Origin of the sequence: Polaromonas sp. UC242_47 (assembly GCF_044452385.1) — a bacterium.
In the GTDB taxonomy this organism is placed as follows: Bacteria; Pseudomonadota; Gammaproteobacteria; order Burkholderiales; family Burkholderiaceae_C; genus Polaromonas.
In genome coordinates this window covers 729731-786535 of record NZ_JBIOAO010000001.1, presented here as the reverse complement: position 1 = coordinate 786535, position 56805 = coordinate 729731, and the positions used below count along the sequence as shown (strand labels likewise).

General features: G+C 61.5%; 53 protein-coding genes, 1 tRNA gene and 3 pseudogenes (2 of these 57 only partly in view). 21 read left to right on the top strand and 36 right to left on the bottom strand.

Annotated elements, in window-relative coordinates:
* Together ACHMXK_RS03860 and ACHMXK_RS03855 are read right to left on the bottom strand one after the other, a co-directional pair.
* Positions 1-10: the 5' portion of a DnaJ domain-containing protein gene (locus ACHMXK_RS03860; RefSeq protein WP_397437844.1), read on the bottom strand. It extends 716 nt beyond the left edge of the window; only the first 10 of its 726 coding nucleotides appear in the window; it begins with the start codon at positions 8-10; the stop codon falls past the left edge of the window.
* An 85-nt stretch (positions 11-95) separates the two neighbouring features.
* Positions 96-1007, bottom strand: a complete 912-nt coding sequence (locus ACHMXK_RS03855; protein WP_397437842.1) for a LysR family transcriptional regulator — start codon at positions 1005-1007, stop codon at positions 96-98.
* A gap of 91 nt (positions 1008-1098) precedes the next feature.
* Between ACHMXK_RS03855 and ACHMXK_RS03850 the strand changes: the two genes are divergently transcribed.
* From ACHMXK_RS03850 to ACHMXK_RS03835, 4 genes and pseudogenes are all read left to right on the top strand, one after another.
* Positions 1099-1512, top strand: coding sequence for a RidA family protein (locus tag ACHMXK_RS03850; protein ID WP_397437840.1), 414 nt, complete (start codon positions 1099-1101; stop codon positions 1510-1512).
* Positions 1513-1535: 23 nt separating this feature from the next.
* Positions 1536-2414: pseudogene (locus ACHMXK_RS03845) on the top strand (amidase); the annotation flags it as partial.
* Positions 2350-2961 (top strand): amidase family protein, encoded by a 612-nt coding sequence (locus ACHMXK_RS03840; protein ID WP_397442435.1) that lies wholly within the window; start codon positions 2350-2352, stop codon positions 2959-2961. The pseudogene ACHMXK_RS03845 and the gene ACHMXK_RS03840, both read left to right, overlap by 65 nt.
* Positions 2962-3053: 92 nt before the next feature.
* Positions 3054-3989, top strand: coding sequence for a tripartite tricarboxylate transporter substrate-binding protein (locus tag ACHMXK_RS03835; RefSeq protein WP_397437838.1), 936 nt, complete (start codon positions 3054-3056; stop codon positions 3987-3989).
* 3 nt (positions 3990-3992) lie between these two features.
* Here the strand turns inward: ACHMXK_RS03835 and ACHMXK_RS03830 are convergent, their stop codons facing one another.
* The gene (locus ACHMXK_RS03830; RefSeq protein WP_397437837.1) at positions 3993-4835 is read right to left on the bottom strand and encodes a PA4780 family RIO1-like protein kinase; all 843 of its coding nucleotides are present in this window, start codon (positions 4833-4835) and stop codon (positions 3993-3995) included.
* Between the two features lie 98 nt (positions 4836-4933).
* Between ACHMXK_RS03830 and ACHMXK_RS03825 the strand changes: the two genes are divergently transcribed.
* A complete protein-coding gene (locus ACHMXK_RS03825; protein WP_397437835.1) occupies positions 4934-5299 on the top strand; it encodes a glyoxalase superfamily protein in 366 nt (121 codons plus the stop codon).
* Positions 5300-5334: 35 nt separating this feature from the next.
* On the opposite strand, the gene ACHMXK_RS03820 is transcribed toward ACHMXK_RS03825, so the two are convergent.
* The gene (locus tag ACHMXK_RS03820; protein WP_397437833.1) at positions 5335-6129 is read right to left on the bottom strand and encodes an SDR family oxidoreductase; all 795 of its coding nucleotides are present in this window, start codon (positions 6127-6129) and stop codon (positions 5335-5337) included.
* A 227-nt stretch (positions 6130-6356) separates the two neighbouring features.
* On the opposite strand from ACHMXK_RS03820, the gene ACHMXK_RS03815 reads away from it, so the two are divergent.
* Positions 6357-8762 carry a penicillin acylase family protein gene (locus ACHMXK_RS03815; protein ID WP_397437831.1) on the top strand — a complete coding sequence of 802 codons (2406 nt, stop codon included), beginning with the start codon at positions 6357-6359 and terminating at the stop codon, positions 8760-8762.
* Between the two features lie 120 nt (positions 8763-8882).
* Here the strand turns inward: ACHMXK_RS03815 and ACHMXK_RS03810 are convergent, their stop codons facing one another.
* From ACHMXK_RS03810 to ACHMXK_RS03770, 9 genes are all read right to left on the bottom strand, one after another.
* Positions 8883-9818, bottom strand: a complete 936-nt coding sequence (locus ACHMXK_RS03810; RefSeq protein WP_397442434.1) for a DMT family transporter — start codon at positions 9816-9818, stop codon at positions 8883-8885.
* Positions 9819-9830: 12 nt separating this feature from the next.
* On the bottom strand, positions 9831-11441 hold the full coding sequence (locus ACHMXK_RS03805) for a gamma-glutamyltransferase family protein (RefSeq protein WP_397437829.1): 1611 nt from the start codon (positions 11439-11441) through the stop codon (positions 9831-9833).
* A 73-nt stretch (positions 11442-11514) separates the two neighbouring features.
* A complete protein-coding gene (locus ACHMXK_RS03800) occupies positions 11515-12504 on the bottom strand; it encodes a Bug family tripartite tricarboxylate transporter substrate binding protein (RefSeq protein ID WP_397437828.1) in 990 nt (329 codons plus the stop codon).
* A gap of 120 nt (positions 12505-12624) precedes the next feature.
* A complete protein-coding gene (locus ACHMXK_RS03795) occupies positions 12625-14136 on the bottom strand; it encodes a tripartite tricarboxylate transporter permease (protein WP_397437826.1) in 1512 nt (503 codons plus the stop codon).
* Between the two features lie 9 nt (positions 14137-14145).
* On the bottom strand, positions 14146-14634 hold the full coding sequence (locus ACHMXK_RS03790) for a tripartite tricarboxylate transporter TctB family protein (protein ID WP_397437824.1): 489 nt from the start codon (positions 14632-14634) through the stop codon (positions 14146-14148).
* 152 nt (positions 14635-14786) lie between these two features.
* Positions 14787-16589 (bottom strand): GspE/PulE family protein, encoded by a 1803-nt coding sequence (locus tag ACHMXK_RS03785; protein WP_397437822.1) that lies wholly within the window; start codon positions 16587-16589, stop codon positions 14787-14789.
* A 48-nt stretch (positions 16590-16637) separates the two neighbouring features.
* The gene (locus ACHMXK_RS03780) at positions 16638-17414 is read right to left on the bottom strand and encodes a spermidine synthase (RefSeq protein WP_397437820.1); all 777 of its coding nucleotides are present in this window, start codon (positions 17412-17414) and stop codon (positions 16638-16640) included.
* Between the two features lie 16 nt (positions 17415-17430).
* The gene (locus ACHMXK_RS03775; RefSeq protein ID WP_397437818.1) at positions 17431-17931 is read right to left on the bottom strand and encodes a DNA-deoxyinosine glycosylase; all 501 of its coding nucleotides are present in this window, start codon (positions 17929-17931) and stop codon (positions 17431-17433) included.
* On the bottom strand, positions 17925-18776 hold the full coding sequence (locus ACHMXK_RS03770; protein ID WP_397437816.1) for a TatD family hydrolase: 852 nt from the start codon (positions 18774-18776) through the stop codon (positions 17925-17927). Before ACHMXK_RS03770 ends, ACHMXK_RS03775 begins: the two co-directional genes overlap by 7 nt.
* A 127-nt stretch (positions 18777-18903) precedes the next feature.
* On the opposite strand from ACHMXK_RS03770, the gene ACHMXK_RS03765 reads away from it, so the two are divergent.
* The 4 genes from ACHMXK_RS03765 to ACHMXK_RS03750 all read left to right on the top strand — a co-directional run bounded on the left by ACHMXK_RS03765 (position 18904) and on the right by ACHMXK_RS03750 (position 23038).
* On the top strand, positions 18904-19803 hold the full coding sequence (locus ACHMXK_RS03765) for a S1C family serine protease (RefSeq protein ID WP_397437814.1): 900 nt from the start codon (positions 18904-18906) through the stop codon (positions 19801-19803).
* 9 nt (positions 19804-19812) lie between these two features.
* Positions 19813-20823 (top strand): AAA family ATPase, encoded by a 1011-nt coding sequence (locus ACHMXK_RS03760; RefSeq protein WP_397437812.1) that lies wholly within the window; start codon positions 19813-19815, stop codon positions 20821-20823.
* A 106-nt stretch (positions 20824-20929) separates the two neighbouring features.
* A complete protein-coding gene (locus ACHMXK_RS03755) occupies positions 20930-21958 on the top strand; it encodes a DUF58 domain-containing protein (RefSeq protein ID WP_397437810.1) in 1029 nt (342 codons plus the stop codon).
* Positions 21959-21994: 36 nt separating this feature from the next.
* Positions 21995-23038, top strand: a complete 1044-nt coding sequence (locus ACHMXK_RS03750) for a VWA domain-containing protein (protein WP_397442433.1) — start codon at positions 21995-21997, stop codon at positions 23036-23038.
* 597 nt (positions 23039-23635) lie between these two features.
* Here the strand turns inward: ACHMXK_RS03750 and ACHMXK_RS03745 are convergent.
* The 6 genes from ACHMXK_RS03745 to ACHMXK_RS03720 all read right to left on the bottom strand — a co-directional run bounded on the left by ACHMXK_RS03745 (position 23636) and on the right by ACHMXK_RS03720 (position 28837).
* Entirely contained in the window at positions 23636-24898 is a 1263-nt protein-coding gene (locus tag ACHMXK_RS03745; RefSeq protein WP_397437808.1) for a hypothetical protein, read from the bottom strand.
* 30 nt (positions 24899-24928) lie between these two features.
* Complete coding sequence (locus ACHMXK_RS03740) at positions 24929-25675, bottom strand: hypothetical protein (RefSeq protein ID WP_397437806.1); 747 nt, start codon at positions 25673-25675, stop codon at positions 24929-24931.
* A gap of 30 nt (positions 25676-25705) precedes the next feature.
* Positions 25706-26293, bottom strand: a complete 588-nt coding sequence (locus ACHMXK_RS03735; RefSeq protein WP_397437804.1) for a hypothetical protein — start codon at positions 26291-26293, stop codon at positions 25706-25708.
* A gap of 26 nt (positions 26294-26319) precedes the next feature.
* Positions 26320-26595, bottom strand: a complete 276-nt coding sequence (locus ACHMXK_RS03730) for a DnaJ domain-containing protein (RefSeq protein ID WP_397437802.1) — start codon at positions 26593-26595, stop codon at positions 26320-26322.
* Between the two features lie 219 nt (positions 26596-26814).
* Positions 26815-27588, bottom strand: a complete 774-nt coding sequence (gene lolD, locus ACHMXK_RS03725; RefSeq protein WP_397437800.1) for a lipoprotein-releasing ABC transporter ATP-binding protein LolD — start codon at positions 27586-27588, stop codon at positions 26815-26817.
* Entirely contained in the window at positions 27581-28837 is a 1257-nt protein-coding gene (locus ACHMXK_RS03720; RefSeq protein WP_397437798.1) for a lipoprotein-releasing ABC transporter permease subunit, read from the bottom strand. The genes lolD and ACHMXK_RS03720 overlap by 8 nt, the downstream gene beginning before the upstream one ends.
* A gap of 56 nt (positions 28838-28893) precedes the next feature.
* Between ACHMXK_RS03720 and ACHMXK_RS03715 the strand changes: the two genes are divergently transcribed.
* Both ACHMXK_RS03715 and recJ read left to right on the top strand, forming a co-directional pair.
* Positions 28894-29841, top strand: coding sequence for a phosphoglycerate mutase (locus ACHMXK_RS03715; protein ID WP_397437796.1), 948 nt, complete (start codon positions 28894-28896; stop codon positions 29839-29841).
* Positions 29838-31562 carry a single-stranded-DNA-specific exonuclease RecJ gene (gene recJ, locus ACHMXK_RS03710; protein WP_397437794.1) on the top strand — a complete coding sequence of 575 codons (1725 nt, stop codon included), beginning with the start codon at positions 29838-29840 and terminating at the stop codon, positions 31560-31562. The genes ACHMXK_RS03715 and recJ overlap by 4 nt, the downstream gene beginning before the upstream one ends.
* 369 nt (positions 31563-31931) lie before the next feature.
* Here recJ and ACHMXK_RS03705 read toward each other — a convergent pair whose 3' ends face one another.
* A complete protein-coding gene (locus ACHMXK_RS03705) occupies positions 31932-32603 on the bottom strand; it encodes a glutathione S-transferase (RefSeq protein ID WP_397437792.1) in 672 nt (223 codons plus the stop codon).
* A gap of 93 nt (positions 32604-32696) precedes the next feature.
* Here ACHMXK_RS03705 and ACHMXK_RS03700 point away from each other — a divergent pair, with 93 nt between their 5' ends.
* The 6 genes and pseudogenes from ACHMXK_RS03700 to ACHMXK_RS03675 all read left to right on the top strand — a co-directional run bounded on the left by ACHMXK_RS03700 (position 32697) and on the right by ACHMXK_RS03675 (position 38041).
* A complete protein-coding gene (locus tag ACHMXK_RS03700) occupies positions 32697-33557 on the top strand; it encodes a 3',5'-nucleoside bisphosphate phosphatase (RefSeq protein WP_397437790.1) in 861 nt (286 codons plus the stop codon).
* Positions 33554-34460: pseudogene (locus ACHMXK_RS03695) on the top strand (DMT family transporter). The gene ACHMXK_RS03700 and the pseudogene ACHMXK_RS03695 overlap by 4 nt, the downstream one beginning before the upstream one ends.
* 11 nt (positions 34461-34471) lie before the next feature.
* Positions 34472-35107 (top strand): L-threonylcarbamoyladenylate synthase, encoded by a 636-nt coding sequence (locus ACHMXK_RS03690; RefSeq protein ID WP_397437788.1) that lies wholly within the window; start codon positions 34472-34474, stop codon positions 35105-35107.
* A gap of 158 nt (positions 35108-35265) precedes the next feature.
* On the top strand, positions 35266-35934 hold the full coding sequence (locus ACHMXK_RS03685) for a site-2 protease family protein (RefSeq protein ID WP_397437786.1): 669 nt from the start codon (positions 35266-35268) through the stop codon (positions 35932-35934).
* Positions 35934-37254, top strand: a pseudogene (locus ACHMXK_RS03680) (tryptophan--tRNA ligase). The gene ACHMXK_RS03685 and the pseudogene ACHMXK_RS03680 overlap by 1 nt, the downstream one beginning before the upstream one ends.
* Positions 37255-37456: 202 nt before the next feature.
* Positions 37457-38041 (top strand): LuxR C-terminal-related transcriptional regulator, encoded by a 585-nt coding sequence (locus tag ACHMXK_RS03675; RefSeq protein WP_397437784.1) that lies wholly within the window; start codon positions 37457-37459, stop codon positions 38039-38041.
* Here ACHMXK_RS03675 and ACHMXK_RS03670 read toward each other — a convergent pair.
* The 4 genes from ACHMXK_RS03670 to ACHMXK_RS03655 form a co-directional block, all read right to left on the bottom strand.
* Complete coding sequence (locus ACHMXK_RS03670; RefSeq protein WP_397437782.1) at positions 38038-39441, bottom strand: sensor histidine kinase; 1404 nt, start codon at positions 39439-39441, stop codon at positions 38038-38040. The two genes, ACHMXK_RS03675 and ACHMXK_RS03670, sit on opposite strands and share 4 nt — an antisense overlap.
* A 337-nt stretch (positions 39442-39778) precedes the next feature.
* Positions 39779-40768, bottom strand: coding sequence for a Bug family tripartite tricarboxylate transporter substrate binding protein (locus ACHMXK_RS03665; protein ID WP_397437781.1), 990 nt, complete (start codon positions 40766-40768; stop codon positions 39779-39781).
* A gap of 267 nt (positions 40769-41035) precedes the next feature.
* Positions 41036-42238, bottom strand: a complete 1203-nt coding sequence (locus ACHMXK_RS03660; RefSeq protein ID WP_397437779.1) for a CaiB/BaiF CoA transferase family protein — start codon at positions 42236-42238, stop codon at positions 41036-41038.
* Positions 42239-42255: 17 nt separating this feature from the next.
* On the bottom strand, positions 42256-43407 hold the full coding sequence (locus ACHMXK_RS03655; protein ID WP_397437776.1) for an acyl-CoA dehydrogenase family protein: 1152 nt from the start codon (positions 43405-43407) through the stop codon (positions 42256-42258).
* Positions 43408-43503: 96 nt separating this feature from the next.
* Between ACHMXK_RS03655 and ACHMXK_RS03650 the strand changes: the two genes are divergently transcribed.
* Positions 43504-44406, top strand: coding sequence for a LysR family transcriptional regulator (locus tag ACHMXK_RS03650; protein WP_397437774.1), 903 nt, complete (start codon positions 43504-43506; stop codon positions 44404-44406).
* A gap of 550 nt (positions 44407-44956) precedes the next feature.
* Here the strand turns inward: ACHMXK_RS03650 and ACHMXK_RS03645 are convergent.
* From ACHMXK_RS03645 to ACHMXK_RS03590, 12 genes are all read right to left on the bottom strand, one after another.
* Positions 44957-45640 (bottom strand): GntR family transcriptional regulator, encoded by a 684-nt coding sequence (locus ACHMXK_RS03645; protein ID WP_397437772.1) that lies wholly within the window; start codon positions 45638-45640, stop codon positions 44957-44959.
* Positions 45641-45898: 258 nt separating this feature from the next.
* On the bottom strand, positions 45899-46681 hold the full coding sequence (locus tag ACHMXK_RS03640; RefSeq protein WP_397437770.1) for a class II aldolase/adducin family protein: 783 nt from the start codon (positions 46679-46681) through the stop codon (positions 45899-45901).
* A gap of 339 nt (positions 46682-47020) precedes the next feature.
* The gene (ltaE, locus tag ACHMXK_RS03635) at positions 47021-48028 is read right to left on the bottom strand and encodes a low-specificity L-threonine aldolase (RefSeq protein ID WP_397437768.1); all 1008 of its coding nucleotides are present in this window, start codon (positions 48026-48028) and stop codon (positions 47021-47023) included.
* A gap of 10 nt (positions 48029-48038) precedes the next feature.
* Complete coding sequence (locus tag ACHMXK_RS03630; RefSeq protein WP_397437766.1) at positions 48039-48221, bottom strand: hypothetical protein; 183 nt, start codon at positions 48219-48221, stop codon at positions 48039-48041.
* Positions 48218-49027, bottom strand: a complete 810-nt coding sequence (locus tag ACHMXK_RS03625; RefSeq protein WP_397437764.1) for a Bug family tripartite tricarboxylate transporter substrate binding protein — start codon at positions 49025-49027, stop codon at positions 48218-48220. Before ACHMXK_RS03625 ends, ACHMXK_RS03630 begins: the two co-directional genes overlap by 4 nt.
* Positions 49028-49132: 105 nt before the next feature.
* Positions 49133-50113 carry a D-2-hydroxyacid dehydrogenase gene (locus tag ACHMXK_RS03620; RefSeq protein WP_397437762.1) on the bottom strand — a complete coding sequence of 327 codons (981 nt, stop codon included), beginning with the start codon at positions 50111-50113 and terminating at the stop codon, positions 49133-49135.
* Positions 50114-50315: 202 nt separating this feature from the next.
* Positions 50316-50666 (bottom strand): RidA family protein, encoded by a 351-nt coding sequence (locus tag ACHMXK_RS03615; RefSeq protein ID WP_397437760.1) that lies wholly within the window; start codon positions 50664-50666, stop codon positions 50316-50318.
* An 806-nt stretch (positions 50667-51472) separates the two neighbouring features.
* Positions 51473-51560: transfer RNA gene (locus ACHMXK_RS03610), tRNA-Ser, on the bottom strand.
* A gap of 38 nt (positions 51561-51598) precedes the next feature.
* Positions 51599-52933, bottom strand: a complete 1335-nt coding sequence (gene serS / locus ACHMXK_RS03605) for a serine--tRNA ligase (protein ID WP_397437758.1) — start codon at positions 52931-52933, stop codon at positions 51599-51601.
* A 42-nt stretch (positions 52934-52975) separates the two neighbouring features.
* A complete protein-coding gene (locus ACHMXK_RS03600) occupies positions 52976-53920 on the bottom strand; it encodes a threonine/serine dehydratase (protein WP_397437756.1) in 945 nt (314 codons plus the stop codon).
* Positions 53921-54904, bottom strand: coding sequence for a 4-hydroxy-3-methylbut-2-enyl diphosphate reductase (gene ispH, locus ACHMXK_RS03595; RefSeq protein ID WP_397437754.1), 984 nt, complete (start codon positions 54902-54904; stop codon positions 53921-53923).
* Entirely contained in the window at positions 54901-55374 is a 474-nt protein-coding gene (locus ACHMXK_RS03590) for a peptidylprolyl isomerase (RefSeq protein WP_397437752.1), read from the bottom strand. Before ACHMXK_RS03590 ends, ispH begins: the two co-directional genes overlap by 4 nt.
* A gap of 180 nt (positions 55375-55554) precedes the next feature.
* Between ACHMXK_RS03590 and radC the strand changes: the two genes are divergently transcribed.
* The gene (gene radC, locus ACHMXK_RS03585; RefSeq protein ID WP_397437750.1) at positions 55555-56229 is read left to right on the top strand and encodes a DNA repair protein RadC; all 675 of its coding nucleotides are present in this window, start codon (positions 55555-55557) and stop codon (positions 56227-56229) included.
* A 7-nt stretch (positions 56230-56236) separates the two neighbouring features.
* A protein-coding gene (locus tag ACHMXK_RS03580) for a Smr/MutS family protein (RefSeq protein WP_397437748.1) crosses the window boundary here: on the top strand, positions 56237-56805 show its 5' portion. The gene runs 94 nt beyond the window's last position; 569 of the gene's 663 nt are visible here — the first part of the coding sequence; its start codon is at positions 56237-56239; its stop codon lies off the right edge, out of view.

Genomic DNA, 56805 nt, shown 5'->3' with positions numbered 1-56805 from the left:
CTGACTTCACCCAAGCCTCCTCCACTATTTTTTGACGATGTCCGCGCCCTTGTCCCGGGCTTTGTCAGCGGATGTTACCGCAAGCCTGCAGGCCCCTAGGACAGGACAGGCCGGTCCGGTTTGCCGCGCAACAAGTCGACAAAACGCTGGATCACCGGGGTGTGGTTGTCACGGCGCCAGACCAGGTCTATGGGCATACGCACGTTGAGGTCGGGCACACGCAGCAGCCGCACGCCTGGCGGCAGGCGCTGCCGGGCGCTGGCCGGCATCACGCTGCAACCCAGTCCCGCCGCCACCATGCCCAGCACGGTGTAATGCGTCGTGCCTTCCTGCACGATACGCGGCGAAAAACCTTGCTGATGGAAGTGATGAATCATCACGTCGTGCAAGCGTGGCGACTGGTCGCGCCGGAACAAGATAAAGTCCTCGTCGTTGAGCTCGGCCAGTCGCCGGGGCGGATGTTTCGCCAGGCGGGAAGCCTCGTGGACCGCCAGCAAATAATCGTCCGCCAGCCACGGCACACTCTGCAAGGGGCTGTCCGCGTCCAGCAGCCCGGTGTAGGCCAGCCCCAGGTCCAGGTGGCCATCAAGCACCCGCTCGGTGACGGCTCCGGACAACATGGCCTCGATCATGAAGGTCACACGCGGGCTGGCATGGCGGTAGGTCTGCAAGGCACGCAAGACGTCCGGGTGCCAGGCATAAATTTCGGAAAACCCCAGGCTCAGGTGGCCCACATCGCCGCGCGCCGCCAGTTGTGCCCGCACCGAAGCGGCGCTGGCTTCATCCAGCAACCGGCGGGCACTGGGGTAATAAGCACGCCCGGCCGCGGTGAGTGTCATGCCGCGTGTATTACGCGCCATCAGCGGCACCCCCACATCTTCTTCCAGCAAGCGAATCTGGCGTGACAAGGCCGGTTGTGCCACATGCAGGACCTCGGCCGCGCGGCCCAGGCTGCCCAGGTCGGCCACGGTGAGAAAGTAGTGCAGTCGGCGTCCGTCCAGATACATACAAAAATTATATGACTTCGCACTCAAAATTGTATTTGTGCGAATGCTGCGGGCTGACTACATTGGCAGCCAGCCTTTATTTATTTGCCGCATGAACACCCCTGAATCACCCGCCGCGCCCCATGTGGAACGCCTCAATTCGCCGGCCTTTGGCCAGCTCGGCCTGCCCTTTTCCGAAATCGTGCGTATGGGCGACACGCTGTACCTGTCGGGACAAATGGGCACCCTGCCCGGCACCTTGACTCTGGCGCCGGGCGGCCTGCAGGCCGAAGCACAGCAGACGCTGGAGAACATCCAGGCCACGCTGGAAGCCCATGGTTATTCGCTGGACCACATCGTCAAATGCACGGTGATGCTGGCCGACATGAAAGACTGGCCGGCGTTCAACGAGATTTACAAACGTTTCTTCAGCGCGCCCTACCCGGCACGCAGCGCCTTCGGCGCCAGCGGACTGGCCATGGGCGGTCAGTTGGAGATCGAGGTCATCGCCAGCGTCAGGCGCTGAAAACCCTTTTTACAAAAATCATCATGTCGATTACTTTTGACGATTACCGCGCCTTCGACGCCATGGGCCTGGCCCATGCCGTGCGGCGCGGCGAACTCTCGCGCCGCGAAGTGCAGGAGGCGACGCTGGACCGTGTGGCGGCCGTGAACCCGCAGGTCAATGCCGTGACCTATCTGCACGAAGCGGCGGCAGACGAGGCCCATAACGATACACAAGCGCCTTTTGCCGGTGTGCCCTACTTCATCAAGGACCTGCACGCGCCGGTGGCGGGCATGCCGCTAAGCCATGGCAGCCGCCTGTTCGCGGGCGATGTGCACAACTTCGACAGCGAAACCGTGGCGCGCCTGCGACGTGCCGGTTTTGTCATCCTGGGCCGCACCGCGTCTTCCGAGTTCGGCATGAATGCATCGATAGAACCTTCGCAAGGCCAGCCCACGCGCAACCCCTGGAACCTGGCCCACACCGCCGGCGGCTCCAGCGGTGGTGCCGGCGCGGCCGTGGCCAGCGGCATGTTGCCGGCCAGCCATGCCACCGACAGCGGCGGCTCCATCCGCATCCCGGCCGCCTGCAACGGCCTGGTCGGCCTGAAACCCACACGTGGCCTGATTCCGACCGGACCACACCGCGGCGAAGCCTCGCACGGTCTGAGCCACGAACACGCGGTGACCCGTTCGGTGCGCGACTGCGCGGCCATCCTCGACGTCACGGCCGGCCCCGACATTGGCGCGCCCTACTTCACCGCCAAACCGGCCGAGTCCTACCTGCATGCGATTGCGCGCGCGCCGGGACGGCTGCGTATCGCCTTCACCACCACGACGTTCGACGGTCGTGCGGTGGATGCCGAATGCCGCGCCGCCGTGGAAAACACCGTGCGCCTGCTGCAGGACCTGGGGCATGAGGTCGAGGAAGGCCGACCCCGAGTTCGATGGCGCCGCTTTGGGCGCCGCCTGCGGCACCTTGCTGCTCACCGGCCTGGCCGCGCAAGTGCAAGCCCGCGAAACCCAGTTGGGCCGCAGTGCCCGGCCCGACGAGATGGACGCCGTGGTCCACGCCGCGATTGCGCTGGGCCGTCAGGTCACAGGTATCCAATACGCCTCGCGTTTTGCCGTGATCAATCGCGAGGTCAGGCGCATCGCCCACTTCTTCGAAAGCGCCGACATCTTCATCACGCCAACACTGGCCCAACCACCGGTGGCCCTGGGCCTGTTGTCGATGCAGACGCTGAGCCTGAACCAGTTCCAGGAAGCCATGGCCGCGTTCTGCCCCTTCACCGGGGCTTTTAATGCCACGGGCCAACCGGCCATGAGTTTGCCCTTGCACTGGAGCGCCGCCGGCCTGCCGGTCGGCGTGCAGCTGGTCGGTCGTTTTGGCGAGGATGCGCGGCTGCTGCAACTGGCGGCCCAGCTCGAACAGGCGACGCCGTGGTTCCAGCGCACGGCAGCGCTGTAAAGCGTTTGCCTCTTTTTCCTTTCACGTTTTTCATTCTTCACCAAAGGCCCGTCATGCAACACCGCCGCTTTCTGTCCCTCGCCCTGCTCCCCATGGCACTCGCCCTTGCCGGCCTGGCGCAAGCCCAGGTCCCCAAAGACCGCGGCGCGGTCAAGCTGGTGGTGGGTTTTCCGGCTGGCGGCTCGGCCGACGTGCTGGCGCGTATCCTGGCCGACAAGCTCAAGGATGAACTGGGTGTGCCGGTGGTGGTGGACAACCGCGCCGGTGCCGGCGGCCAGATTGCCGCCGACTATGTGCGCGGCCTGCCCGGCGATGGCCTGACGATATTGCTGGGCACCACCCACATGATGGTCATGGCGCCGCTCACCACCAAGACCGTGCGTTACCAGGCCACGCGCGACTTCAAGGCCGTCGCGCGTATCGCCAGTTTCTACGAATCCATCGCCGTGCCCTTCAACTCGCCGGCCAACAGCGTGGCGCAATGGCTGGAGCTGGCCCGCAAGGACCCGAAACACGCGAGCTACGGCGTGCCCGCGCCCGGCAGCCTGCCGCAGTTCATCGGTTACCAGCTGGGCACGGTGTCCAAGACCCCGCTGCTGTCCGTGCCTTATCGCGGCTCGGCTCCGGTGACCCAAGACCTGGTGGGCGGGCAACTGGCCGCCGGCGTGTTGCCGATTGCCGACATGGTGCAGTACCACGGCACACGCGTGAAAATCCTGGCCGTCAACGGCACCCGCCGCGCCGACCAGTTGCCCAATGTGCCGACCTTCAAGGAACTGGGTTTCCCGCAATTCGACCAACTCGAATGGACCGGCCTGTTTGTGCCCGCTTCGACTTCTGCGGCCACCGTGCAGCAGTTGCAGGCCGCCACCGCCAAGGCGATTGGGTTCAAGGACGTGCGCGAAGCCTTGCAGAAGATGGGCACCGAGCCCGACTTTGGCCCCGGTGAAGCGCTGGAAAAACGCATCGTCGACGACATCGCGGTGTGGGGCCCGGTGGTCAAGGCTTCGGGCTTCTCGGCCGAATAAAGCTCAGGCCTGCATACGCACCCGCCGCGCCGACTCCTCGGCGCGTGCATCGTCGATCTCGCGCATCACGCTGTGCATGTCCACCGCCGCGGTTTTGCGTTCAAAGTGGCCGGTGAGCACGCTCCCGGTGTGCAACTCGCCGCGCTGGTACAGGTCCCAGATCTCCAAGCCGTAATGGGTGGGCAGCAACTCGGGCGCAAAGCCGCCGAAGAAGTTGCGCAGGTTGTCGACGTCACGCAGCAACATGCGGCTGGCGTGGTTGTTGCCGGCAGCGTCCACCGCCTGGGGCAAGTCGATGATCACCGGGCCGTCGGCCGCCAGCAGGATGTTGAACTCCGACAAATCCCCATGCACCACACCGGCGCACAACATACGCACCACCTGTGTCAAGAGCATGGCGTGGTGGCCCAGCGCTTCTTCGCGCGTCAGCATCACATCGTTGAGCCGCGGCGCGGCGTCCCCGTGTTCATCGGTCACCAGTTCCATCAGCAACACACCTTCATGGAAGTTGTGCGGCGTCGGCACCCGCACGCCGGCGGCGGCCAGGCGGTACAAGGCATCCACCTCGGCGCTTTGCCAGGCCGCTTCCTGCGCCTGCCGGCCGAACTTCGTGCCCTTGGCCATGGCACGCGCCTGACGCGTGTTTTTGACCTTGCGGTTTTCGGTGTAGTCCACCGCCTGGCGGAAGCTGCGTTGCGTGGCCTCCTTGTAAATCTTGGCGCAACGGGTGTCGTCACCGCAACGCACCACGTAAACCATGGCCTCTTTGCCACTCATCAGTTGGCGAACCACGGTATCGATCAGGCCTTCTTCGATCAGGGCTTGTAGTCTGGGGGGTGCTTTCATGGGTCCATTGTGCGCTGTGACCTGGCTGGACCGGATGAGTAAACACCAGTCCCCCGCTCAGGTATGCTGCCAGCCCCACCCGCCCAAGAGAAACCGCCATGCAACTCGCCCCCGCCATTCCCATCCTGCGTATCTTCTCCGAGGACAAAGCCAAAGAGTTCTACCTGGATTTTCTGGGTTTCACGCTGGAATGGGAACACCGCTTTGGGGAGAACTTTCCCCTGTATGCCCAAATCAAGCGCTCCGGCCTGACCCTGCACCTGAGTGAGCACCATGGCGACGCCACGCCGGGGTCCACGGTGTTTGTGCCGGTGCAAGACATCACGGCCTTACACAGCGAACTCACGGCGAAAAACTACAAATTTTCCAAACCCGGCGTGCAAACCGTGGACTGGGGCCGCCTGATGGAAATCGCCGACCCCTTCGGCAACCGTCTGCGCTTTTGCGAGTTGTCCAAGGATTGAGCTGTTAACGGCATGCGCCGTTAACCGGCCAGGGATCAATAAGTCCCCGGATACGCCCCACCGTCGGCCAGCACGTTCTGGCCCGTGATGTAGGCCGCATGGGTGCTGCACAAAAACGCGCAGATGGCGCCAAACTCTTCGGGCGTGCCAAAACGCTGGGCCGGAATGTTTTTACGGCGCGCATCCGCCAGCGACTGCACCGATTGCCCGGTTTTTTCCGAGGCGCCCTGCAACATGTTCTTGATGCGGTCGGTGTCGAACACGCCGGGCAGCAGGTTGTTGAGGGTGACGCCCTGAGCCGCCAGCTTGGTGCGTGCCACGCCGGCGACAAAACCCGTCAGGCCGCTGCGTGCGCCATTGGACAGGCCGAGGGTGTCTATCGGGGCCTTGACCGAGCTGGAGGTGATGTTGACGATGCGGCCAAAACCACGCGCGGCCATGCCGTCCACGGTCGCCTTGATCAGCTCGATGGGGGTCAACATGTTGGCGTCGACGGCCTTGATCCAGGCGTCGCGGTCCCAGTCGCGGAAGTCGCCCGGTGGCGGGCCGCCGGCATTGGTCACCACGATGTCGAAATCCTTGCGCACCGCGAAGACCGCCGCGCGGCCTTCGACGGTGGTGATGTCTGCAGCAACAAACAGCACGCTAGCCCCCGCAGGACGGGCGCTATCAGCTATCAATTTGGCAGCAGCTGCCTGCAGCACCTCGGCGCCTCGCGCAACAATCAGCACATTCACGCCTTCGCGCATCAGGGCCTGGGCACAACCCAGACCCAGTCCTTTGCTCGCGCCGCAGACCAGAGCCCATTTGCCGGTGATACCTAAATCCATAATAATTCCCGCTTCATTGGTGAAAGTTGATGGGCCATGATACTGAGTAAATTCAAGCCTCTTCATGGGCTGGTTTCCTGCGCCTTGCTACTGGGCCCCGGCCAACCGCATACCTCCAGCGCGAGAACGATGGCCTAGCGCCTAGGTGACAGCGCCCGGGTATTCATGCGTGACGCCATGGCGTGCGCCTGCTGTAATGAAATTCTCATTGCTACGGACGCTCTCCCATGAAACCCTCCCAGCCCACGACGTCTCGCTTCGCCGCACCTGCGGCGCTTGCTGCCCTCACCCTCCTGGCGCTGACAGCTTGCAGCACCGTGCCGCCGCCCGGTTCGCGCAGTGTGCAGATCGAACGCACGCCTTACGGCATTGCCCACATCACGGCCCAGGACTATGAGGGTATCGCTTACGGCGTGGCTTATGCGCATGCCCAGGACAACGTCTGCCAGACGGCCGAACACCTGCTGACGGTACGGGGTGAACGCGCGCAGTTTCTCGGCCCACAAAACACCGGCGAACTCGGCTTGGGCCGCTTGCCGAACACACAGATTGATCTCTTCATCCGCAACCACATGGACGACGCCGCGCTGGCCCGTGCAGGCGCCACCACCAGCGCCGATGTCCAGGCATCGCTGCGTGGTTATGTGGCCGGCTACAACCGCTACCTGCAGGACGTAGGCCCCAGCGGTCTCCCGGAAGCCTGTCGAGGCAAGCCGTGGGTGCGGCCCATGTCACTGTCCGACCTGGCCCGCGCCACCGAGCAGTCCATGATTCTGGGCGGCGTGGGTGCCCTGGCCGGTGCCGTGCTGGCGGCAGCGCCACCTGCAGCGGGCACAAAGACAAGCGCTGCCCCTGTTCCTCTGCAGCAGGCAGTCGCGGAAGTCGCCCGCCACAGCTTCAACGCCAACCCCGAGGGCGGTGAGTTCGGCTCCAACGGCTGGGCCTTCGGCCGCAACGCCACACCTGATGGACGCGGCCTGTTGCTGGGCAACCCGCACTTCCCCTGGATCGGCACCAACCGCTTCTGGGAAATGCACCTCACGATTCCGGGCAAGCTCGACATCATGGGGGCCACCGGTGGCCTGAGCCCGGTGGTCTCAATCGGTTTCAACAAGGACGTGGCCTGGACCCACACGGTCTCAACCGGCAAACGTTTCACGCTGTATGAATTGAAGCTGGATCCGAACGACCCGACCGTTTACCTGGTCGACGGCCAGCGCAAAAAGATGACGGCGAACACGGTCACCCTGCCGGCGGCGTCTGCCGCACCCGGCGCCGCGCCGGCCAGCCGCACCTTTTACAGCACCGACTGGGGTCCTGTCGTTTCGCTGCCGGCCGCCGGCCTGGGCTGGACCACCACCACGGCCTACGCCATCCGCGATGCCAACACCCTCAACGTGCGCTCAGCCGAAAGCTGGATGAAGATGGCGCTGGCACGCAACGTGGGTGAGTTGCGCGCGGCCATGGGCAACCAGGGCATCCCGTGGATCAACACCCTCGCCGCCGATCGTGAGGGCAACGCCATGTATGCCGATCTGTCGGTGGTGCCCGACGTGTCGGCCGACCTGCTCAAGACCTGCGCGCCCTCACCACGCGCGGCGGCCCTGTTGGCGGCAGCCGGCCTGCCCATTCTGGACGGCTCGCGCGCAGGCTGTGCCTGGAACCGCGACAGCGGTGTTGCGGCGCCCGGCATCATCGCGCCGGCACGTATGCCGGTCGTCATCACACCGGACTGGGTGCAAAACAGCAACGACAGCTACTGGCTCAGCAACCCGGCGATTCCGCCTATGGCCGGGGTCTCGCCGCTGGTCGGCGCTATCGGCACCCCGCAGCGCTTGCGCACACGCAGTGCCATCCTGGAGATTCAGGCGCGTCTGGCCGGCAACGATGGCCTGCCCGGCAATCGCATGGGCTCGGCCGAGGTGCGCAGCGTCATTTTTCGCGACAAAAATCTGGCCGGCATGCTGGTGATGGACGATCTGGTCGCCGCGTGCAGGACCAACGCGCCAGCACTCTCGCAGGACGCCGCCCAGGGCTGCCTGGTACTCGCCGGCTGGGACCGCACCAGCAACAGCGCCTCCAAGGGCGCACCGCTGTTTCGCGAGTTCTGGCGCAAGGCGAAAGATGTGCCCAAGGTCTGGCGCCTGCCTTTTGACGCGGCGCGCCCGGTGGCGACCCCGGCTGGCCTGGACATGGCCACACCGGCCACCCGTGACGCCGTGTTCAAGGCCCTGGGTGACGCAGCCGCCATCGTGCGCAGCGCCGGCTTTGCGATCGACGTCCCGCTGGCGCAGGTACAGACACGCGTGGTGAATGGGCAGACGGTCACGATCCACGGCGGCGACGAGTTCGAGGGTGTGCTCAACAAGGTCGAGAGCCAGGGCCAGCCCACCCTCAACAAGCAGGGCTACGGCATCAACTACGGCAGCAGCTACATCCAGGCCGTGAGTTTCGACGAACGCGGCCCGGTGGCCCATGGCCTGCTCACCTACGGCCAGAGCAGCGACCCGACCTCGCCCCGCTTCTACGACCAGTTGCCCATGTTCTCGGCCAAGCAGTGGCTGGCCTTGCCCTTCCACGCAGAGGACGTGAAGGCCCAGCGCGTGGGACAACCGGTGACACTCGCCTATTAACTCCCGCGGCGCCTCCCCGGCCCCGACCAGCCAGGGCCGCGGAACCGGCTCCGCCGGGCCGCAGGCGCAGCGCCCCCTCGGGGGGCAGCGAGCTACACGCAGTGAGCGAGCGTGGGGGCCCTATCTACCGCGACTGAACACAAAAATCCCGGCGATCACCAGCACCGTGCCCGCCGCCACCCAGGCGGTGAAGGGCTCCCCCAGAATCAGCACGCCCATCAGGATGGTGGACATCGGACCTATCATGCCGGCTTGCGCGGCCATGCTGGCGCCCACACGTTCGACGGCCATCATCACCATCAGCACCGGCACGGCGGTGCACAAGGTGGCGTTCAGCAGCGACAGCCAGATCACCTCGGGCGCCACCTCGGCGGCGCTGAGTGGCCTGAGCACCAGGAACTGCAGGATGCAGCACAAACAAGCCACGGTGCTGGCCAGGCCCACCAGCCGCAAGGACCCCAGGCGTTTGACCATCTCGCCGCTGTAGACCAGGTAGATCGCATAACTGATGGCGCTGAGAAACACCAGCAAGGTGCCCCAGGCCGCGTTGGGGCCCATCAAGGTGATCTCGTGGCCAAACACCAGCAACACGCCGCTGTAGCTGATCGCCATGCCCAGGATTTGCGCCGTGCTGACGCGCCGGTGGTACAGCACCAGGCCCAGCAGCAACACCAAGGTGGGGTTGAGGTAAAGGATCAACCGTTCCAGGGAGGCGGTGATATAGGCCAGCCCGGCAAAGTCGAGAAAACTCGCCAGGTAATAACCGGTGAACCCTAGCCACAACACACCCAGCCAATCCTTGCGTGTGAGCGCGGCCTTGCCGCGGCTGGCCCACCAGGCCATGAGCGCAAAAATCGGCAGCGCAAACAACATGCGGTACATGATGAGCGTGACCGCATCCACGCCGTAGCGGTAGGCGAGCTTGACGATGATCGCCTTGCCGCTGAAGAAGATGGCGCCGAAGGTTGCCAGCAGTAAACCGGTCGCTATGTTTTTGGTAGCTGCTTGCGCCCGTGGGGTGTGGGCTGGAGGGCTATTTTTCTTGAATTTATGGATCAAAACTGTAGTTTAAAAACCGACCGCCTGGCCGTCGCGCCGCGCATCACTCGCCGCAATATATCCCTGTACCTTGGGGTCACCCGCGCGCCAGATGAACTGGCCGGCACCGAAGTCTTGGTAAGAGTCGTTGATCACTTCCGTGCGGTGGCCTCGCTCGGCCAGGCCTTGCACGGTGGCCGGGTTCATCGCTCCTTCGACATTGATCTCCATGCCGGCGTTGAAGCGCCAGCGCGGTGCGTCACAAGCCATTTGCGGGCTCTGACCATGGTCCAGCATACGCACCAGGGTTTGCATGTGGCCTTGCGGCTGCATGTTGCCACCCATCACGCCAAAACTCATGACCGGCTGGCCGTCTTTGGTGAGGAAGGCCGGGATGATGGTGTGAAAAGGCCGTTTGCCCGGCGCGACCTGGTTGGCCCCGGCCTGCAGGCTGAACCCGTGGCCGCGGTTTTGCAGGCTGATACCGAACTCCGGCTCGACACAACCCGAGCCAAAACCCATGTAATTGCTCTGGATGAAGCTGACCATCATGCCGTCTTCGTCCGCCGCGGTCAGGTAAATTGTGCCGCCCTTGACCGGGTTGCCCGCGCCAAAGTCTTGTGCCTTTTTCATGTCGATGAGTTTGGCACGGGAGGCGAGGTAGCTGGCGTCTAACATTTGCGCGGGGGTCACCGCCATAAACGATGGCTCGGCCACGTATTTGTAGATGTCGGCAAACGCCAGTTTCATGGCTTCGATCTGCAGGTGTTGCGAATCCACGCCATCAACCGGCAAGCCGGCCACATCGAAGTGCTCCAGGATGCCCAGCGCAATCTGGGCGGCAATGCCCTGGCCGTTGGGCGGAATCTCATGCAAGGTGTAGCCGCGGTAATTTTGGCCAATCGGCTGGACCCACTCGGGTTTGAAATTTTCAAAATCCCTGACTGTGAGGCAGCCGCCGTTTTGTTTGGAGAATTTTTCAATCGCGTGGGCAATGGCGCCGCCGTAATAAGCCGCCCCTTTGGTCTCGGCAATCGCGCGCAAGGCCTTGGCCGCCGCCTTGAACTGGAACAACTCGCCAATCTCGGGCGCGCGGCCCCAGGGCAGAAAGGACTGGGCGAAACCGGGTTGCGACTTCAGCTCCCCGGTCGCAGCCGCCCATTTTTGCTGCACCACGGTCGGGATCAGATAACCACGCTCGGCAATTTCGATGGCCGGCGCCATCAAGTCGGCAAAAGGCAACTTGCCAAACCGGTCACTCAAGGCCACCCAGCTGCTGACGGCGCCGGGCACGGTTGCGGAATCCAGGCCGCGTTTGGGCGGGGTTTTGGCCTGGTCGCCGTATTTGCGTTTGAAGTAGTCGGGGGTCCAGCCCTGCGGCGCCGGGCCGGAGGCGTTCAGCCCGTGCAACTCCTTGCCGTCCCACAAGATGCAGAAGGCATCACTGCCCAGGCCATTGCTGACGGGCTCGACGATGGTCATCGCAGCCGCCGCGGCAATCGCCGCATCCACCGCGTTGCCACCCTGGTGCAACATGCGCAGGCCGGCCTGCGCACCCAGCGGATGCGAGGTGGACACGACGTTGCGTGCAAACAGCGGAAGGCGGGTGGAGGTGTAGGGGTTGGTGTAATTGAATTTCATGGGACGCTTTGAAAAAAAGAAAACGCCTGGGCTCGCACGTGTGGCCAGCCCCGGCGTCAAGGTAAACGCGTGTTCACTCCGCGGTGATCTTGCGTTCGGTGATGATTTTTTTCCACTTGGCGTGGTCAGCCTTGACCATGGCGGCAAAGGCCGGTGGCGTGCCACCCGTGGGTTCGGCGCCCAGTCGGGCAAAACGTTCTTTCACGTCGTTATCCAGCAGGACTGCATTCAGCGCCTGGTTGAGCTTGGCGGTCAACTCGCCGGACAGGCCCTTGGGGCCGTACACGCCAAACCAGGTCACCGACTCAAACCCCGGCAACACCTCGGCCACGGCCGGCAGGCCAGGCGCCAGGGCCGTGCGTTTCAGGCTGGTCACGCCCAACGCACGCAACTTGCCATCGCGGACATGGGGCATGCCGGTGACCAGCGAATCAAACAAGACATCGACCTTGCCACTGATCAGGTCGGGCATGGCCAGCGCCGTGCCGCGGTAAGGAATGTGCAGGATGAAGGTGCCGGACTCGGCCTTGAAATACTCGGTGGTCAGGTTGACGATGGTGCCGTTGCCGCTGGACGCGTAGTTCAGACGCCCCGGGTTTTTGCGCGCGTAGGTGATGAACTCCTGCATGCTTTTGGACGGCGAGGAATTGGGCACCAGCACCACATTGGGCGAGCTGGCCACGTAGGCGATGGGCGTGAAATCCGTCTCCACGTTGTAGGGGATTTTGGGATTGATGGCCGGGCCTATGCTGTGTGTGCTGGAGGTGGCCAGCAGCAAGGTGTAGCCGTCCGGCACGGCCTTGGCCGCCGCGTCAGCCCCTATGGTGCCGCCAGCGCCCGGCCGGTTGTCCACCACCACGGGCTGCCCGATTTTTTCACCCAGCTTTTGCGACAGCGCCCGCGCCAGGATGTCGGTCGCCCCGCCCGCCGGAAAAGGCACGATCAAACGTATCGGCTTGGTGGGATAGGCCTGCGCCTGGCTGCTCGAAGCAGCCGGTGTTTGTGCCAGGGCTGACAGCGCTGTGAAGGCGACCGTCGCAAAAATAATATGTTTGCGTTGCATCGCTCAAATTCTGAACCGTTTTCCCTGTTCACGGCCTAGGGCTTTGCCCGAACATCCGACCCCGGACAGGCAAAAAAAAAGCGCCCGAAGGCGCTTTTTTGGAGACAGAGGCGAGAAGGATCAGTCCTCGACAAAAGCCTCTTCGCGTTTGTTTTTCACAGACGGTAGCAACACGATCACCAGCAGCAGTGCGCCAGCTGCCAGCAAGCCGGCTGACAATGGACGCGTGACAAACACGCTCCAGTCGCCGCGGGAGAGCAGCAGCGCACGGCGCAGATTCTCTTCCATCATGGGGCCCAGGATGAAACCCAGCAGCAGCGGTGCAGGTTCGGCACCCAGCTTGACGAACAGATAACCAATGATGCCGAAGATGGCAACCATCCAGATGTCCCAGGTGTTGTTGTTGGTCGAATACACACCAATCGCACAGAACAACACAATCGCCGGGAACAGGTAGCGGTAAGGCACGGTCAGCAGCTTGATCCACATGCCGATCAGCGGCAGATTCAGAATCACCAGCATGGCATTGCCAATCCACATCGAGGCGATCAGGCCCCAGAACAGTTCCGGGTTGCTGGTCATGACCTGCGGGCCGGGCTGGATGTTGTGAATCGTCATGGCACCCACCATCAGCGCCATCACGGCGTTGGGAGGAATACCCAGGGTCAGCAAGGGAATGAAGGAAGTCTGTGCACCAGCGTTGTTGGCCGACTCGGGACCCGCCACGCCGCGGATGTTGCCCTGGCCGAAAGGAACTTCGCCCGGCTTCATCTTCATTTTCTTTTCCAGCGCATAGGCAGCAAAAGCAGCCAGCAAGGCACCGCCGCCGGGCAGGATGCCCAGTGCAGAACCCAGGAAAGTACCGCGCAGCACAGCTGGCGTCATGTTCTTGAAGTCTTCCTTGGTCGGCATCAGGCCAGACACCTTGGAGGTGAACACTTCGCGCTCATGTTCTGGCTGGGCCAGATTGCTGATGATCTCTCCGTAACCGAACACACCCATGGCGATCACCACAAAGCCGATACCGTCGGTCAGTTCAGGAACGTCAAAGCTGAAACGTGCGACACCGGAGTTCACGTCGGTACCCACCAGGCCCAGCAGCAGACCCAGCACAATCATGGCCACGGCCTTGAGCAGCGAACCCGATGCCAGCACCACGGCGCCGATCAGGCCCAGGACCATCAGGGCAAAGTATTCGGCAGGACCGAATTTGAAAGCCAGTTCGGTCAGTGGTGGTGCGAAAGCAGCCAGAATCAGCGTGCCCACACAACCAGCGAAAAACGAGCCCAGTCCGGCAGCAGCCAGCGCCGGTCCCGCTCGACCTTTTCGGGCCATCTGGTAACCGTCAATACAGGTCACCACCGAGGACGATTCACCCGGCAAATTCACCAGAATGGCGGTGGTCGAACCGCCGTATTGCGCGCCGTAATAAATACCGGCCAGCATGATCAGCGCCGACACCGGCGGCAAGGCGTAGGTAGCAGGCAACAGCATGGCAATCGTGGCCACAGGACCCACCCCTGGCAAAACGCCAATCAGGGTACCCAGCACACAACCGGCCAGCGCATACAACAGGTTGATGGGCGTGAAAGCCACGCCAAAACCTAGCGACAAATGTTCAATCAGTTCCATTATTTTTCCTTAGCCGGTGATGAAGGAAGGCCACACCGGGAATTGCAGTTTCAGCGCCAGGACGAAGGCCACGTAGCTGCCGGCAGCCAGAATGGTCGCGAGGATAAAAGTGGCTTTGAATTTCCAGCCGGCTTCTGCCATGCTGGCAATAAAGGTCAGCGCGTAGATCGCGACAATCATGCCGAAGGCGGGAAATCCGATGGACGGCAGACCGGCCAGCAACAGACCAAACACGATGTTGGCGGAAATAATGCAGACCAATGGCTTCCAGGCCCATTTGCCGATTTTGTCGCCGCCTTCGGTCTCCACCACCAGCGCGGCGAAGGTCACACCGGCACCAATGATGGCCAGCAAGATGCCCAACATCAGCGGGAAGTAACCCGGGCCCATACGGGCGCCTGTGCCAACGTTGTAGGTGCTGGCACCCCAGGCAAATGCCACGCCGACGGCGATGAACATCAGCCCGCAAAAGAAGTCTTTTTGACTCTTGATATGCACGGTTGTCTCCTGAAATAGAAAGAAATGGATCGCTGGATTGTGCATGTAATTAACTGCACACCACATGTGGCTTTCACTTACGCGAAAAAGCGGAAAAAGTATAAGTGTGTCGCCCTGGGGACAGGGTTAACGCCTATCGCCATTTAAGCCTTTCAGGCCATGGGCGGCGTGGTGGAAAGGATTTCCTCGATGGTGGTCAGCCCTTCGGCCACCTTGAGCGCCCCCGCCAGCCGCAGAGGACGCATGCCGTCGGCCACCGCCTGGCGTCGCAAGGCATCAATACTGGGCTCCTTGGTGACTTTGTCCTTGAAGGCTTCAGTCACCGTCAGCAACTCATACAAGCCCATACGGCCCAAAAAACCAGTCATGCGGCAATCGACACAACCGACCGGCTTGTAAGGCTGGTAGCCGCCGTTGATCTGCCAGGGTTTCACCACCTCGGCCAGGGTTTCGCGCGAGCTGCCTTCGTCTTTTTCGCGGCACAAGCTGCACAGGGTGCGCACCAGCCGCTGCGCCAGCACACCCAGCAAGGTGGCGTTGATCAAATAAGACGGCACACCCAGCTCCATCAGGCGTGACACCGCCGAGGGCGCGTCGTTGGTATGAAGGGTGCTGAACACCAGATGCCCGGTCAGCGCCGCCTGCACCGCCATTTCGGCGGTTTGCAGATCGCGGATTTCACCCACCATGATGATGTCCGGGTCCTGCCGCATCAGGGCCCGCAAGCCTTCGGCAAAATCAAAATCGAGGTGCGCCTGCACCTGGGTCTGGTTGAAGGCCGGCTCTATCATTTCGATCGGGTCTTCAATCGTGCTGACGTTGACTTCTTCCGTGGCAATCCGCTTGAGTGTGGAATACAAGGTCGTGGTTTTGCCCGAGCCGGTCGGCCCGGTCACCAGCACAATGCCATAGGGCCGCTTGACCAGTTGCTCCCAACGGCTGGCATCGTGTTGCGAAAACCCCAGCGCATCTAGGTCCTTGACGGTGGTGTCGGGATCAAAAATCCGCATCACCATTTTTTCGCCAAAGGCCGTGGGCAGGGTCGACAAGCGCATTTCAATTTCGTCACCGCGCGGGTTGCGGGTCTTGATGCGGCCGTCCTGCGGGCGGCGTTTTTCCACCACGTCCATACGCCCCAGCAGCTTGATACGCGCCGTCATGGCGTTGTGCACCCCCATGGGCATCTGGTAGACCGGATGCAAGACACCGTCGATGCGAAAACGGATCACGCCCTGGTCGCGCCGCGGCTCCAGATGGATGTCGCTGGCGCGCTGGTCAAACGCGTATTGCCAGAGCCAGTCCACCACCTGCACCACGCCCTGGTCATTGGCATCCAGCTGTTTATTGGTTTTGCCCAGCTCCACCAGTTGCTCGAAACTGGCGGCCCCGCTGTTGCCGCCGGCCTTCATGGCGGCCTTGACAGATTTGGCCAGGGCAAAAAATTCGGCGGTGTAGCGAGCAATTTCGACCGGGTTGGCCACCACCAGGCGCACGCTGCGTTTGGCCTGGCGTTCAACCTCGGAGACCCAGTCCGTCACAAAAGGTTCGGCGGTCGCCACCACCACCTCGGCGGCGGTGACCTGCACCGGCAAGACCTTGTGCCGCTCGGCATACACGGCCGACATGGTGTCGGCCACCTTGCCCACATCCACCTTGAGCGGGTCTATGCGCAAATAACCCAGGCCGGCCCGGCCGGCCAGCCACTTGGCAATGGTGTCGATATCCAGCGGTTTGCCGTCGGCGACACGTGTCATGCTGACACTGGCCAGGCGGATCAAGGGATGCTGGGCGCTTTGCACCTGGGCGCAACGCGCAATCGTGCGCTGTGCATCGGCGCTGGAAATTACGCCGTCTTCGCTCAGCCATTCGACCAGACGGCGCCAGTCCAGCGGGCCGGCCGGAGCCGCTGGGGCCGTAGTTTCAGGGCGGTGTGGAGGGGGTATGGCGGCGCGCATGGTCGCACTGTAACTGATCACCCCACCAGCGCCCTCACCATCCGGCCGTCACCAGACCGGTTTGAAAAGTCGCAGCCATTTTTTGGCCGGCAAGCCAAAGCGTGACTCAATCAGTTCGGCTCGTTGCACCAGTTCGGTGCGCTCGGGCCGAGTGGGTTCACGTTGCGCGGCGACGATGGTGTTGCCTTCCCGCGTGGGTTTGAAAGCCCAGACCGACTCCGGTCCAAACACTTCGGCGATTTTTTCGAGTGAGCTCAGGTAACTGGAGTCGCGGCCGAACAGGTTGACCGTCATGACACCGTCTTCGCTCAGCACATCCCGGCAACCGGCATAAAAGTCGGCGCTATCCAGCACCGGCGCCGCAGCTTCGTGGTCGTACAGGTCCACCTGCAGGGCGTCAATACGACCCTGGTGTTCCGGCTGGCGGATTTCCTGCGCGGCATCGGCCAGGATGACCTTCAGCCGCACATCGTCCTGCGGCAACTTGAACCACAAGCGGCAGGCGGCAATCACCTGCGGGTTCAGCTCGACCGCGGTGGTGTTCATCTTCAGTTTTTTGTAGCAAAACTTGGTCAGCGCGGCCGAGCCCAGGCCCAGCTGCATGGCGCGCCGCGCTGCCACCTTGCCGGGTTCGGTGAACAGCAGCCAGACCATCATGCGCTGGACGTACTCCAGCTCGATGTCAAAAGGCTTGTCCAGCAGCATGGAGCCCTGGACCCACTCGGTGCCCAGGTGCAAATAACGGATATCGCCGTAATCGGAAAAATTGACCTCAGGCAGATCCGCCTGGGTCAGGTTCTTGTTTTGGGTTTCTTTGCGGGTCACGTTGCGGGTCACTCAGTCAATCGATCAATCGGTGTTTTTCAAATACTTCTCGCCAGGCGGCAAGTTTGCGCTCAAACGACCAGGAGGCATTGGCCGGGCTGGTGGAAGGCAACTTATAAACCGGCAAGTCCAGCAAGGGGGTATGCAGGGAATGTTTGAAGCTTTCGGCCCCGTTGTGGGCAATGGCTTCGAGGTCCGGACACTGGCGCTGCAGTTCGGCAAAATCATTCACCACCGGCTTGCGGATACGGCTGTCCAGGCTGCCTTCGCGCTCACAGGCCGCGTACACGTCCCACAGGCCCAGCTTTTTCGAGAGCAGCCAGTCGCTACGAACTTGATAGCTGTCTGCGCCCGTCCCTATTGGGCCAGAGGGCCAAATGGCTTGTAATATCTTCCAGAAATGGTTTTGTGGGTGCCCATAATACTGCTGGGCGACCAAGGAGGCCACGCCGGGAAAACTGCCCAGGATCAGCAAACGTGTGTCGCGCGCGACCAGCGGCGGCAAACCGGTCAGCACGGCAGCAGACTGTTCAGCCTGGGCAAGGCCGCCAGCGTGTTGGCGGTGGTCGCCGCCGCCAGCGCCTCCAGGCTCAAGCCGCGCAGTTGCGCCACCACGGCGGCAATCCGCGGCAACTCCGCCGGCTCGTTGCGGCCCTGGGCCTGACCCAAGGCACGTTGTTCGGCGGTGGTGTAAAGCCAGTGCGGCGCGATGTCGGGCGCATCGGTCTCCAGCACCAGGGCCGACAGCGGCAATTCGGCCGCCAGACGCCGCAGTTGCAAGGCGCGCTCAAAAGTCACCGCACCGCCAAAACCCAGCTTGAAGCCCAGTTGGATGAACGCGTCGGCCTGCTGCGTACTGCCGTTGAAGGCGTGGGCGATGCCGGACCAGCTGGCGCCAGGCCCGCCTACCTCGCGCAAATGTTTCAGCAGCCGATCGGCCGAGCGCCGCACATGCAGAATCACCGGCAAACCGTGTTTTTTTGCCAGCATCAGCTGCGCGCGGTAAAAAAACTCCTGGCGCTCGCGCAGCGGGCTTTGTGTGAGTTCGGGCACAAAATAATCCAGCCCGATTTCGCCGACCGCCACCAGCCGGGGGTCGGCCTGGCGCAAGGTCAGCTCGGCGTCCAGCAGCGCCAGATCGTCGTCCTGCGCCTGCGAGACATACAGCGGGTGAATCCCCAGGGCGTAACTGTCCCCCCAGGCCTGCGCCAGCGACCGCACGGCGGCAAAATTAGCCACCCCGACCGCCGGCAACACGCAATGCCGCACGCCCGACGCGTTTGCCCGCGCGCGCATGGCCTCGCGGTCGGCGGCGAACTCCCCTGCATCGAGGTGGCAATGGCTGTCTATCCAGAAGGGCATGGCCGAATCATGCCTCAAGTGCCCTGCACCGATATCCCCACCGGATGCCCAAATACTATGCAGGGATGGGCCAGACGTGATACCGTTCATCGTCAGTCCCGAAAACCCACAGACACAGGTGAAACGGATGCGCAGGCCAGCCCTTTACAGCAGCTCCAGCCGCCCCCCGCAGGACCCAGCGCCTGCGCGCGATACCAGCGCAGAGGTTTCAGCACCCACAGTCCCCGCCCCCCGTTTTTTTTCTCTATCCAATCCGCGCCTGCTCTGGGCTACCCTGTTGCTGCTGATCGTGCTGCTGTGTCTCAGCCTGGCCTTGGCCCTGCGTCCCTTGCCGCGCAAGCTGACCCAGGAAGACATCAACGCCGCCGTCCTGAAAACGCTGGAAACCACCCAGTTGCCCTCCGCCGTGGCCAAGGCCTACGAGGTGATTCGCCCCTCGGTCGTGCGGGTCACAAGTTACCGCAAAAGCAAGGACGGCAAGGAAGATGTCGAGATGGGTGTGGGCACAGGCGTGGTCATTGTGGACAAAGGCATCATCCTGACCAACCTGCATGTGGTTAGAAGCGCCCAAAGCATCAAGGTGGAGTTTGCGGACGGTCTGGAGTCCAGCGCCAGCATCGTCGGCATGCAGCCGGAAAACGACCTTGCGGTCTTGCAGGCCCACACCATTCCCGACGACATGATTGCCGCCACCATGCGTTCCACCGGCGACCTGGCGCCCGGCGACCATGTGCTGGCCGTGGGTTACCCCTTTGGCATCGGCCCCTCGGCCTCGGCCGGTGTGGTGTCCGGCCTCAACCGCACCTTCCGCTCGCCCGAAGGCAAGCAGGAAATGAGCAACCTGATCCAGTTTGACGCCGCCGCCAACCCTGGCAATTCCGGCGGCCCGCTGGTGACCATGGACGGCGCGGTGGTCGGCATCGTCACCGCCATCCTCAACCCCAACCAGCAGCGCAGTTTTGTCGGTATTGCTTTTGCCGTGCCGATTGAAAATGCCGCCTCCGCCATCGGCCTGACCCCTTTCTGAAGGACTCCCATGCAAACACCGACCTCCACGCAGGACGCCAGCACCGCACAACTCATGGAGCAAATCCTTTACGAGGTCAAACGGGTGGTGGTTGGCCAGGACCGTTTTCTCGAGCGCGTGATGGTCGCCATCCTGGCGCAAGGCCATTTGCTGGTCGAAGGGGTGCCGGGCCTGGCCAAAACCCTGACCGTCAAGACCCTGGCCAGCACCGTGCGCGGCCGTTTCAAACGTATCCAGTTCACCCCCGACCTGGTGCCGGCCGACCTGGTCGGCACGCGTATTTACAACCAGAAAACCGGTGACTTCAGCACCTCGCTGGGCCCGGTCTTCACCAACCTGCTGCTGGCCGACGAGATCAACCGCGCGCCGGCCAAGGTGCAAAGCGCGCTGCTGGAGGTGATGCAGGAGCGCCAGGTCACAATTGCCGGCGAAACCCACCGCGTGCCCGAGCCTTTTCTGGTCATGGCCACCCAGAACCCGATTGAAACCGAAGGCACTTACCCGCTGCCCGAAGCCCAGGTGGACCGCTTCATGATGAAGGTGTTGGTGGACTACCCCAGCGACGAGGAAGAGTTTGTGATCGTCCAGCGTGTCACCGGCCCGGCCGTTGCGGTCTCCAGCGTGGCGACCACCGAACAACTGGCGGAGCTGCAGCGCGAATGCCGCCGCGTGTATGTGGACCCCTCGCTGATCCAGTACGCGGTGCGCCTGGTGTCGGCCACCCGCACACCGGAGAAACACGGTCTGACCGAGCTGGCCCGTTTCATCACCTTTGGCGCCAGCCCGCGCGCCACCATCGCCCTGACCGAAGGCGCACGGGCGCTGGCCATGTTGCGCGGCCGCACCTATGCCTTGCCGGAAGACATGAGCGACCTGGTGCCCGATGTGTTGCGGCACCGGCTGGTCTTGTCTTACGAGGCCTTGTCCGAAGGGTTGAACTCGGACATCGTCATCGCCAAAATCATGGCCAAAGTCGCCGCGCCGGCCCGGCCGCTCGAACATGAAAAACTCGCCGCTTGAATTGGCCCCCACGCTTTTCGCTTCGCGTAAGGCGCTGCCCCCCCGAGGGGGCCGCTGCGCCTGCGGCCCCTGCTTGAAGGAGAGAGCACCCGCTCGCTGACTGATGATGAAAAACTGGCTGCGTAAATCCGTTCGGACTGAGCCTGCCGAAGCCGCCGGCCGCGCTTCGGAAGCACCGGCGCGCACCAAAGCCGGCGGCCACGCTGAACAGGTCTTGCGCCGCCTCGAATGGACGGTGTTGCGCCGGCTTGACGGCCTGTTGCAGGGTGACTACCGCACGCTGATGCGCGGCACCGGCATGGACCTGGCCGACCTGCGCGAATACCAGCACCACGACGACGTGCGCCATATCGACTGGAACGTGACCGCGCGTTTGCAGTCGCCGCATGTGCGGGTGTTCACCGAAGATCGCGAAATGGCCAGCTGGTTTTTGCTGGACCTCAGTCCCTCGGTCGACTTTGGCTCCGGCCAGCAGCGCAAAAGCCAGGTGTCGGCCGAGTTTGTCGCCTTGCTGGCACGGGTGTTGACACGCCACGGCAACCGCTTCGGCGCCATGTTGTACGGCGCCGGGGTCGACACCGTCTTGCCCGCACGCGGCGGCCGCCAGCATGTGTTGCACCTGCTGCACACCATGATGGCGCGCCCGGAAACCACCGCCGCCATGAGCACCCGCCTAGATGACTTGCTGCGGGCGGCCGCCAACCTGATCCGCCGGCGCTCGACGGTGTTTGTGGTGTCGGATTTCATCAGCGAACCCGGCTGGGAAAAAACACTGGGCCAGCTGGCACAACGCCACGAAGTGGTGGCGGTGCGCCTGCTCGACCCGCTGGAGCTGGCGCTGCCCGACATCGGACTGCTCCCCATCCGCGATGCGGAAACCGGCGAGCAGTTGCTGGTGGACACCCACGATGCAGGCTTTCGCCACCGCTTCGCACGTATTGCCGCCCAGCGTGAAGCCGATCTGCGACAAGCCCTGGTGCGCGCCGGCGTGGATACTCTGGAACTGTCCACCGACGGCGACCTGGTCGATGCCGTCATGCGTTTTACCGACATGCGCAAACGGCGCGGCCAAGCGTCGGGCGCGGCCGGCAAAGGACGGAACAAACTGCCCGAACATCTCAAGGCGGCCGCCTGAACCCGGCGCCAGGGAGAACCCCCAATGAACGCCCCCGTGACCTTCCTCTGGCCCCAGTTTTTGTGGCTGCTGCTGGCCCTGCCCCTGCTGGTGGGGCTGTATGTCTGGTTGTTGCGGCGCAAAAAGAAAATCGCGCTGCGTTATGCCAGCCTGTCCATCGTGCGCGAAGCCATGGGCGCCGGGCAAACTATCCGCCGCCATATTCCGCCGCTGCTGTTTCTGCTGGCCATGGCCGCCATGCTGCTGGCCGCATCGCGGCCGTTTGCCGTGGTCGCCTTGCCGTCTCAGCAGGAAACCATCATGCTGGCCATGGATGTGTCGGGCAGCATGCGTGCCACCGATGTGCAGCCGAACCGCCTGGTCGCCTCGCAAAACGCCGCCAAGGCCTTTCTGGCCGAGTTACCGCGCGGTGTGCGTGTTGGCATCGTGGCATTTGCCGGCACCGCCTCGGTGGTGCAAGCCCCCACCCTGAATCGGGAAGACCTGGTGGCCGCCATCGACCGCTTCCAGCTGCAGCGCGCCACCGCCATCGGTAACGCCATTGTGGTGTCGCTGGCCGAGCTGTTTCCGAATGCTGGCATCGACCTGGCGTCGCTGACCTATGGCCGCAACCGCAGCAACGGCATCGCCATCGACCAGGCACCCCAGGAGGCCAAAAAAGAATTCACGCCGGTGGCGCCCGGCTCCTACACCTCGGCCGCCATCATCCTGCTGACCGATGGGCAACGCACCACCGGTGTCGACTCGTTGGAAGCGGCCAAGATGGCCGCGGACCGCGGCGTGCGTATCTACACCGTGGGTATAGGCACGGTGGATGGCGAAACCATTGGTTTTGAAGGCTGGTCCATGCGCGTCAAACTCGACGAGGAAACCCTCAAGGCCATCGCCAACAAAACACAAGGCGACTACTTTTACGCAGGCACGGCGAGCGACCTGAAAAAAGTTTATGAAACCCTGAGTTCGCGCCTGACCATAGAGAAAAAAGAAACCGAAATTTCCGGGCTGCTGGCTTTGGCAGCCGCGGTGCTGGCCTTGTTGTCGGCCGGCTTGTCGATGTTGTGGTTCAACCGGATTCTTTGAGGCTGCCGACTGGCGTGTAAGAAGCCGGCATCACGCTGCGCCTTCGGTCTGCTTTGGACAGCAGGACTGACTCCCCACTCCCACCCCTAACCCCTCCCTCGCCCCGCTGGGCGATGGAGGGGGACTTCATTTGGCCGTGTGTGCTGCAAACGCGTGCATGAATGACGGTCTCTAGGGCGTGACAGGACGCGCTTCGCGCGTCCTGTCTCCTCGCATTGGTTTTTCTCCCCACCCCTTCTGTATGCGCCGAGGAGCGCAGGGAAAGCGGATCAGGGCTCGCGATTGTCTGAGCCGAAGGCGAGTTCGAGCGAGACCCCGCTTTTGCCGAGCACCGCAGGTAGCCCGTAGCGCAGCGAAGGGACGCAGACAGCAGGGTCGCCTTTTCTTTTGCTTACTTTTCTTTTGGCGACGCAAAAGAAAAGTGAGTTGCTGCCGGGCAACCCCGGCTTGCCGGCAAACCTCAAACATTGAAAGCAAAAACGGCGGCCTCGACAGGCGTATTCGCTATAAATTCAATAGCTACTTACACCCACCAGACAAGGACAAACAACCGAAAATGCTTATAAAACCCACGCCAACACCCCACAACAGGCTGCATCAGCCTGAAGACTTCACATGGCACTCGCGCCGCAACAAAGCCACAGCGTCCTGCAACGCATGCACCGCGTCGCTTTGCAGCGTCTGCTGCGCCTCATCCACAAAGTCGTCCCACAAACGAAGATAACCGTCCTGGTGCTGCGCAGGCGCATGCTCCAGGATGTATTGCTGCGCCAGCTCGGGCTGCATCCCTGATTTCTGGATTTTGCGCACCAGGCTGGCCGCGCCTTTTTCCGTCAGCAGCGTTTTGAGCGGGGACGCGGTAGCCACGCACAAAAACAGGGTCAGCAGCGAACCATCATCGCTGTTGCCCCCGGTGGCTTTGTGCCAGGCCGCCGAGGTCTGGCGGTCGTGGTGATCCACCTCGTTCAGCCCATCTTCCACCCAGAAGTAGCGCCCCATAAAGGCCGGGCTTCGGTCGAAGAGTTGCCGGGCCGGCAAGGCAGGGTCCAGGATTTTCGGGATGTCGGCGATCACGGATTGCCGCACCACCTCGACCGCCGCCCGCAAACGGGCCGGCAGTTGCGCCGGCAAGGCCATCGTCAACACCGGCGCTTTCGCCTTGGTTTTTCCGGCGGCCGGGGCCAACGCGTTTTTTTTGCGCAAGGCGGTCACGGTTTTTTCAAAGCTGATCCAGTCCGGCATCTCGCTGCGGCCGGTCGCCAGCATCAGCAGCGCGGTGCGAATCACCGCTTCCGCGTCTTTGCCGGCCTCTTCAAGATCATCGGCTTCCAGGCCCAGCTGGTCGGCCAGCCAGATGGCCGCATCGATCACCTGGGCCACCTGTTCGCGTTTGGCCAGTTCGGCCTGGTAGTCGGCCAGGCTGCGCAGCGACCATTTGGCCAGCAGCGGAATGTGATCGTCGCGGAAACCTCTGCGCTCATTCATGCCGAAGTGGCTGTTCTGCGGCATGGCAATCAGCGCTTTGAGCATGTCCGAGCCGCCTTTGGAGCGGGACAACAGGGAATGGTCACGCAGCGATTCGGCGGCTTGCCGCAAGTCGCCCTCGCAACTGCTTTCCAGATAAAGGCTCACCAGGTTGACCATGCGGTCCCTGGCTTTTTCAAGCTCGGGGCGCAAAAACTCGCTGCCGAAATAACGCGCAATCTGCACCATGCCCTTGGGCGCTTCGGTGCACATGGCGTCCAGCTTTTGCGGATCGAGCAGGCCGTGCAACACGCCGTACTGCAGCGCTTTTTCAAAAAACGGGCGCGCGTCGTAAAGCGAAACCGACGAAAGAACAGGTGAGGCTGGCGTGGACATGGTGAAGTTTTTCGCGGGCTCAGGCCTGACTCAGATGGCCGATTCCTCGTCCGACTCGCGCGCCGTCGGTGTGGCCTTGCCGCGATCGGTATCGCCGGTCTCGACCTTGCCATCGTCCTCTTCTTCGTCCTCTTCTTCGCCAAAGGCCGCATCATGGGCGCTGACCTTGGCGCGCAAGACCATCATCATTTCGATGAACAGGTCGGGGCACTCGTAACGCAGAATCCAGGCGAGTTGCATCCAGTCCTGGTCGGCCACTTCGTCCTGCTCGAGAATGGGTTTCACATAGGCCGAGGCCAGCAAGGCAGCCTGGGACAACATCTCGCCATGCTCTTCCATGGCATCAAAACTTCCGGTGCGGGCAAACGCTTCGACACGGCTCCACTTCTCGGAAAAATAGTCGGCCAGGGCTTCGCTGCCGCCCTCCAGATCACCGATCGCCGTTAAAAATTCCAGCGGATCCGCGTCGTCCCGGAAGATCACCGCGTTGACCATGCCGCGCAAATGGGTGCGCGTGAAGTCCTTGTAGAGCTTTTCGATCACCACCGCGCGCGCGAACTGCTCGGGCGACACCAGCAGGTTGACCACCGAAGCTTTGGAATGGTCGTATTCGCGGATGACGGCCAGGATGTCCTTGGGCGGCAACATCTCCAGCACCACCATCAAGGCGGCATCACCCTCGGTATCGGCCAGCTCAACCAGCGCGGACTCGGCGCCGACGATGTCGCCGGCCGCAATCAGGGTTTGGGTTTTTTCGATCAGGGCAAGGTGGTTCATGGCGGGTTCAGCTTCCGTTTTTTGTTCGGTTTATCGGTCTTTGCGGTCAAAGCCCTGGTCGACCAGCCAGTCGGCGCCGGCCTCTTGTTTGGCCCGGGTATCGCCGCTTTGATCGTCGCCGCCGTCCCCATCACTGTCCAGGACCATCAGGCCATCGTCGCCGTCATCTTCCTCGTCGTCTTCATCCTCATCGGATTCGTCGTGGCCGCCGCGTGCAGCCAGCGCCGCACCGGGCTGGCCAGCCATGAATTCCAGGCCTGCGGCCACCGTCAAAAACTGCTCGCCGCCGGGCGCTTTCAGAATCACATCGGCCAGGTCCTGCGCCCACGGCGTCAGCTCAATCCCCTCCGCCACGCTGCTCCACGCGGGAAATACCTCTGGCGCATGGCCCAGCAGGTGATTCATCACGGCCGGCGACTTGAAGTTAAAGCCCTGATGAAAAATCACCGCCACCATCTCGGGGCTGAGCGCCATCATCTGCAGCAAAAAGTCGATTTCCTTGCGTTTCTCGGCCAGGCGCTGGCGCAACACGTCGCGGCCCTCGGAGTCAAACCGCAAGTCATCCATCTCGGACTGGTAGGCCGAACGCAGGTCGAGGAAAAAGGGGGAAATGGTCATGCAGGTTTTTTTTCGTGGTGCGCGGTTTAGAGCAAGGGGTTGAAGTAGGTCTGCCAGATCTCGCGCGCCGTCTCTATCGGGCTGTCGAGCAGGTTGCGCCTGCGGTTGTCGTCGTAAGCCTGGCGTTTGTCCGCATCGGACAACACCTCGTAAGCCTCTTGCACCGCCCGAAACCGAGCGGGCGCCTCAGGCGCGGCGTTTTTATCGGGGTGCCAGGACGAGGCTTGCTGGCGAAAGGCTTTTTTGACATCGGCCAGCGTTGCAGCGCTGTCCAGTCCAAGGGTGGTGTAGTGATCGGTCATGCGGGTGGTGCGGGGTCCTGGAAGCGGAAACGACAGGCTTCTGCGGCATGTTGGGAGGGTTCACTGGCCGTCAAAATCGCACCGGGGCGCACAACGAGCGAGCCGATGATTATGCCCGGCCTGTATAACATGCGGGTGAACCGGGCTTTTGCAAGGCGCTGGCTCAGGCTTGGGACCCCGACGCTGCCCCGAAAAAACCGCCACCGGCGTGGCGGCGCCTCAGTCCCACTCGGACAAACGCCCGGACACCAGCCTGAAACGCCGGCCGCAACGTGCCGCCAGGGTTTCGTCATGGGTGACCATCACAAAGGCGGTGCCGACATCGCGGGCCAGTTGCATCATCAGTTCAAACACACCGTCGGCGGTGCTCCGGTCCAGGTTGCCGGTGGGTTCGTCGGCCAGCACGCAGGCCGGCTGCGTGACCAGCGCGCGGGCAATCGCCACCCGCTGGCGCTCGCCGCCCGACAACTCGGCGGGCCGGTGGTGAATGCGGTCTTTCAGCCCCACACTCGCCAGCATTTTTGTGGCAATTCGCGCCGCTTCAGCAGGCGTTTGACGCCGAATCCACAAAGGCATGGCGACGTTGTCCAGGGCGCTGAACTCCGGCAGCAAGTGATGAAACTGGTAGACAAACCCCAGGTGCTGATTGCGCAAATCACCCTGCTCGGCCGCCGACAGCTTGGACAAGGTTTGGCCCTTGAGCTCGACCTCTCCGCTGGTAGGCGCGTCCAGCCCCCCCATCAAATGCAGCAAGGTGCTTTTGCCCGAGCCCGAAGCGCCCACAATCGCCAGCGTTTCGCCGGCCAACACCTGCAGGTCCACGCCATGCAACACGGTCAGGTCAATCGGACCTTCGTGGAAGCGTTTGGTCAGGCCCTGGGCACTGAGAACGACCTCCCCATTCAAGCCGGGGCCGCGGAGCCGGCTTTGCCGGGCCGCAGGCGCAGCGGCCCCCTCAGGGGGCAGCGAAAGCGTGGGGGTCATATCACTCATAACGAAGGGCCTCGGCAGGATTGACGCGGCTGGCACGCCAGCTCGGATAAATGGTCGCCAGAAAAGCCAGCACCAGCGCAATCACCACAATCGGCATGATGTCGGCGTATTGCGGGTCGCTGGGCATGCGGCTGATCAGGTAAATGTCTTTGGGCAAAAAGCTGGCGTTCAGCAAACGCTCCAGCGCCGGCACCAGCACGTCGATGTTGAGCGCAATGGCCAGGCCCAGCAACAGGCCTGACAAGGTGCCGATGACGCCGACCAAGGCGCCCTGCACCATGAAAATACCCATGATGCTTTTTGGGCTGGCGCCCAGGGTGCGCAGGATGGCAATGTCGGCGCGTTTGTCGGTCACCGTCATGACCAGGGTGCTGACCAGGTTGAAGGCCGCCACCGCGACGATCAGCGTGAGGATGATGAACATCATGCGTTTTTCGAGTTGCACGGCGGAAAACCAGGTCCGGTTCTGCCGCGTCCAGTCGCGAATCAAGAGGTTGCCGCTGAGGCTGTGTGACAGTTCGGCCGCCACCTCGCGCGCCTGGTTCAGGTCCTTGAGCTTGATACGTATGCCGGTCGGGCCTTCGAGCCGGAAAATTTTCGCGGCATCGTCCTGGTGCAACATGACCAGGGCCGAGTCATATTCAAAATGGCCGGAGTCAAAGGTGCCGACCACCGTCATCTGTTTCAAACGCGGCACCACACCGGCCGGCGTGATCTGGCCGCTGGGGGCGATCAGGGTCACGCTGTCGCCTTCGCGCACCCCCAACGACCGCGCCAGCTCGCCGCCCAGCACCACGCCAAACTGGCCGGGTATCAGGCGGGGCAAGGCCGTGTCTTTCAGGTCGACGGCCAGGTCGGTGACCTCGCCTTCGTGCGCCGGGTCAATGCCGCGCACCATCGCGCCTTTCATGTCTTCGCCGCGGGCCAGCAGGGCTTGTGCCGCAATAAAAGGGGCGGCACCGACCACCTGCGGGTTTTGTTTGATCTCGGCCAGGGTTTTTTGCACATCGGGCAAGGCCGCGCCATTGGGCGCAAACACCTCGATGTGCGAGATCACGCCCAGCATGCGGTCGCGCACCTCTTTCTGGAAGCCGTTCATCACACTGAGCACAATGATCAGCGCCGCCACCCCCAGCGCGATGCCCAGCATGGAGACACCAGAGATAAAAGAAATAAAACCGTTGCGCCGCGTCGCACGGCCCGCGCGGGTGTAACGCCAGCCCAAAATCAGCTCGTAGGGGATTTGCATGGCGCAATTGTGGCATCAGGCGGCGTCACGCCGGCGCCATCCGGGACAATAGGCGTATGTCCGACAAGCTCCATCTCATCATTCCCGGCGCCGTGCTGCCGCACGAGGCCGGCGCGGCCCTGCCGCCATTACCGCCGCTGGGGCCGAATCTGCGCGCGCTGCTGGCGGCGATGGCGCCGGCAGAACGTATCGAATGCGGCGAAGACAACCCCTCCGCACCTTATGAACTGGCGTTGGCGCAGGCCAACGGCCTGCCGGGTGAGCCCGGCTACCTTCCCTGGGCGGCCTTTGAGAGCGGCACGGTCGGCCTGCCTTGCGCCTTTATCCAGCTCTGCCACTGGCAGGTGGGCGCGGACCACATCATGTTGTCGCCGCCCGAGCAGTTGGCGGTCGACGACGCGACCTCGCTCGTCCTGCTGGCCGCCATGGCGCCTTATTTTATGGAAGACGGCATCACGCTGCAGCCTTACGGCAAGCAGCCCGGCACCTGGCTGGCCACTGGCGAGGTGTTTCGCGGCCTGCGTTGTATGTCGCTGGACCGGCTGCGCGGGCGGCGCCTGACCCCCGCCCTGCTGGACGCGGTCGGCGCGCCGGCCGCCACCTTGCGCCGCCTGCAAAACGAGATGCAGATGCTGCTTTACACCCACCCGGCCAACGACAGGCGGCAGCAACAAGGCCTGGGGCCGGTCAATTCTTTCTGGGTCACAGGCGCCGGTGTGCTGGAGCGCGCCATCCCCGTCGCGACCGACGTGCGTATCGAATCGCGCCTGCTCGCGCCGGCCCTGCGCCACGATGCCGCGGCACACACGCAAGCCTGGCAAGACGTGGATGCCGATGTATGCGCCAGCCTGCTGGCCCTGCTGCGCGCAGGCGGTGAGGCGCGCCTGAGCTTGTGCGGCGAACACGCGGCGCAAGGCTTTGTGCCTGCCAAAACCGGCTTCTGGCGCCAATTTAAACAATTTTTAGGGCTCCAGCCCATATGGGACGGACGTAGTCAGCTATGAAAATAATAGTACGCGAAGTACCCCCACGCAGCGTCTGGGCCTTGCAGCAGGCCGGTGTCCACCCGCTGCTGGCGCAGTTGTTTGCCGCACGCGGCGTCTTGAGCGCCGACGAACTCGACGACGGCTTGGCCAGGCTGCTGCCGCCCGCGTCCATGAAAGGTTGCGCGGAGGCCGCCGTCTTGCTGGCCGATGCCATTGCGGCGCAGAAAAAAATCTGTGTCGTGGCCGACTACGACTGCGACGGCGCGACCGCCTGCGCAGTCGCCCTGCGCGGCCTGCGCCTGCTGGGCGCAACCCAGGCCAGCTACATCGTGCCGGACCGCGTGGTCGACGGCTACGGGCTGACCGCGCCTATTGCCGAACGGGTCAAGGCCACCGGTGCCGACATCCTGGTCACGGTGGACAACGGCATTGCCAGTCTGGACGGCGTGGCTCGCGCCAGCGCGCTGGGCATGCAGGTGCTGGTGACCGACCACCACCTGCCGGCGCTGAAAGATGGGCAAATCGTGTTGCCCGCCGCCGATGTGATCGTCAACCCGAATCAGCCCGGCTGCGGTTTCGAAAGCAAGTCGATTGCCGGCGTGGGTGTGATGTTTTACGTGTTGATGGCGCTGCGCGCCGAGCTGCGCAAACGCGGCGTGTTCGACGCCGCCACCCAACCCAAACTCGACACCTTGCTGCCGCTGGTCGCGCTGGGCACCGTCGCCGACGTGGTCAAGCTGGACGCCAACAACCGCCGCCTGGTCGCGCAAGGCCTCAAACGGATTCGCAGCGGCGCGCTGCCGGCTGGCGTGGCGGCCCTGTTCACGGCCGCCGGCCGCGTGGCCGCCGTGGCGACCAGTTTTGACTTTGGCTTTGCCTTGGGCCCACGCATCAATGCCGCGGGGCGCCTCAGCGACATGACGCTGGGCATCGAGTGCCTGCTGACCGACGACGCGGGCCGCGCCGAGGAGCTGGCCAAAACCCTGGACGGCATCAACCGCGAACGCCGCGACATCGAAGCCGACATGCGCGAGCAGGCCCAGTACGCCGCCGACGCCATGATCGACGAGAACGAAGAACCGCCGCCGGCGATCGCGATTTTTGACCCGGACTTTCACGAAGGTGTGGTCGGCATCGTGGCCTCGCGCATCAAGGACAAATTACACCGGCCGACCTTTGTGTTTGCCGCCAGCCAGGCGCCGGGCAAGGAACACGAACTCAAGGGCTCGGGCCGGTCTATCCCGGGTTTTCACCTGCGTGATGCGCTGGACCTGGTCGCCAAACGCCATCCCGGCGTGTTGCTGCGTTTTGGTGGTCATGCGATGGCGGCCGGCTGCACGATTGCCGAGGAAAATTTCGACGTTTTCGAGCACGCCCTGCAAGAGGTCGCGCACGAGTGGCTGGACGCCGCCACCCTGACACGGCGTCTGGACACCGACGGTCCGCTGGCGCCCGAATACCGGCGCGCCGACCTGGTGGACACCTTGCACAAGGAGGTCTGGGGCCAGGGTTTTGCGGCGCCCACCTTCAGCGAAGAAGTCGAGGTCGTGTCGCAACGCCTGGTCGGCGAAAAACACCTGGCGCTCAAACTCAAACACCAGGGCCAGCCGGTGGACGGCATCTGGTTCGGCCACACCGAGTCTTTGCCGGCGCGTGTGAAGCTGGCCTTCCGGCTGGATGCGGACGAGTGGCAAGGCGTGAAACGGGTGCGTTTCCTGGTGGAGGCCGCCGAGCTGTAGTGCTTGTCCGACGGCCCCTGGATAGGGCAGCCTACAGCCGGCCGCTGGCCTGGCATTCATGCTCTGGATTGAGGCGGCGTCCACATCGGTGCGCCACTCCAGCTCCAGAGGAATCCATGAACACCATCATTTACATCGTCGGCCTTGTTGTCATCATCGGTTTCGTCCTGTCCTACTTCGGTTTCCGTTGAACTTCAAGCATTTCAGGGCTGCAGCCCAATATTTACGGACGTAAGCAGCTATTTATTTTGTAGCGACGGTGATGCGTGGCCACGCGTTTCCGGTTGACGCAGGATGCCAGCCTGCTATAACATTCATAGCTACTCGCAACCACCCCCACAGGGCTGAGATCCCAAAAACACCCAGCACTCAGGTCATGATGTTGTATTCGCCGCCCCGTTCGATGGCGCGCTGGTAGGCCGGCCTGGCGTGGATACGCTGCAGAAAATTCATCAGGCGCGGCCGGCTGGCATTGAGGCCGCCACGTGCAGCCGCCGCCTCCAGCGGAAAACTCAGCTGGATGTCGGCACCGCTGAACTCATCGCCGGCAAACCAGGCGCTTTTGCCCAGTTCGCCCTCGAGGTAGTCCAGGTGTTGCCGGATCTGCGGCTCGATAAAACCGCTTTTGGCCTTGCCGGAAATCGCCCTGGCAATCGGTTTGACAAAAAACGGCATGGGCGCGGTCTCAATCTTGTCGAACACCAGTTTGAGCAGCAGCGGCGGCATGGCCGACCCTTCGGCGTAATGCAGCCAGTAGCTGTAACGCAGGCGCTCGGGCGTGCCGGCGGCCGGGGCCAGCCGCCCTGCGCCGTAACGCTCGATCAGATAATCCACAATCGCGCCGGACTCGGCCAGGGTCAGATCGCCATCGGTGATCACCGGCGATTTGCCCAGCGGATGTACCCCGCGCAGCGAAGCCGGCGCCAGCATGGTTTTGCGGTCGCGCTCGTAACGCGTGATCTCATACGGCAGCCCCAGTTCTTCCAGCAGCCATAAAACCCGCTGCGAACGGGAGTTGTTGAGGTGATGCACAGTGATCATGAAATAGTCCCGGTAAGGTCCTGACAGCCAAGGCGAGCGCCCATGGTAGGGCATCACACTGCAGCCGCCAGGCATAAAGCCTAAAATAAAAGCGTGACTTCCAAAAACATCCTGAACGCCGACCTGCATTGCCACTCTGTGGTGTCGGACGGCACGCTGACCCCGGAGGCACTGGCAGAACGCGCCAAAACCAACGGCGTTGAACTCTGGGCCTTGACCGACCACGACGAAATCGGCGGCCAGCACCGCGCCGCCGCCGCGGCCAAAGCGCAGGGCCTGCGTTACCTGACCGGCACCGAAATTTCGGTGACCTTTGCCAACGAAACCGTGCACATCGTCGGCCTGGGCTTTGACCCCAACGACGTGGCCATGCAACAAGGCCTGCACGCCACACGTGGCGGCCGCGGCCAGCGCGCCATGGAGATGTCCGACGGCCTGGCCAAGGTCGGCATCCAGGGGGCGTATGAAGGCGCGCTGAAGTTTGTCGGCAACCCGGAGCTGATCTCACGCACCCACTTTGCCCGCTTTCTGGTGGAGTCCGGCGTCTGCAAGGAGACGTCCGAGGTCTTTCGCAAATACCTGACCGAAGGCAAACCCGGCTATGTGCCGCACCGCTGGGCCAGTCTGCGTGATGCCATCACCTGGATCACCAGCGCCAAGGGCGTGGCCGTGATCGCCCATCCCGGGCGCTACAAGTTCACGCCCAATGAGGAATACGCGCTGTTCACCGAGTTCAAATCGCACGGCGGCCAGGGCGTCGAGGTGGTGACCGGCAGCCACACCACGCAGGAATACCTGAAATACGCCGAAACCGCCAAGGAGTTTGGCCTGGCCGCCTCGCGCGGCAGCGACTTCCACTGCCCCGATGAAAGCCACACCGACCTGGGCACGCTGCCCTTTTTGCCGGGCGACCTGACGCCCGTCTGGGAGCTTCTGGAAGACCGCATCCAGTGAAGCGGGTGCCTTCGGCCCTGGCAGGCATTGCGCTGGTCATCGCGGCGGTGGCCTGTTTTGCCACCTTGGACACCACCACCAAATACGTCAGCGCCAGCGTGCCTATCTTGATGGCGCTGTGGTTTCGCTATTTTTTCCAGGCCGTGGCCACCACCGCGACGATGCTGCCCCCTGCGGGGTTGGCGCGTGTTGCGCACCGCCCATCCGAAATTCCAGTGCCTGCGCGGCCTGCTCTTGCTGATGAGCAGCCTGTTTGCGTTTCTAAGCCTCAAATACATGCCGGTGGCCGAATTCACCGCCATCGGGGCCATCGTGCCCCTGATCATCACCTTGCTGGCGGCCACCGCGCTCGGCGAAAAAGTCTCGCCCCTGCGCTGGTCGCTGGTGATAGGCGGCTTTATCGGCACCTTGATCATCATCCGACCGGGCGGCGACGATTTCGACTGGGCCCTGCTGCTGCCGCTGGGCATGGTGGCCACCAACACCGGTTTTCAGGTGCTGACCAGCAAACTGGCCCGGACCGAAGACCCGATCACCATGCATTTGTACACCGGCTGGGTCGGCACGTTGCTGGCCTCGGTGGCCCTGCCCTTTGTCTGGACAAGTTTGCCTTCGTGGTCGCTCTGGGGCTGGTTGCTGCTGATGGGGGTGGCCGCCACGGTCGGGCATTTCCTGCTGATCCTGGCCTACATGCGCACGCCTGCCGCCACGCTCACCCCCTATCTCTACGCGCAAATCGCTTTTGCCATGCTGGGCGGCTGGATCGCTTTTTCCCATGTGCCCGACCGCTGGTCCATGGCCGGCGTGGTGCTGATTGCCATTTGCGGCGCCGCCGGCGCCTGGCTCACGGCCCGCGAAAGCCGCGCGCTGAACCAGTTCAACGTGCGACCGGCCGAATCCTGAAATAATCGCGCATGGCTCAGTTTTTCGAGATCCATCCCGACAACCCGCAAGCCCGGCTGCTCAAGCAGGCCGTCGCCCTGCTGGCGCGCGGGGATATCCTGGCCGTTCCCACCGACTCGAGTTACGCGCTGGTCTGCCAACTCGACGACAAAGCCGCCGCCGACCGCCTGCGCCGCATACGCGGGGTGGACGACAAACACCACCTGACCCTGCTGTGCCGCGACCTGAGCGAATTGGCCAACTACGCACGTGTCGACAACAAACAGTACCGCCTGCTCAAGGCCGCCACACCGGGGCCGTACACCTTCATCCTCGAAGCCAGCAAGGAAGTGCCGCGGCGCCTGAGCCACCCGTCCCGCAAGACCATAGGCCTGCGGGTTCCCGACCGCAAGGGACTGCAGTTGCTGCTGGAGCTGCACGGCGCCCCCCTGCTGGCGACCACCTTGATCCTGCCCGGCCAGACCGAGCCGCTCAACGACGCCAACGACATTCGCGAGCGCCTGGGCCACGAGCTCGGCGCCGTAGTCGACGCCGGTGCCTGCCCCCAACAACCCACCACAGTGATCGACCTGACCGACATGGGCCAGGGCGGCGAGCCGGTGGTGGTGCGGCAGGGACGCGGTGCGCTGGCGACACTGGGTCTTTAGCGCGCCGAACGGGAATCCGGCCAACGCGGGCTCCCCTTCAAGCCAGGGCCGCGGAACCGGCTTCGCCGGGCCGCAGGCGCAGCGCCCCCTAGTGGGGCAGAGAGCTACGCGCAGCGAGCGAACGTGGGGGCTCACCATCCAATGAGACAATTGCCCGCATGGACATTGCCAATCTGATTCAAACCGTCGCCATTTACGCCTTGCCGGTGTTATTTGCCATCACCGTGCACGAAGCAGCGCATGGTTATGTGGCCCGCCACTTCGGTGACAACACCGCCTGGATGCTGGGCCGCGTCACGCTCAACCCGATCAAACACATTGACCCGCTGGGCACCATCCTGATGCCACTGCTGCTGTATTTCGCAACTTCGGGCGCGTTTCTCTTCGGTTATGCCAAACCGGTGCCGGTGCAGTTTGGCAATTTGCGCAACCCAAAACGCGACATGATCTGGGTCGCGCTGGCCGGTCCGGCCGCCAACCTGATCCAGGCGCTGCTGTGGGGCATCCTGTTCTACCTGTTGCAGGGCGCAAGCATCAGCGAGCCGTTTTTTATCAAGATGTGCCAGGCCGGCATCCTGGTCAACGTCGTGATGATGGTGTTCAACCTCTTTCCCCTGCCGCCGCTGGATGGCGGCCGCATCGTGGTCGGATTGCTGCCTTACAAGGCGGCGCTGACTTTTTCGCGCATAGAGCCCTGGGGCTTTTTTGTGGTGATGGCGCTGGTGATTTCCGGAATCATCAGCAACCTCTGGATGCGCCCGCTGATGGCGCTGACTTATTCCCTTCTTGATATGGTGTTGACGCCCCTGGCCATGCTGGTTCGATGATGACAAACAAACCCAACAACGCGCCTATGCGCTTTCTCACCGGTATCACCACCACCGGCACGCCCCATTTGGGCAACTACGTCGGCTCGATTCGGCCTTCGGTGGCCGCCAGCCGCGGCGCGGGGGTCGAGAGTTTTTATTTTCTGGCCGACTACCACGCGCTCATCAAATGTGACGAGCCGGCCCGCATCCAGCGCTCCACCTTGGAGATCGCCGCCAGCTGGCTGGCCGCCGGGCTGGACCCGGAACGCGTGACTTTTTACCGCCAGTCGGACGTGCCGGAAATCCCCGAACTCACCTGGCTGCTGACCTGCGTGACCGCCAAGGGGGTGCTCAACCGCGCCCATGCCTACAAGGCATCGGTCGACAAAAACACCGCCGCCGGCAACGACCCGGACGCCGATGTCAGCGCCGGCCTGTTCATGTACCCGGTGCTGATGGGCGCCGACATCCTGATGTTCAAGGCGCACCAGGTGCCGGTCGGGCGCGACCAGATCCAGCACATTGAAATGGCGCGCGACATGGCGCAGCGCTTCAACCATTTGTACGGCGAGCACTTTGTGCTGCCGCAAGCGCTGATCGAAGAGTCCGTGGCCCTGCTGCCCGGCCTGGACGGGCGCAAGATGAGCAAGAGTTATGACAACACCATTCCCCTGTTCACGCCGCGCGAGCAGCTGAAAAAACTCATCGCCGGCATCGTGACCGACTCGCGCGCACCGGGCGAGCCCGAAAGAGGTGGAAGGCTCGGCGCTGTTCCAGATTTACCAGGCTTTTGCCAGTGCGCAGGAAACCGCCGTGCTGCGCCAGGCTTACAGCGAAGGCATTGGCTGGGGCGACGCCAAACAACGGTTGTTCGAGCGGATTGACCAGGAAGTCGCCCCCATGCGAGCCCACTACCAGGCCTTGATGCAAGATCCGGCAAAAATCGAGGCCACCCTGCTAGCCGGCGCCGAGAAGGCACGCCAGCTGGCGAGCCCCTTCATCCGGGAGTTGCGCCAGGCCGTGGGTTTGCGCAACCTGGGCAGCCAGGCCGCGACTGCCCCCAAAGGCAAAGCCGCCAAAACCGCCTTGCCGGTGTTCAAGCAATACCGCGAGGCCGATGGCCAGTTCCACTTCAAACTGGTCGATGCCCAGGGCCAACTGCTGTTGCAAAGCCAGGGGTTTGCCTCGCCCAAAGATGTCGGGCAGGCGATTGCCCTGCTGCAAACACAGGGCGCCGCCGCGCTCCCGGCGCTGGAGAACAAGCTGCAGGCCGTGGACGGCGTGACACCGGACGCGGTGGCATCGGCCCTGCAGCAGTTGATCGCGGCCAGCGCCTGAAGGCCCGGGGAATGCCGCGCGGGGCCTTTTTTGGCGCCGGCGTCGGCCGTTTTTGTGAGCGTCAGGACAGGGGCACAATTCCTAAAACTGTGAAATAGTCCTGACATTTATATTTTTGGAGTCCTCGTCAATTTGGCATTCAAGAGGTATGCTTACTTTTCGCCCAAAAACTGACAATTTTTCACGTCTTTGAGACTGCCCCATGCATATCTTCGTCATAGATGACCATCCATTGATGCGGGAAGCCGTGGTGATGCTGCTTCGTCGCCAGTACAGCAAAGCCTCCGTCATTGAGCTGGACCGGCTGGGTGCGATGGGTCCGGCGGTGGAACAACATGGCATCCCGGATTTTGTCTGCCTGGACCTCAAGCTGCCGGACACCCATGGCGTGTCGGGCGTACGCGAGTTGCGCCAGCAATACCCCGAGGTGCCGATTGCGGTACTGTCAGCCGCACCGGCACTGGACTTCCAGGAGTTGTCGCTGGAAGCCGGCGCCGACATTTATATTGAAAAATCGGCGGGCGCCACCGAAATTGCGAAAGTCCTGAAAAACTTCCTGGACGACGGCTCCGACGCAGAAGCCAGCGCAGAACCCGAAAAGTTGTCAAAACGCCAGCGCCAGTTGCTGGTCATGCTGGACAAAGGCATGAGCAACCGCGACATTGCCACCGAACTGCAGATCAGCGAACACACGGTCAAAGTGCATTTGTGGCGCCTGTTTCGCCGGCTCAACGTGAAAAGCCGTTCACAAGCCAGCCATCTCGCCCGCACGCAAGGCCTGCTCTAAGCGTCTTCCAGAGCAGGCGCATCCAGCCGAAAAACCGTGCCCCGACCCGGCCGCGAACGCACGCTCAGACGGCAATTCAGCGCCTCGCACAGCCGAGACACCACGGCCAGACCCAGCCCAAAACTTTCTTCCGTGCCGTTGTGCAAGGCCACCCGGTAAAATTCCTGAAAAATCGCCTGCTGATGCTCGGGCGCAATTCCGACACCGGTGTCCCATACCTCGATGGCCGGGCCGGCCGGCCCCTGGCGCAAAGCGAGCAAGACGCCGCCGCGCTCGGTATGGCGTATCGCATTGGACAACAGGTTGCCGATCAGACGCTTGAGCAGTTCGGGATCTGAGAGCAGTTCCGCCGGCACCACACGCTGGCGCAAGACCAGCCCCTTTTCCTGAGCCAGCGGGGCGTATTGCAGCGCCATCTCGTTCACCAGCGCGGCCAGATCGACGCGTTGCCATTTCACCTCAATCACGTTGGCGTCCAGCTTGGCCAGGTCAAACAGCGAATTGAACAAGGCATTGACCGCCTGCGTCGCCTGCACAATTTTGGGTGCAAGCTGCGTGACCATCTCGGGTTCGGACCGCAGCCAGTCGGCATACAGGCTCAAGGCATGCACCGGCTGGCGCAAATCGTGGGCCGCACTGGCAATGAAACGATTCTTGCTCTCCACCGCCTCCAGCGCCGTGCGGGTTTGCTCGGTCAGCGAAGCGATCAAGGCCGTATTGGCAAACTGCAGCTCCAGCGTTTTTCGCTGGCCCTGGTGGAAGCGCCTGCCGGCTGTGCGTACAGCGGCCCAATAAATCAGCACCAGCAGGACCAGGCCGTAAGTCGTTCCCGTCCCAAGAAAGGGCTGCTCTTTCACCACGCTGTAGGCCACCGCCGCCAGTGCGCTGCCAACCAGCCCATTGACATAAGCGGTGAAGCAGCGCCAGGAGGCCGAAAACGCCCCCGTCGCATAACCCGCCATGCCGACCAGAACGATCAGGCAGATGAACTGGTCGTACACCGGCGCTTTGCGAAAGTAGAGAAACATGGAGCCGCCCCAGAGCATGGCACTCACGGTCCAGGTCCAGCCATAACGCGACAGAAAGGCCCGCAACTGCGCCCCTGCGCCGGCGGTGCCACGCGCATTCGCGTAATCACGGTAATACAGGCTGATCACCCGGTAACGCACCAGCGTCATCAACACCACGGCCAGGGCCCAGCCCAGCAACGCCGTCTGGTTGACGTCGTGGTAAAGAATGGCCACGATCACCGGCAGAACCAGGGACACCATGTGCAGCGCCGGCCGGGCATTACGCATGAAGTTGTGCATCAGTTGCACATCCACCCACTCATCACGCGCCGCCATATCGGTCACAAGCTGCGGACTGTCATCGTGTGCGGGCAATGCAGCGGAGTTCATACGTTCAGAGTTTAATGCTCATGCGCGCCGCCCACCCCCGCATCAACCCTGCGAAGCCGCTACGCAGACGCAAAAAAGCCCCGGCGGGCGGGGCTTTGAGGAGCTTTCCGGGACACGGTGAGGTGTTCGGCAACCAGTTTTGGCGGAGAGGGTGATCAACGCATTGATCACACATGCCCATACATTGCCCCGGGAGCGCGACAACTTTTTGACCTGGAATCGGGGCGACGAGAGGTCGTGTCAGCCAAGGCCAGCTTTAGCCTCTGGTCAAAATTCAATGGGCACATGTGAGCAATAGTCAATCGGCGCCGACACCAGAGCAGACGGATACCTGCCCTTACTCGGACTTCAGGCCTGCGGCCTTGACCACTTTCTCCCACTTAGCGAAGTCGTCACGAATGAAGGTCTTAAACTCGGCGGGAGGCATGGTCCATGGTTCATAAGCCATCTTACGGATGGTCTCCAGCATTTCTGGTTTATTTGCCGCCTTGACGGTTGCTTCGTAGATAAGCTCGACCAGGGCGGGTGGCATTTGAGCTGGTGCGACGATTCCGAACCACAGATCGCTACCCGCCTCTTCAAAACCAGGGTAACCGGCTTCGCGCAAAGTCGGAACGTCGGGCATAAATGTGCTGCGTTTGGCAGCCAGGATAGCCAACGGATGGATTCGTCCGCTTTTAAGCTGAGGAATCACCGTGACAGGGATGTCGAACATGGACGAAACGTTGCCTGCCATAACGTCCTGCAGTGCCGGAGCGCTGCCTCTGTAGGGGATGTGCGCCAAAGGCGCGCCAGTCAACATTTTCAGCAGTCCACCAGCCAGGTGATTGGTTGCACCGTTGCCACCGGAGGCGTACGTTGCCGCCGCAGGGTTGGCCTTCGCCCATGCCACAAACTCTTTCACGTTGCGTGCCGGCACCTTGTCGTTGACGATCAGCACATTGGCGTAGGAAACGAGGGGCGTGATCGGGGTAAGGTCGGTCAGCGGGTTATACGGATGCTTGGCCATCACATGCGGATTGATGCCGGTAGTGCCGGTGTGCGCCAAGCCTAGCGTATAGCCATCGGGAGCAGACTTGGCTACCGCGTCAATGCCAATGGCACCGCCGGCACCCGTGCGGTTGTCGACGATGACTGGCTGACCAATGGCGTCTGCAAAGTTCCGTGCGAATGCACGCGCGAGCACATCGGCCGGTCCGCCTGCCGCGAAGGGAACAATGAGGCGAACTGGCTTTTGGGGCCAGGGCGTCTGTGCCATTGTGACCAAGGGCACGGCAAGCGCCGCGAGAAGGAGGGCAGCGAGCCGCAACGGTTTCGTTGATTTCATGATTTAGTCTCCAGGGATAAAAGGTGATGAGATCGATCCAGATTCGCTGTCCGCCCGTGAGGTAGGGAGGCTTCTCGCCAGGGAGGCTGAGGTGACTTGGTAATTTAGTGCTGCGCTCCCACGACGCGCATGGGTGCACGCCAAGTGCTGCAGGCTGCGGACATCGGCCTGCAGCACATGGCGACATGGCCCCAGATGTCTGGTGTATCGCCTCTGACGGACCTGAGTTATCCTCCATCGCTCTTTGATCAACATAGGGAATCTGCCTCAGGTACGGCAAACCGCGGCGCCGCTGGCCAGCAGCTTCGCCACGTCCTCTGTCGAATAACCGAACTCGGCCAACACCTCTTGTGTGTTCTCGCCCAGATCCGGCGCGTGGTAGCGGTTCTCGGGCTCGGACTCCGACCACTCGGTAGGAATGGCCGTGGTGTAGATATCTCCTTGGGTTGGATGTGTGACCCTGCGGATGAAGCCTGTGGACGCCACATGCTCATCAACAAGAATGTCATCAATGCTGTACATACGCGCGGCCGGCAGGTCGGCTTTCTCGAACAAGGTCAGCCAGTCGGCAGTGCTACGCGTCTTGATGATGTCGCTGAGGTAACCGTACACGTAGTCGATGTTGACCAACCGCTGATTCTGGCTCTGAAAGCGCCCATCGTCCTTGAAAACTTCGGACTTGCCAATGGCGTCGAAAAAGCTGCGCCAGTGCTTGTCGTTATAGATCAACGTGCAGATGTAGCCATCGCTAGTCTGGTAAGGACGACGGTCATGCGCAAGGCTACGTTGATAACCCGCGGGCCCCTCGGAAGGAATAAATTGGCGACCAGCCAGATGTTCTCCCAGCACGACGGACAGCAGGCCTTCGAACATCGGCACATCCACGCGCTGCCCGTTGCCAGTTCGCCCACGGTAAACCAGCGCGCTCGTCACGGCCGTGCACAGCTGCAGACCCGCCATCCGATCGACCAGCACCATGGGTGCGTAGCGCGGCTTCTCACCGCCAGCTTCCCGTGACAACCAAGGAATGCCGACCATCCCCTGGATCAAGTCGTCGTAGGCCGGCTTGGCAGCATATGGGCCCTGCTGGCTAAAACCGTAGGCCCCAGCATAAATCAGCTTCGGGTTGATGGCATGCAGTGCCTCGTACCCCAGACCCAAACGGTCCATCGCTTGGGGTCGAATGTTGTAGACCAGCACGTCCACATCCTTCACCATGCGCAGCAGCACAGCCAAGGCTTCAGGCTGCTTGAGGTCCAGCACAACGGAACGCTTGTTTCGGTTAATCGAAAGAAAGAAATGTCCCATGTCCGGGTTTCGCATGGGGCCGGACTTGCGCATCACGTCGCCGGTGGGCGGTTCGATCTTGATCACGTCCGCGCCATAGTCAGCCAGCACGGAGCTCGCATACGGCCCCATGACAACGCTGGTCAAGTCCAGCACCCGGATGCCGCTCAGAGGGCCGCTCACTTAATTGCTCCAGGCAGTCATGCGCCGTATTCGCGCATCAGTTCGCGCGCCGTGATTATCTGCATGATCTGGCTCGTTCCTTCGTAGATGCGCAGCAACCGAACGTCGCGGTAAAGGCGCTCGATCGCGTACTCCTTGATGTATCCAGCGCCACCGTGGAGCTGTAGCATGCGGTCGGCAATGCGCCCCGCGGCCTCCGTTGCAAAATACTTGCAGCAGGCCGCTTCCTTGGTGCACGGTTTGCCTGCGTCTTTGTCGCGGGCCGCTCGCTCGACCATGGCGCGGGCCGCATAGGTTTCGGCCTGGCTGTCCGCCAACATGGCTTGGATCAACTGGAAACTGGCGATCGGTTTGCCGAACTGCTTTCGCTCGGATGCATAGCGAACACCTTCATCCAGTAGGCGCTGGCAGAGACCGGTGGCCACGGCCGCCATGTGCAAGCGCGCATGATCCAGCGATTTCATCGCGTTCTTGAAACCAGTGCCTTCGACACCAAGCAAGGCGTTCGCCGGAACACGCACATTTTCAAAAATGACATCGGATTCGTGCGACCCCGCAAAACCCATCTTTTTATATGGTTTGCCCACGGTCAGACCGGGCGTGTCACGATCGACTAAAAAGGCCGAGATGCCATTGGAGCCCGCTTCCTTGGGTGCCGTTCGAGCAAAGACGGTGAACACGCCTGCATGGATGGCGTTGGTGATGAACCGCTTGGTACCGTTGATCACGTAAAAGTCACCATCACGCACCGCCTTGGTTGTGAGCGATGCGGAGTCAGATCCAGAATCCGGCTCAGTCAAGGCAAAAGAAGCCATCATCTGACCCGTAGCCAACTTGGGCAAATACTTGCGCTTTTGTTCTTCCGAGCCATAGTTGATGATGCCCAAGGTACCCACGCCGTTGGTGGTTCCGAAATAGGAGCGAAAGGCAGGCTGTGCGTAACACACCTCGAAAACCAGGCGTGCTTCTTCATACATACTGAGGCCCAAACCGCCATACTCCTCAGGCACGGTCATGCCGAACAACCCGAGATCCTTGAGGCCAGCTACGACATGCGCCGGAATTTCATTGGTTTCTTCGACGATGGTTTCTGCAGGCAGCAACACCTCATGGGCAAAGCGACGAACCGCCTCGACAAGCATTTCAAGGGTTTCTTCGCGCTCGGTCATTTGTTGCTCCTAAATCGTTGGTTGACACCCCACTTTATGGATCTCAGCCATATCAGTCCAATACGATATTTAGCATTTAGTGATACTCTTTTGTTAATGAATCTTCGTCAAATCTATCAATTCATCGCCGTGGCTGAAGCACTTAACTTCCGCAAGGCTGCAGAGCGACTGCACATGGCACAACCACCTTTGTCCGTATCGATCAAGCGCCTCGAAGAGGATCTTGATTGCCCACTATTTTTTCGCGAGCGCCGCGGGCTGCGGCTGACTCCCGCAGGCGAAGCAATACTTTCCCACGCCAGACAGATCTCCTTTCATTCTGGTGAGTTGCGAAAATCTGCGGCGAATGCATCGGGCGGCCTTGCCGGCGTCCTGCGCATCGGCTTCGTGGGCTCAACAACCTACACACTTTTTCCACGCGCGCTGCCGCAGTTTCGCAAGCGTTATCCGCGCGTCTCGCTCGACCTGCGCGAGCGCACGACGACACAGATCCTCCGAGAAATAGAAAGCGGTGAGCTTGATCTCGGATTTGTACGCTACCCGGTGAGCGAGGCCACGAGAGCCAACCTGCTACCGGTCGAGCACGACCAGCTGGTAGCCGTGCTTCCCGTCAACAGTCCGCTGGCCAGAAAGAAACGACTCAAGCTCATCGATTTGGCGCAGGAGCCATTCATCATGTATTCGTCGGTGTCAGCGTTAAACCTACGCGGTCAAGTCATCAGCGCTTGCCAAGCAGAGGGATTCACACCCACCGTGGCACAAGAGGCCGTGCAAGTGCAAACCATTATCAGTCTGGTGGAAAGCGGCATGGGCGTAGCGCTGGTCCCATCTGTCAGCCAAGCACAAGCATCAACTGGCGTTGTCTTTCGCCCACTATTGGGCGCGACCAAGCAACTAGACGTTGCCATCGCTGTAGCAACACACCCTGACACAGAACCCCCCGCAGCAACGCGCTTCAGGAATTTGCTTGTCGAACTTGAAGCCACATCGAAAACCTGATCCATGCGCAAGTGATGAACGCCAACCATCAGGGGCTCTAAGGTAAGCGGCCAAGCACGGCACCCTTGACGAAGTGGCCGCCGGCGGCGCCAGGGTCGCAGCAGCCAGAGGTGCGGCAGCAGCTGGTCGATTCGACTGTTCGGATACGCAGGCCGTCGGGGCAGCACGCCTTGGAGGTAAGCATGTTGAATGCCGTCAAAATCTGACCCACGCAAGCCCTACCTGGCTAGTTTTTAAAGAGTGAACCCAAGTACGCAAGGCGGATCAGCTCAAGCAAGCGCTATCCCTACGCAGAAGAGCTGGCCACTTGGCTAGGAAGCTAGGCAAAAAAATCGCGGAAACAGCGGCACACTTTGAGGCAGATCCACACAACTCAACCTAAAAAGGAAGAAGTTCAAGAACTTATCCGCATCGTGAGCACCTTCTGCTCACAAAGAGTGTCGATCAAGATTTGATGGAAAGATTCGGTCAGGCTTCAGCGCAACTCAACAGCCTGATGGCATGGTAGAGATAAGAATTGGAAGTCAGCTATGGCACACAGGGCAAAAATTCAGGCGCCAGAAGATTGGTTCATGTAGATCTGTGCATAGCCTTCCTTGAGCGCCGAAGATATCTGGTCGAGGCGACGATTGATATGCTTGCTCAGAATGGGAATGCAGAGTTCCGGATCTCGGGCTTTCAGCCCGAGCAGGATCTCACGATGATCATTTTGGCTCACCAGACGGTCGCAACGCTCCATGTCGATCCAACGCACGAACCGGATACGCACATTGATGTTCAGGAGCACTCTCATCATTTCGGCATTGCCCGACATCTTCATCAGGCGTTCATGAAATGTTTCGTCGAGCTTCACCAACTCGGCCACCGATCGATCTCCCGGCTCGGGTCCGGTCTGGTCTAGGAATGAAAGGAGGGCATCGATATCCTCGTCCTTGGCTCGCTCCAAGGATAAGCGGAGGGCCTCCACCTCGACCACCTTGCGCAACTCATAAAGTGAAAACACTTCGTTGACATCAAGATTTCTGCAATAGAAGCCCTTGCCGGGAACTAAGCTCAGCAGGCCTTCCGAATAAAGCCGAATTAGGGCCTCACGCAGCGGCGTTCGACTAACACCGAGCGAGCGAGCGAGGGTGCCCTCATTAAGCCGTTCGCCCGGTTTGAAGGTGTAGTCGATGCTCATCGACTTCAATTTGTCGTATACCTGTTCGACGACGCTATCCGATGGCTCACTCACATAACACCTTGTGTTTCTTTATAGACCGGCACCGGCTTTCATCGGGAGCTACCCGGCTGGCAAGCTGGTCTAGCCGGTGACACTTAAGCAGCCGTTGAGGCAATGCTCGCTACACCTACCGTGTAGAAGAGAATTTTATCCGAGTTTCAGTCGACTGAAGAGCATACGATACCGTGTACCGGTCTCCATGCAAGTGTCACACGCCCCTTTAAGCCCGTTCAATTCTATATACGACCGCGCTTCATGCCGCAAGGCATCTCAGCAGTTGTAGTCGCCACCGTCACGGTCGAGCAGGCGCAGCAATGCTGTCCACTCGCGATCAAGATGCACTGTATCCAGATAGGCGTAATCGTCATGCTGCTTGGCGGCATGTTCGCACACAGCGGTCGACGGAAGAATGTATTTCTGGCCCATCGACAACGTCTGCACCTGGATCTCGCAAGCTCGATTGAGATAAAACATCCGAGTGAAGGCTTCGGCCACTGAGCGTCCCGCAGTCAACAAACCATGATTGCGGAGTATGAGGTAATGCGCATCTCCCATGGAGCGAACTATCCGTTCGCGCTCATCAAGGTCTAGCGAAATCCCCTCGTAGTCGTGGTAAGCCAAGCGGTTGAAGAACTGCATGCTGATCTGGTTAAGTGGCAGGAGTCCGCATTCCAGGGCAGCCACTGCCATGCCGGCGTTCGTGTGCAGGTGCACCACACATTCCACATCCGTTCGACTTTGATGCAGTGCGCTGTGGATGGTGAAGCCAGCAGCGTTCACTTCAAAACGGTCATCGTCGATAGGATTTCCATTTGTGTCGATCTTGACGAGGCTGGATGCCGTGATCTCATCGAAGAACCAACCATGAGGGTTGATCAGAAACTGGTCGTGACGACCTGGCACACGCACCGATATATGTGTATATATAAGGTCAGTCAGCGCAAACTTTGCAGCCAATCGATAGGCCGCAGCCAATTGAACACGAACGTTCCATTCCTCCTCGGAGATATTGCGCGGCTTCCGGTTGCGATGGGGGTCGGTGCTGGAAATCATGATTGGTCTTTACTCTCAAGTTTGGGTGAACACCACACTCCAACGAAAGAACCGCATTGGTGCTTTCAGTGGAATTTGGTGTGTACAAATATCAATTTACTGAAAAATACAAAAAACCAAATCTGCATTCATATAAGAATAAGAATGCAGACTCTGGAGACTTCTACTACTTATGACATTCACATCTTTTAGGAATTAAATTCCATAACGATCTGATTCTCGCCTTCAGTTTCACTTCGAACGTCCCAAACCTACATAGCCGTATCCTGGATATCAGAAATCGCGAAATGGGCGTCGAGTGGGATTGGCAAGCCGCTGAAAGTCTCAAGACCATCTTGGTTAGAAAAAATCCTCGAACGCAGCGATCACGCGTAACACGTTGTCGCGTGACACATCAAGGTGGGTGACCATCCGCATGCGCGACGAAACACGCGCCACGATGCCGCGACTGAGCAACCAAGCTGACAGGTCGGCGCACCGCTCGATGGGGATGTCGACATAGACCATGTTCGTCTGAGGCTCCTGCACTTTGATGCCTCGGATTGCGGACAATCTCTCAGCTAAAAGCGCCGCGTTCGCGTGGTCATCCGCCAACCGATCCACATGGTGTTCGAGTCCATAGAGCCCCGCAGCTGCGAGCGACCCCGCCTGGCGCATGCCGCCACCGAGCATCTTGCGCCAACGGGTCGCACGCAGGATAAAGTTGCCGCTACCGCACAGAACCGAGCCCACCGGCGCGCCCAATCCTTTGGACAAGCAAACAGACACGCTGTCAAAGCCCTGCATGACGGTGGCGGGGGCGACGCCCAACTTGACAGCTGCGTTGCACGCGCGGGCACCGTCCAGATGGGTCGCCAATCCACGCTCGTGCGCACGGGTGGTGACCTCGCGCAGATAATCGAGTCCCAGCACCCGGCCGCTGATGGTGTTCTCCAGTGCAAGCAGGCGTGTACGCGCAAAGTGGTTGTCCAAAGGCTTGATCGCTGCCAAGATATCCGCTATCGCAAGGCTACCGTCAGGCTGATTCTGCAGCGGCTGCGGCTGTATGCTGCCTAACACCGCCGCGCCGCCGCCCTCGAATTTGTAGGCATGCGCATCCTGGCCAACCACGTACTCGTCGCCGCGCTCACAATGTGTGATCAAGGCGATCAGATTACTTTGTGTGCCTGAGGGGACGAACAACGCCGCCTCAAAGCCGAACATGCTTGCAGCGTATTGCTGCAGTCGGTTAACGCTCGGATCATCACCATAGTCGTCGTCACCCACCTCGGCCGCGTGCATAGCCGAGAGCATGGCTGCGCCAGGTCGGGTGACAGTATCGCTGCGCAGATCGATGGTTTGGGTCATGATCTAAGGCTCACTCGCCTTTGATCTTGGCGATCTTTGCCACCTTGGCCCACTTGGCAGTTTCGAAGGCGATATAGTTACCAAACTCTTCCGGCGAACCACCGACACTTTCGGATCCGGTCTTGACCAAGACCTCGCTCACCTCGGGCAACTTCAGGATCCGGTTGATCTCCATATTGAGCTTGAGGATCACCGGTTTTGGGGTATTTGCCGGTACCAGCACCCCCCCCAAGAGACAGCCTCAAAGCTGGGCATACCGAGTTCAGAGACTGTCGGCACTCCAGGCATGCTGGCGAGACGGCTCTTGGTGCCTATGGCAATGACTTTGAGCCGACCGCTCTTCACATGCGGCAAGGCGGAGGCACCTGTGGTGAACATGGCATTGAGATGCCCGCCAATCATGTCCTGCAACGACAGGCCATCACCCTTGTAGCTGATACGCTCCATCTTGATCTTTGCATTCATCATGAAAAGCTCCATCGCGAAATGTCCGGCCGTGCCTGTACCGCCGGTGCCATACGACAACGAGCCGGGTGCAGCCTTCGCCTTGGCGATCAGGTCTTCCACCGAATTGATACCTGAAGCGGCGTTGACTACCAGCATCAACGGCACCAAGTTTGTCAGCGTGACCGGCGCAAAGTCCTTCACAGAGTCGTACGGCAGCTTGTAGATGCTGGGGTTGATCGCATTCGGCCCCACGTTACCCATCAACAGCGTGTAGCCATCGGCTGGCGCCTTTGCCACGTGGTTCAATGCGATGATTCCGTTGGCCCCGGGCCGATTGTCAACCACCACGGGCTGTTTCAGCGACTCACCGAGTTTCAGCGCGATGATGCGGGCGACGACATCAGATGCCCCGCCCGGTGGGTATGGCACCACAAACTGGATAGACTTATTTGGGTAGTCCTGCGCTAGAGCAGAAACTGCCGCAGCGAACATGAGGATGAGCGCGCCCAAAAGGCGCGAAGGTGACAAGCCGAAACCAGAGTTAAATTTCATCGATTTTTCCAAGGCGCCTGCAGCGCCAAAAGGTTGATACGGAATGACAAAAAAATGCGGCGATACGACCCCGTCCTCTCTCGCCGCCGGCCAGGTTTGCGGGCCTTAGACGAAGCCGTTCTTCAGCGTGCTGTCTCCGCGCCACTGACGATCCAGGTTTTCCAGCAGCAGGTCGATCACGTTGTCTTCGTATTTCTGCGTTTCACCCGCCGTGTGCGGCGTGATGAACAGGTTGGGCATGCACCAAAGCGGCGAGGACTCCGGCAGTGGCTCTTCCCACACACAATCGATGGCGGCTCCCGCGATGCGCCCCAACTGCAGGGCCTCGCTCAGAGCGGGTTCATTCACCACCCGCCCTCGCGCCACATTGACCAGATAGGCAGAAGGCTTCATCGCCGCAAACGCTTTAGCATCAATCAGGTTTTCGGTTGAGGGATTCAGCGGACAGGTGAGTGCGACGAAGTCGGCTTGCGGCAGCACTTCAAGCAGGCGCGATTGCGGCACCGCCACGTCGGCGGCTTCGGCGCCCGCGGTCGGGTCGCGCTTGACGGCAATGACGTGCATATCGAAGGCCTTTGCCAGCTTGGCCAAGCGCGAACCGATGCGACCCATGCCTACGATGACGAGCGTCTTTCCACCGAGTTCATCCTCGCGCTGTGGGATTTCGGAGATCAGGCCACGCCATTTGCGGGCGATCTGGTTGTCTCGCGCCATCGGCAGCTTGCGCACGATGGCCAGGATCAGTGCGATTGCGTGTTCGGCAACGGCACGTTCATTGGAACCCTGGGCACTCGCCACACGCACTCCCGCGCCACCCAACATCTCGCGAGAGTACTGGTCGGTGCCAGCACTGATTGACTGAATGAAGGCCAGCTTCTTTGCGGACTCGATGAGTTCGTTGCGCCAAAAGCCCGACACCGACAACACATCCGCATCACCGATGCGTGCCTTGAGTTCGTCGAGGCTGCGAACCTCGAATGACTTGATGCCGGTGTTGCGCAACGCAAAGCGCTCCTGCATCCGATAGGCGGGGTGAGCGAAGCAGATCGTCAGCTGATCTTTGGGCGGAAGTTTGCGGATTGTCATTTCTAAGGAGTCCTTGTGAATAAGGCGCGATCAGTACTGAGGACTGTCGCTGCCCGGTAAATTCCGTATGTAGATCTCTGCGCTTAGCGATCCTTGATCGCTGCGCCCTTCATCTAGTCCGGCGTATCGAGTCGGGTTCGCCGAAACGCAATGGACACGTCCGAACGGAACGTCGGTGATATCTTTGGCTTGCGCCATGAGCCTAGACGGCGGCAGTGACGACGATCTCGACGCGCAACGCCGGATCGGCCAGTTCGACCTTGCCGCAGCAACGCGTCGGCGTTTTCCCTGGCACGACCCAAGCGTCCCAAATGGCGTTCATGCCGTCGAAATCATCCATCGTGCTGAGCCAGATCTGCGCACTCAATAAGCGCGATTTATCGGTGCCCGCGCGCGCCAGCATGTCGTCAACCTTGGCCAACGCCTGTCGCGTCTGCTCGGCAATCGATGCAGCCTTGTCATCAGCCACTTGGCCGGCGAGGTAGACCGTGCCAGCGTGGACAACAGCGCGACTTCGCCGGGCATTCTGATCGATGCGGATGATGTCATTCATATGGAGATCCTGTCATGCAGAAATTGATAAAAAATTCTTCTTAGTGGCCGAGGAGTGCGTGAATCCACAGAATACGTACTAATGAATGCACCTGTATTCTGAGAAATATTTCAAACAACATCAGCAAATGAAATACAACTATAGATCAATATCCTGTATTCATAAAGGTATTTTACTAGATACTCCCCCGAGAAAACCCTGAAACTTCGCATCCACAAGGGCCAATGGCGTGGCAAAACGGGACGGGGATTGCAAGAATTGGTACCGCCAAAGCTTCCAGTCTCACTGGTTGTGAAAAGCGTCGCTCACCCGTGCGGGGACGAATTCGGAGTGGGTCAAGCGATCTAGGCCCAAGCGGAACTCGAAAGTGGACAAAATTAGGCGCTGCGGCAGACTCGTGATGGCCGAGCTACTTTTTTGCTTGCAACGGGAGTCGAAGGCCACGAACAGCATCGTGTCGTTGGCCGGACGAAATAGTCGTCCCTATGTCAGCGAATTGTCGCTGGACCTCTTGACCGAAGAACTCCAGTCGAGGCATCCCACGTTGTCTCGGTGGGCCAACAGCACCCTAAAGACCGCAATGGCAGTTTACGTAGCGTGTCCGCGTGGTCGGCCAGGCTGGGTTCCTGCGCTTGTTCCAAAAATACAAAAACCGCCAAAACGCCGCTGACTCTTGCAGCGTGAGGTACCAGATCGCCCCATAGCTATCGCGATAGCAGTTGTGGTTAGAACTATGGGCTGAAAAACAAAAAAGCCACCCAAAGGTGGCTTTTTTTATTCTAAATCAATGACTTAGAAATTTTTACTGGCGGAAAGGGTGGGATTCGAACCCACGGTACCTTGCGGTACGCCTGATTTCGAGTCAGGTACATTCGGCCACTCTGCCACCTTTCCTGATTCAAGCCTGCAATTCTAACAGGCTGGCCAACGCATTATTTTACCGATTGGGCCAACACCGTGATCCCGCCCATATAAGACTGCAGCACCTCGGGCACGATCACCGAACCATCGGCCTGCTGGTAGTTCTCTAGCACCGCGACCAAGGTCCTACCCACTGCAAGGCCGGAGCCGTTGAGGGTGTGCACAAACTCGTTTTTGCCTTGGGCATTTTTGAAACGGGCCTGCAGGCGGCGGGCCTGGAAGGCTTCGCAGTTGGAGACCGAGCTGATCTCGCGGTAGGCGTTCTGGCCTGGCAACCAGACCTCCAGGTCATAGGTTTTGCTGGCGCCAAAACCCATGTCACCGGTGCACAGCAACATCACGCGATAAGGCAGGCCGAGTTTTTGCAAAATCGTTTCGGCGTGGCCTGTCATGGCTTCGAGGGCGTCGTAGCTGTGCTCGGGATGCACGATTTGCACCATCTCGACCTTGTCGAACTGGTGCTGGCGGATCATGCCGCGGGTGTCGCGGCCGTAGCTGCCGGCCTCCGACCGGAAACACGGGGTGTGCGCGGTGAACTTCAGCGGCAACTCGGCCTCGGCCACGATCTCGTCGCGCATGAAATTGGTCAGCGGCACTTCCGAGGTCGGGATCAGGTACAGCGCGGCGTTCTCGGCCTCGCCTTCCTGACCGCCTTTTTTGGCGGCAAACAGGTCTTCTTCAAACTTGGGCAACTGGCCGGTGCCGCGCAGCGAGTCGGCGTTGACGATGTAAGGCACATAACACTCGGTGTAGCCGTGTTCCTGCGTCTGCACGTCCAGCATGAACTGGGACAAGGCCCGGTGCAGGCGCGCCAGCGAACCTTTCATCACGGTAAAACGTGAACCGGTCAGCTTGCTGCCGAGTTCAAAGTCCAGCCCCAGCGGCTGGCCGACATCCACATGGTCTTTGGCTTCAAACGCCGGCGCCGCGGGTGTGCCGCCAACGCCTTGTGCCGGGCTCCATTTGCGCACCTCGACATTGCCGGCCTCGCCTGCGCCTGGCGGCACCGTGTCATGCGGCAGGTTGGGCACGGCCAGCAGCAGCGCCTGCATCTCGCTCTGGATCACATCCAGGCGCAAGGCGCAGCTCTCCAGCTCGGCCTTGAAGGCGGTGACCTGCGCCATCACAGGCGCGGCGTCTTCGCCCTTGGCCTTGAGCTGGCCGATTTGTTTGGACAGGGTGTTGCGCTGGTTTTGCAGCTCTTCGGTGCGGATTTGCTGCGTCTTGCGCTCGGCCTCCAGCGCCTGGAAAGCCTCCACGTTCAGAAAGGCTTGCGGATTTTTGCGCGTTTGCAGGCGCGCAATCACCGAGGGGAGGTCTTTTCGGAGCAGATTGATGTCTAACATGCGCCGATTTTAATGGAGCGCCCGCCGCCCCATCCCAAAAACTCAGGCCAAGGTGGCCGGGTCCAGGTTGGCGCCGCAGATGATGAGGCAGACTTTTTCATCGGCACGCGGCACATAAACGCCGCTGTGCAGCGCCGCCAGCGGCAGCGCGGCGGCCGGTTCGACGGCCAGTTTCAGCTCCTTCCACAGCCAGAGTTGCGCCGCACGGATAGCCTCATCGCTGAGCAGCAGCGCATCCTGCACATGGGCTTGCGTCGCGGTCCAGGCCAGTGCGCCTATACGTTTGGCGCCCAGCGAATCGGCGGCGATGCCGGCCACGCTCACATCGACCGGCTGGCCGGCTTCACGGGCCTTGAACAAGGTCGGCGCCAGTTCCGGCTCCAGCGCCACCACACGCGCCCGGCGTTCAAACCAATGGGCCATACCGCCAATCAAGCCACCACCACCAACGCTGACCAGCACGGCATCCGGCAAACTGGCCTGCTCTTCGATTTCAAGCGCCAGGGTGCCGGCACCGGCCAGCACTTCGGGCTGGTCGTAGGCATGGGTCAACAAGGCACCGGTTTCCTGCTGGCGCGCCAGACAGGCTTGCAACGCCTCGGCATAGGTCGCACCCGTCACCACCACCTGCGCGCCCAGTGCCGCGAGGCGGGCACGTTTGGCGGGGGACGAGACTTCGGGCACAAACACTTCGCAATGCACACCGAGTTCACGCGCCGCTGCGGCGGTGGCAATGCCGGCGTTGCCGCCCGACGCCACAATCACGCCGCTGGCCGGAATCGGATTCGACAACAGGCGGTTCAACATACCGCGCGCCTTGAAACTGCCGCCGGTCTGGAAATGCTCGAGCTTGAGCCAGACTTCGGCACAGGCCACGCCCAACGCGCGGCCGGGCAGCTTCCACACCGGAGTTTGATGAATAAAGTGGCTGTAGTCCTTTAGGAACGTGCGCTGACAGCTCTCAATTTGATAGCGATCGCTACTCATTCAAGAATCCGCGTGCAAGTCGCTGCCGATCGCGTCCAGCGCGGGGCCGTCCATGCGCAGCCCCTTGGGCAGCGGGAACTTGATGGTTTCCTCAATGCCGGGCATCTTGCGCACCGACACAGCGCCCAGCGCCTTGATGCGGTCTATCACCTGCTTGACCAGGATTTCCGGTGCCGAGGCACCGGCCGTCAGGCCCACGCGGCTTTTGCCTTCGAACCAGGCGGGCTGCAACTCGCTGGCGTCGTCGACCATGTAGGACTCGGTGCCCAGCTTGACCGCCAGCTCGCGCAGACGGTTGCTGTTGGAGCTGGTCGGGCTGCCCACCACGATCAGAATATCCACCTGCGGGCTCATCACCTTGACCGCGTCCTGGCGGTTTTGGGTGGCGTAACAAATGTCCTGTTGTTTGGGCTCGCGCACCTTGGGGAAACGCGCCTTGACGGCGGCGCTGATCTCGGCCGCGTCGTCCACACTCAAGGTGGTCTGTGTCACCACCGCCAGCTTGTCGGTCTGCGTGGGGCTGATACGCGCCACGTCGGCCACGTCTTCCACCAGATGGATGCCGCTGTCGAGCTGGCCCATGGTGCCTTCGACTTCCGGGTGGCCCTTGTGGCCGATCATGATGAACTCGTAACCTTCCTTGTTCAGCTTGGCGACCTCGACGTGCACCTTGGTCACCAGCGGGCAGGTGGCGTCAAAAATCTGGAAGCCGCGCGCCTCGGCCTCGCGCTCCGTGGCCTTGCTGACGCCGTGGGCGCTGAACACCAGGGTGGCGCCGGGCGGCACATCGTTCAGGTCTTCGATAAAAATCGCGCCCTTGTCCTTGAGCTCGTTCACCACATAGGTGTTGTGCACAATTTCGTGGCGCACATAAATCGGCGCGCCGAACTTGGCCAACGCACGTTCGACAATTTCAATCGCCCGGTCCACGCCGGCGCAAAAGCCGCGCGGCTCGGCGAGGAGGATTTCCTGGGGGGAGCTCATAAGACACCAATCACTTGGACTTCAAACACCACCGGCTGGCCGGCTAAGGGATGGTTGAAGTCAAACTGCACCGCGTCGCCGGTGTCCTTGACCTGCTGCACCGCGCCGGCGTATTGGCCCATGCCGTCCGGCGTCGGAAACTGCACCACGTCGCCGACATTGTATTTTTCATGGGGGTCGCCCAGCTCATTGAGCAGCTTGCGCGCCACCCACTGCAGCAAGTCGGGGTTGCGCTCGCCAAAAGCTTCGCCGGCGGCCAGCTCGAAACTGGTACGTGTGCCTTCCGGCAGCCCCAGCAGGCGCTGCTCGATGGCCGGCGACAACTCGCCCGTGCCCAGGCTCAGGGTGGCCGGTTTGCCGGCAAAGGTGTTGATGATGTCGGCGCCGTCCGGGCCGGCCATGCGGTAATGCAGGGTCAGAAAAGAACCTGGCTGAATCAGGACGGGCGCGGGGGTTTGCACAATAGACATAGGACTTTCGGCGATCAGCACGTTGGGCTGACGGATATTGTTAGGGTCAGCCTGGCGGCGATCAAGTGTTTGTAAACTGCCCCTATTGTAGAAAATGCCGCCCCGACGGGGGACTAGCCGCCGTTTTACCCCTGATACTGCCTTTGTGACGGTGTTTTTCACCCCCTGCCCGAGACCCCCATGCTTTTGAAAGACCTGCCCGAGGACGCCCGCCCCCGCGAAAAGCTGCTGGCCCGTGGCGCCGGCGCCCTGAGCGACGCCGAGCTGCTGGCTTTGCTGCTGCGCTCCGGCCTGCCCGGCAAAAACGCGCTGCAAATGGGACAGGAGCTGGTGGACAGGTTTGGCGGCGTCGCCGGCTTGTTGCACACCGGCCCGGAAGCCCTCAAAAGCATCAAGGGCCTGGGCCCGGCCAAACGCGCCGAACTGGTCGCCGTGCTGGAACTGGCACGCCGCGCGCTGGCGCAGCAGTTGCAGGACAAAGCGCTGTTCAGCACGCCGCAGGCGGTGCGCGACTATTTGCAGTTGCAGCTGGGCAGCCGGCCGCATGAAATTTTTGCGGTCTTGTTTCTGGACAGCCAGCATCGCCTGATTGCGCTGGAAGAATTGTTTCGCGGCACCCTGACCCAAACCAGCGTCTACCCGCGCGAAGTGGTGCTGCGCGCGCTGGCGCTGAATGCCGCCAGCGTGGTGCTGGCGCATAACCACCCCAGCGGCGCGGCCGAACCTTCGCGCGCCGACGAAGCCCTGACCCAAACCCTCAAGTCCGCGCTGGCCCTGGTCGATGTGCGGGTGCTGGACCACTTTGTGGTGACCCGCAGCCAGGCCGTGTCCATGGCCGAACTGGGCCTGCTCTGAGACCGCCATGACCAGCCGACACCCCGCCATCAAAGACCTGAAGGGCCTGAAAGCCGTCAAGCTCGCGATCGAAACCCGTGCGCGCCTGGAGGCCGAAGACAAAGCCGCGCGTCTCGCGGCCGCGGCCAAAACCAAGGCCGAAAAAGAGCTGTTTTCACGCGCCATCGGCCAGGTCGTGGCGCTGCCGGTCAAACACCGGCCCGGCCACAAGGCCCAACTGTCGGTGGCACCGCCGGCGCCGATCCCTGTGCAGCAGCAACGCGACGAAGAAGCCGTGATGCGTGAGGCCTTGTCCGACGGTTTTGACGCCGAGACTTTGCTGGACACCGACGAGGCCCTGAGTTTTCGCCGGCCCGGCATGGGGCCGGACGTGGTGCGCAAATTACGCCGCGGCAACTGGAGCATCCAGCGCCAGATCGACCTGCACGGTTTGCGCCGCGAAGACGCACGCGATACCTTGTCGCTGTTTATCCGCGAAGCCCACAAAGCCGGCCTGCGCTGCGTGCGTGTGGTGCACGGCAAGGGCCTGGGTTCGCCCGGCAAAACCCCGGTGCTCAAAGGCCGGGTGCAAAGCTG

Bases quoted from the DNA above. Each gene is read 5' to 3' on its own strand.
- lolD (WP_397437800.1), bottom strand. From the start codon at position 27,588: ATGAGTGATATGACCCCCACGCTTTCGCTGCCCCCTGAGGGGGCCGCT.
- ACHMXK_RS03730 (WP_397437802.1), bottom strand. From the start codon at position 26,595: ATGACCGATCACTACACCACCCTTGGACTGGACAGCGCTGCAACGCTG.
- ltaE (WP_397437768.1), bottom strand. From the start codon at position 48,028: ATGACCCAAACCATCGATCTGCGCAGCGATACTGTCACCCGACCTGGC.
- ACHMXK_RS03640 (WP_397437770.1), bottom strand. From the start codon at position 46,681: ATGATTTCCAGCACCGACCCCCATCGCAACCGGAAGCCGCGCAATATC.
- ACHMXK_RS03805 (WP_397437829.1), bottom strand. From the start codon at position 11,441: ATGAAATTCAATTACACCAACCCCTACACCTCCACCCGCCTTCCGCTG.
- ACHMXK_RS03665 (WP_397437781.1), bottom strand. From the start codon at position 40,768: ATGAAATCAACGAAACCGTTGCGGCTCGCTGCCCTCCTTCTCGCGGCG.
- ACHMXK_RS03670 (WP_397437782.1), bottom strand. From the start codon at position 39,441: ATGAACTCCGCTGCATTGCCCGCACACGATGACAGTCCGCAGCTTGTG.
- ispH (WP_397437754.1), bottom strand. From the start codon at position 54,904: ATGAGCTCCCCCCAGGAAATCCTCCTCGCCGAGCCGCGCGGCTTTTGC.
- radC (WP_397437750.1), top strand. From the start codon at position 55,555: ATGCTTTTGAAAGACCTGCCCGAGGACGCCCGCCCCCGCGAAAAGCTG.
- ACHMXK_RS03655 (WP_397437776.1), bottom strand. From the start codon at position 43,407: ATGACCGAGCGCGAAGAAACCCTTGAAATGCTTGTCGAGGCGGTTCGT.
- ACHMXK_RS03835 (WP_397437838.1), top strand. From the start codon at position 3,054: ATGGCACTCGCCCTTGCCGGCCTGGCGCAAGCCCAGGTCCCCAAAGAC.
- ACHMXK_RS03620 (WP_397437762.1), bottom strand. From the start codon at position 50,113: ATGACAATCCGCAAACTTCCGCCCAAAGATCAGCTGACGATCTGCTTC.
- ACHMXK_RS03825 (WP_397437835.1), top strand. From the start codon at position 4,934: ATGCAACTCGCCCCCGCCATTCCCATCCTGCGTATCTTCTCCGAGGAC.
- ACHMXK_RS03590 (WP_397437752.1), bottom strand. From the start codon at position 55,374: ATGTCTATTGTGCAAACCCCCGCGCCCGTCCTGATTCAGCCAGGTTCT.
- ACHMXK_RS03745 (WP_397437808.1), bottom strand. From the start codon at position 24,898: ATGTCCACGCCAGCCTCACCTGTTCTTTCGTCGGTTTCGCTTTACGAC.
- ACHMXK_RS03755 (WP_397437810.1), top strand. From the start codon at position 20,930: ATGAAAAACTGGCTGCGTAAATCCGTTCGGACTGAGCCTGCCGAAGCC.
- ACHMXK_RS03855 (WP_397437842.1), bottom strand. From the start codon at position 1,007: ATGTATCTGGACGGACGCCGACTGCACTACTTTCTCACCGTGGCCGAC.
- ACHMXK_RS03840 (WP_397442435.1), top strand. From the start codon at position 2,350: ATGCCGAATGCCGCGCCGCCGTGGAAAACACCGTGCGCCTGCTGCAGG.
- ACHMXK_RS03800 (WP_397437828.1), bottom strand. From the start codon at position 12,504: ATGCAACGCAAACATATTATTTTTGCGACGGTCGCCTTCACAGCGCTG.
- ACHMXK_RS03600 (WP_397437756.1), bottom strand. From the start codon at position 53,920: ATGAGTAGCGATCGCTATCAAATTGAGAGCTGTCAGCGCACGTTCCTA.
- ACHMXK_RS03685 (WP_397437786.1), top strand. From the start codon at position 35,266: ATGGACATTGCCAATCTGATTCAAACCGTCGCCATTTACGCCTTGCCG.
- ACHMXK_RS03770 (WP_397437816.1), bottom strand. From the start codon at position 18,776: ATGCCCTTCTGGATAGACAGCCATTGCCACCTCGATGCAGGGGAGTTC.
- ACHMXK_RS03740 (WP_397437806.1), bottom strand. From the start codon at position 25,675: ATGAACCACCTTGCCCTGATCGAAAAAACCCAAACCCTGATTGCGGCC.
- serS (WP_397437758.1), bottom strand. From the start codon at position 52,933: ATGTTAGACATCAATCTGCTCCGAAAAGACCTCCCCTCGGTGATTGCG.
- ACHMXK_RS03715 (WP_397437796.1), top strand. From the start codon at position 28,894: ATGTCCGACAAGCTCCATCTCATCATTCCCGGCGCCGTGCTGCCGCAC.
- ACHMXK_RS03795 (WP_397437826.1), bottom strand. From the start codon at position 14,136: ATGGAACTGATTGAACATTTGTCGCTAGGTTTTGGCGTGGCTTTCACG.
- ACHMXK_RS03650 (WP_397437774.1), top strand. From the start codon at position 43,504: ATGAATCTTCGTCAAATCTATCAATTCATCGCCGTGGCTGAAGCACTT.
- ACHMXK_RS03615 (WP_397437760.1), bottom strand. From the start codon at position 50,666: ATGAATGACATCATCCGCATCGATCAGAATGCCCGGCGAAGTCGCGCT.
- recJ (WP_397437794.1), top strand. From the start codon at position 29,838: ATGAAAATAATAGTACGCGAAGTACCCCCACGCAGCGTCTGGGCCTTG.
- ACHMXK_RS03820 (WP_397437833.1), bottom strand. From the start codon at position 6,129: ATGGATTTAGGTATCACCGGCAAATGGGCTCTGGTCTGCGGCGCGAGC.
- ACHMXK_RS03850 (WP_397437840.1), top strand. From the start codon at position 1,099: ATGAACACCCCTGAATCACCCGCCGCGCCCCATGTGGAACGCCTCAAT.
- ACHMXK_RS03760 (WP_397437812.1), top strand. From the start codon at position 19,813: ATGCAAACACCGACCTCCACGCAGGACGCCAGCACCGCACAACTCATG.
- ACHMXK_RS03785 (WP_397437822.1), bottom strand. From the start codon at position 16,589: ATGCGCGCCGCCATACCCCCTCCACACCGCCCTGAAACTACGGCCCCA.
- ACHMXK_RS03735 (WP_397437804.1), bottom strand. From the start codon at position 26,293: ATGACCATTTCCCCCTTTTTCCTCGACCTGCGTTCGGCCTACCAGTCC.
- ACHMXK_RS03815 (WP_397437831.1), top strand. From the start codon at position 6,357: ATGAAACCCTCCCAGCCCACGACGTCTCGCTTCGCCGCACCTGCGGCG.
- ACHMXK_RS03830 (WP_397437837.1), bottom strand. From the start codon at position 4,835: ATGAAAGCACCCCCCAGACTACAAGCCCTGATCGAAGAAGGCCTGATC.
- ACHMXK_RS03765 (WP_397437814.1), top strand. From the start codon at position 18,904: ATGCGCAGGCCAGCCCTTTACAGCAGCTCCAGCCGCCCCCCGCAGGAC.
- ACHMXK_RS03625 (WP_397437764.1), bottom strand. From the start codon at position 49,027: ATGAAATTTAACTCTGGTTTCGGCTTGTCACCTTCGCGCCTTTTGGGC.
- ACHMXK_RS03690 (WP_397437788.1), top strand. From the start codon at position 34,472: ATGGCTCAGTTTTTCGAGATCCATCCCGACAACCCGCAAGCCCGGCTG.
- ACHMXK_RS03675 (WP_397437784.1), top strand. From the start codon at position 37,457: ATGCATATCTTCGTCATAGATGACCATCCATTGATGCGGGAAGCCGTG.
- ACHMXK_RS03705 (WP_397437792.1), bottom strand. From the start codon at position 32,603: ATGATCACTGTGCATCACCTCAACAACTCCCGTTCGCAGCGGGTTTTA.
- ACHMXK_RS03720 (WP_397437798.1), bottom strand. From the start codon at position 28,837: ATGCAAATCCCCTACGAGCTGATTTTGGGCTGGCGTTACACCCGCGCG.